The organism is Candidatus Nitrospira salsa (genome assembly GCF_965152625.1).
The window spans coordinates 1-55,455 of sequence record NZ_CBCUCO010000002.1; the positions used below are offsets into that span (position 1 = coordinate 1).

The 55,455-nt window shown below is 47.4% G+C and carries 60 protein-coding genes and 2 pseudogenes (1 of these 62 only partly in view); 29 read left to right on the forward strand and 33 right to left on the reverse strand.

What is annotated here, in order from left to right; all coding sequences use genetic code 11:
- Positions 1-233: 233 nt before the first annotated feature.
- Positions 234-2,063: a glycoside hydrolase family 15 protein gene (locus tag ACWQXP_RS01820; RefSeq protein ID WP_454061129.1), complete on the reverse strand. Its 1,830-nt coding sequence runs from the start codon at positions 2,061-2,063 to the stop codon at positions 234-236.
- A gap of 257 nt (positions 2,064-2,320) precedes the next feature.
- Between ACWQXP_RS01820 and ACWQXP_RS01825 the strand changes: the two genes are divergently transcribed.
- Positions 2,321-2,590 carry a hypothetical protein gene (locus ACWQXP_RS01825; protein ID WP_454061130.1) on the forward strand — a complete coding sequence of 90 codons (270 nt, stop codon included), beginning with the start codon at positions 2,321-2,323 and terminating at the stop codon, positions 2,588-2,590.
- Between the two features lie 481 nt (positions 2,591-3,071).
- Here ACWQXP_RS01825 and ACWQXP_RS01830 read toward each other — a convergent pair whose 3' ends face one another.
- The 9 genes from ACWQXP_RS01830 to ACWQXP_RS01870 all read right to left on the reverse strand — a co-directional run bounded on the left by ACWQXP_RS01830 (position 3,072) and on the right by ACWQXP_RS01870 (position 10,764).
- Positions 3,072-3,884 (reverse strand): carbonic anhydrase, encoded by an 813-nt coding sequence (locus ACWQXP_RS01830; RefSeq protein ID WP_454061131.1) that lies wholly within the window; start codon positions 3,882-3,884, stop codon positions 3,072-3,074.
- A gap of 137 nt (positions 3,885-4,021) precedes the next feature.
- Positions 4,022-4,222 (reverse strand): hypothetical protein, encoded by a 201-nt coding sequence (locus ACWQXP_RS01835; protein WP_454061132.1) that lies wholly within the window; start codon positions 4,220-4,222, stop codon positions 4,022-4,024.
- 148 nt (positions 4,223-4,370) lie between these two features.
- Positions 4,371-4,925 (reverse strand): hypothetical protein, encoded by a 555-nt coding sequence (locus tag ACWQXP_RS01840; protein ID WP_454061133.1) that lies wholly within the window; start codon positions 4,923-4,925, stop codon positions 4,371-4,373.
- A gap of 82 nt (positions 4,926-5,007) precedes the next feature.
- A complete protein-coding gene (locus ACWQXP_RS01845; protein WP_454061134.1) occupies positions 5,008-5,910 on the reverse strand; it encodes a hypothetical protein in 903 nt (300 codons plus the stop codon).
- A gap of 265 nt (positions 5,911-6,175) precedes the next feature.
- Positions 6,176-7,507 carry a S8 family serine peptidase gene (locus tag ACWQXP_RS01850; RefSeq protein ID WP_454061135.1) on the reverse strand — a complete coding sequence of 444 codons (1,332 nt, stop codon included), beginning with the start codon at positions 7,505-7,507 and terminating at the stop codon, positions 6,176-6,178.
- Between the two features lie 16 nt (positions 7,508-7,523).
- Positions 7,524-8,138 (reverse strand): anti-sigma factor family protein, encoded by a 615-nt coding sequence (locus tag ACWQXP_RS01855; RefSeq protein ID WP_454061136.1) that lies wholly within the window; start codon positions 8,136-8,138, stop codon positions 7,524-7,526.
- 18 nt (positions 8,139-8,156) lie between these two features.
- Positions 8,157-8,771, reverse strand: coding sequence for an RNA polymerase sigma factor (locus ACWQXP_RS01860; RefSeq protein ID WP_454061137.1), 615 nt, complete (start codon positions 8,769-8,771; stop codon positions 8,157-8,159).
- Positions 8,772-8,974: 203 nt separating this feature from the next.
- The gene (locus ACWQXP_RS01865) at positions 8,975-9,805 is read right to left on the reverse strand and encodes a PEP-CTERM sorting domain-containing protein (protein ID WP_454061138.1); all 831 of its coding nucleotides are present in this window, start codon (positions 9,803-9,805) and stop codon (positions 8,975-8,977) included.
- 332 nt (positions 9,806-10,137) lie between these two features.
- Positions 10,138-10,764 (reverse strand): OmpA family protein, encoded by a 627-nt coding sequence (locus ACWQXP_RS01870; RefSeq protein WP_454061139.1) that lies wholly within the window; start codon positions 10,762-10,764, stop codon positions 10,138-10,140.
- A gap of 389 nt (positions 10,765-11,153) precedes the next feature.
- On the opposite strand from ACWQXP_RS01870, the gene ACWQXP_RS01875 reads away from it, so the two are divergent.
- The 5 genes from ACWQXP_RS01875 (at position 11,154) to ACWQXP_RS01895 (ending at position 15,867) form a co-directional block, all read left to right on the forward strand.
- A complete protein-coding gene (locus ACWQXP_RS01875; RefSeq protein ID WP_454061140.1) occupies positions 11,154-12,242 on the forward strand; it encodes a saccharopine dehydrogenase family protein in 1,089 nt (362 codons plus the stop codon).
- Between the two features lie 11 nt (positions 12,243-12,253).
- A complete protein-coding gene (gene amaB, locus ACWQXP_RS01880; protein ID WP_454061141.1) occupies positions 12,254-13,774 on the forward strand; it encodes an L-piperidine-6-carboxylate dehydrogenase in 1,521 nt (506 codons plus the stop codon).
- A 100-nt stretch (positions 13,775-13,874) separates the two neighbouring features.
- A complete protein-coding gene (locus ACWQXP_RS01885) occupies positions 13,875-14,468 on the forward strand; it encodes a VOC family protein (protein WP_454061142.1) in 594 nt (197 codons plus the stop codon).
- A 773-nt stretch (positions 14,469-15,241) separates the two neighbouring features.
- Positions 15,242-15,484 carry a ribbon-helix-helix domain-containing protein gene (locus ACWQXP_RS01890; protein WP_454061143.1) on the forward strand — a complete coding sequence of 81 codons (243 nt, stop codon included), beginning with the start codon at positions 15,242-15,244 and terminating at the stop codon, positions 15,482-15,484.
- Complete coding sequence (locus tag ACWQXP_RS01895) at positions 15,481-15,867, forward strand: PIN domain-containing protein (protein ID WP_454061144.1); 387 nt, start codon at positions 15,481-15,483, stop codon at positions 15,865-15,867. The genes ACWQXP_RS01890 and ACWQXP_RS01895 overlap by 4 nt, the downstream gene beginning before the upstream one ends.
- A gap of 385 nt (positions 15,868-16,252) precedes the next feature.
- Here the strand turns inward: ACWQXP_RS01895 and ACWQXP_RS01900 are convergent, their stop codons facing one another.
- The 8 genes and pseudogenes from ACWQXP_RS01900 to ACWQXP_RS01935 all read right to left on the reverse strand — a co-directional run bounded on the left by ACWQXP_RS01900 (position 16,253) and on the right by ACWQXP_RS01935 (position 22,391).
- The gene (locus ACWQXP_RS01900; RefSeq protein WP_454061145.1) at positions 16,253-17,923 is read right to left on the reverse strand and encodes a GMC oxidoreductase; all 1,671 of its coding nucleotides are present in this window, start codon (positions 17,921-17,923) and stop codon (positions 16,253-16,255) included.
- A gap of 1,052 nt (positions 17,924-18,975) precedes the next feature.
- Positions 18,976-19,185, reverse strand: coding sequence for a hypothetical protein (locus ACWQXP_RS01905; RefSeq protein ID WP_454061146.1), 210 nt, complete (start codon positions 19,183-19,185; stop codon positions 18,976-18,978).
- A 41-nt stretch (positions 19,186-19,226) separates the two neighbouring features.
- Positions 19,227-19,967 (reverse strand): SDR family NAD(P)-dependent oxidoreductase, encoded by a 741-nt coding sequence (locus ACWQXP_RS01910; RefSeq protein WP_454061147.1) that lies wholly within the window; start codon positions 19,965-19,967, stop codon positions 19,227-19,229.
- A gap of 81 nt (positions 19,968-20,048) precedes the next feature.
- A complete protein-coding gene (locus tag ACWQXP_RS01915; protein ID WP_454062972.1) occupies positions 20,049-20,429 on the reverse strand; it encodes a TetR family transcriptional regulator C-terminal domain-containing protein in 381 nt (126 codons plus the stop codon).
- 45 nt (positions 20,430-20,474) lie between these two features.
- A pseudogene (locus tag ACWQXP_RS01920) lies at positions 20,475-20,642 on the reverse strand (TetR/AcrR family transcriptional regulator); the annotation flags it as partial.
- A gap of 161 nt (positions 20,643-20,803) precedes the next feature.
- Positions 20,804-21,544 (reverse strand): IS5 family transposase, encoded by a 741-nt coding sequence (locus tag ACWQXP_RS01925; protein WP_454061148.1) that lies wholly within the window; start codon positions 21,542-21,544, stop codon positions 20,804-20,806.
- A gap of 294 nt (positions 21,545-21,838) precedes the next feature.
- Entirely contained in the window at positions 21,839-22,138 is a 300-nt protein-coding gene (locus tag ACWQXP_RS01930; RefSeq protein ID WP_454061149.1) for a type II toxin-antitoxin system RelE/ParE family toxin, read from the reverse strand.
- Positions 22,128-22,391 carry a type II toxin-antitoxin system ParD family antitoxin gene (locus ACWQXP_RS01935; protein WP_454061150.1) on the reverse strand — a complete coding sequence of 88 codons (264 nt, stop codon included), beginning with the start codon at positions 22,389-22,391 and terminating at the stop codon, positions 22,128-22,130. The genes ACWQXP_RS01930 and ACWQXP_RS01935 overlap by 11 nt, the downstream gene beginning before the upstream one ends.
- Before the next feature lie 308 nt (positions 22,392-22,699).
- Between ACWQXP_RS01935 and ACWQXP_RS01940 the strand changes: the two genes are divergently transcribed.
- The 6 genes from ACWQXP_RS01940 (at position 22,700) to def (ending at position 27,497) form a co-directional block, all read left to right on the forward strand.
- Positions 22,700-22,960 carry a metal-sensitive transcriptional regulator gene (locus tag ACWQXP_RS01940; RefSeq protein ID WP_454061151.1) on the forward strand — a complete coding sequence of 87 codons (261 nt, stop codon included), beginning with the start codon at positions 22,700-22,702 and terminating at the stop codon, positions 22,958-22,960.
- A gap of 12 nt (positions 22,961-22,972) precedes the next feature.
- A complete protein-coding gene (locus ACWQXP_RS01945; protein ID WP_454061152.1) occupies positions 22,973-23,182 on the forward strand; it encodes a copper ion binding protein in 210 nt (69 codons plus the stop codon).
- Positions 23,183-23,275: 93 nt separating this feature from the next.
- Positions 23,276-25,435 carry a heavy metal translocating P-type ATPase gene (locus ACWQXP_RS01950; protein ID WP_454061153.1) on the forward strand — a complete coding sequence of 720 codons (2,160 nt, stop codon included), beginning with the start codon at positions 23,276-23,278 and terminating at the stop codon, positions 25,433-25,435.
- Positions 25,436-25,535: 100 nt separating this feature from the next.
- Positions 25,536-26,282: an SGNH/GDSL hydrolase family protein gene (locus ACWQXP_RS01955; protein WP_454061154.1), complete on the forward strand. Its 747-nt coding sequence runs from the start codon at positions 25,536-25,538 to the stop codon at positions 26,280-26,282.
- An 86-nt stretch (positions 26,283-26,368) separates the two neighbouring features.
- Positions 26,369-26,839: a metallophosphoesterase family protein gene (locus ACWQXP_RS01960; protein WP_454061155.1), complete on the forward strand. Its 471-nt coding sequence runs from the start codon at positions 26,369-26,371 to the stop codon at positions 26,837-26,839.
- 118 nt (positions 26,840-26,957) lie between these two features.
- Positions 26,958-27,497, forward strand: coding sequence for a peptide deformylase (gene def / locus ACWQXP_RS01965; protein ID WP_454061156.1), 540 nt, complete (start codon positions 26,958-26,960; stop codon positions 27,495-27,497).
- Between the two features lie 65 nt (positions 27,498-27,562).
- Here the strand turns inward: def and ACWQXP_RS01970 are convergent, their stop codons facing one another.
- Positions 27,563-28,558, reverse strand: coding sequence for a hypothetical protein (locus ACWQXP_RS01970; RefSeq protein WP_454061157.1), 996 nt, complete (start codon positions 28,556-28,558; stop codon positions 27,563-27,565).
- 178 nt (positions 28,559-28,736) lie between these two features.
- A complete protein-coding gene (locus ACWQXP_RS01975; RefSeq protein ID WP_454061158.1) occupies positions 28,737-29,171 on the reverse strand; it encodes a hypothetical protein in 435 nt (144 codons plus the stop codon).
- 219 nt (positions 29,172-29,390) lie between these two features.
- On the opposite strand from ACWQXP_RS01975, the gene ACWQXP_RS01980 reads away from it, so the two are divergent.
- On the forward strand, positions 29,391-30,089 hold the full coding sequence (locus ACWQXP_RS01980) for a 2OG-Fe(II) oxygenase (protein WP_454061159.1): 699 nt from the start codon (positions 29,391-29,393) through the stop codon (positions 30,087-30,089).
- Between the two features lie 7 nt (positions 30,090-30,096).
- On the opposite strand, the gene ACWQXP_RS01985 is transcribed toward ACWQXP_RS01980, so the two are convergent.
- Entirely contained in the window at positions 30,097-30,360 is a 264-nt protein-coding gene (locus ACWQXP_RS01985; RefSeq protein WP_454061160.1) for a hypothetical protein, read from the reverse strand.
- A 113-nt stretch (positions 30,361-30,473) separates the two neighbouring features.
- Here ACWQXP_RS01985 and ACWQXP_RS01990 point away from each other — a divergent pair, with 113 nt between their 5' ends.
- The 5 genes from ACWQXP_RS01990 to ACWQXP_RS02010 all read left to right on the forward strand — a co-directional run bounded on the left by ACWQXP_RS01990 (position 30,474) and on the right by ACWQXP_RS02010 (position 33,815).
- Positions 30,474-30,824, forward strand: coding sequence for a DUF488 domain-containing protein (locus ACWQXP_RS01990; protein WP_454061161.1), 351 nt, complete (start codon positions 30,474-30,476; stop codon positions 30,822-30,824).
- Positions 30,825-30,920: 96 nt separating this feature from the next.
- Complete coding sequence (locus ACWQXP_RS01995) at positions 30,921-31,295, forward strand: PEGA domain-containing protein (RefSeq protein WP_454061162.1); 375 nt, start codon at positions 30,921-30,923, stop codon at positions 31,293-31,295.
- Positions 31,296-31,308: 13 nt separating this feature from the next.
- Positions 31,309-31,743 carry a hypothetical protein gene (locus ACWQXP_RS02000; protein ID WP_454061163.1) on the forward strand — a complete coding sequence of 145 codons (435 nt, stop codon included), beginning with the start codon at positions 31,309-31,311 and terminating at the stop codon, positions 31,741-31,743.
- Between the two features lie 608 nt (positions 31,744-32,351).
- A complete protein-coding gene (locus tag ACWQXP_RS02005) occupies positions 32,352-32,681 on the forward strand; it encodes a hypothetical protein (protein ID WP_454061164.1) in 330 nt (109 codons plus the stop codon).
- A gap of 363 nt (positions 32,682-33,044) precedes the next feature.
- On the forward strand, positions 33,045-33,815 hold the full coding sequence (locus tag ACWQXP_RS02010; protein WP_454061165.1) for a DUF547 domain-containing protein: 771 nt from the start codon (positions 33,045-33,047) through the stop codon (positions 33,813-33,815).
- 269 nt (positions 33,816-34,084) lie between these two features.
- Here the strand turns inward: ACWQXP_RS02010 and ACWQXP_RS02015 are convergent, their stop codons facing one another.
- On the reverse strand, positions 34,085-34,291 hold the full coding sequence (locus ACWQXP_RS02015; protein ID WP_454061166.1) for a hypothetical protein: 207 nt from the start codon (positions 34,289-34,291) through the stop codon (positions 34,085-34,087).
- A 198-nt stretch (positions 34,292-34,489) separates the two neighbouring features.
- On the opposite strand from ACWQXP_RS02015, the gene ACWQXP_RS02020 reads away from it, so the two are divergent.
- The gene (locus tag ACWQXP_RS02020; protein WP_454061167.1) at positions 34,490-34,810 is read left to right on the forward strand and encodes a GMC oxidoreductase; all 321 of its coding nucleotides are present in this window, start codon (positions 34,490-34,492) and stop codon (positions 34,808-34,810) included.
- Positions 34,811-34,861: 51 nt separating this feature from the next.
- On the opposite strand, the gene ACWQXP_RS02025 is transcribed toward ACWQXP_RS02020, so the two are convergent.
- A complete protein-coding gene (locus tag ACWQXP_RS02025) occupies positions 34,862-37,177 on the reverse strand; it encodes a 6-phosphofructokinase (RefSeq protein ID WP_454061168.1) in 2,316 nt (771 codons plus the stop codon).
- 234 nt (positions 37,178-37,411) lie between these two features.
- On the opposite strand from ACWQXP_RS02025, the gene pyk reads away from it, so the two are divergent.
- Positions 37,412-38,812, forward strand: a complete 1,401-nt coding sequence (pyk, locus tag ACWQXP_RS02030; protein ID WP_454061169.1) for a pyruvate kinase — start codon at positions 37,412-37,414, stop codon at positions 38,810-38,812.
- A 120-nt stretch (positions 38,813-38,932) separates the two neighbouring features.
- Here the strand turns inward: pyk and ACWQXP_RS02035 are convergent, their stop codons facing one another.
- Together ACWQXP_RS02035 and ACWQXP_RS02040 are read right to left on the reverse strand one after the other, a co-directional pair.
- Positions 38,933-39,103: a PDZ domain-containing protein gene (locus ACWQXP_RS02035; protein WP_454062973.1), complete on the reverse strand. Its 171-nt coding sequence runs from the start codon at positions 39,101-39,103 to the stop codon at positions 38,933-38,935.
- Positions 39,104-39,111: 8 nt separating this feature from the next.
- A pseudogene (locus ACWQXP_RS02040) lies at positions 39,112-39,333 on the reverse strand (hypothetical protein); the annotation flags it as partial.
- Between the two features lie 263 nt (positions 39,334-39,596).
- On the opposite strand from ACWQXP_RS02040, the gene ACWQXP_RS02045 reads away from it, so the two are divergent.
- From ACWQXP_RS02045 to ACWQXP_RS02055, 3 genes are all read left to right on the forward strand, one after another.
- Entirely contained in the window at positions 39,597-40,061 is a 465-nt protein-coding gene (locus ACWQXP_RS02045) for an Hsp20/alpha crystallin family protein (protein WP_454061170.1), read from the forward strand.
- Between the two features lie 77 nt (positions 40,062-40,138).
- Positions 40,139-40,546, forward strand: coding sequence for an Hsp20/alpha crystallin family protein (locus tag ACWQXP_RS02050; protein ID WP_454061171.1), 408 nt, complete (start codon positions 40,139-40,141; stop codon positions 40,544-40,546).
- Positions 40,547-40,977: 431 nt separating this feature from the next.
- Entirely contained in the window at positions 40,978-41,265 is a 288-nt protein-coding gene (locus ACWQXP_RS02055) for a hypothetical protein (protein ID WP_454061172.1), read from the forward strand.
- 184 nt (positions 41,266-41,449) lie between these two features.
- On the opposite strand, the gene hrpB is transcribed toward ACWQXP_RS02055, so the two are convergent.
- Both hrpB and ACWQXP_RS02065 read right to left on the reverse strand, forming a co-directional pair.
- Positions 41,450-43,966 carry an ATP-dependent helicase HrpB gene (hrpB, locus tag ACWQXP_RS02060; RefSeq protein WP_454061173.1) on the reverse strand — a complete coding sequence of 839 codons (2,517 nt, stop codon included), beginning with the start codon at positions 43,964-43,966 and terminating at the stop codon, positions 41,450-41,452.
- 416 nt (positions 43,967-44,382) lie between these two features.
- Positions 44,383-44,799 carry a DUF3015 family protein gene (locus ACWQXP_RS02065; RefSeq protein WP_454061174.1) on the reverse strand — a complete coding sequence of 139 codons (417 nt, stop codon included), beginning with the start codon at positions 44,797-44,799 and terminating at the stop codon, positions 44,383-44,385.
- A 403-nt stretch (positions 44,800-45,202) separates the two neighbouring features.
- Between ACWQXP_RS02065 and ACWQXP_RS02070 the strand changes: the two genes are divergently transcribed.
- A complete protein-coding gene (locus tag ACWQXP_RS02070) occupies positions 45,203-46,594 on the forward strand; it encodes a diguanylate cyclase domain-containing protein (protein WP_454061175.1) in 1,392 nt (463 codons plus the stop codon).
- A 106-nt stretch (positions 46,595-46,700) separates the two neighbouring features.
- Here ACWQXP_RS02070 and ACWQXP_RS02075 read toward each other — a convergent pair whose 3' ends face one another.
- Positions 46,701-47,093: a hypothetical protein gene (locus ACWQXP_RS02075; protein WP_454061176.1), complete on the reverse strand. Its 393-nt coding sequence runs from the start codon at positions 47,091-47,093 to the stop codon at positions 46,701-46,703.
- Entirely contained in the window at positions 47,090-47,944 is an 855-nt protein-coding gene (locus ACWQXP_RS02080) for a transporter substrate-binding domain-containing protein (protein WP_454061177.1), read from the reverse strand. Before ACWQXP_RS02080 ends, ACWQXP_RS02075 begins: the two co-directional genes overlap by 4 nt.
- Positions 47,945-48,087: 143 nt before the next feature.
- Between ACWQXP_RS02080 and ACWQXP_RS02085 the strand changes: the two genes are divergently transcribed.
- The gene (locus ACWQXP_RS02085) at positions 48,088-49,614 is read left to right on the forward strand and encodes a cobyric acid synthase (protein WP_454061178.1); all 1,527 of its coding nucleotides are present in this window, start codon (positions 48,088-48,090) and stop codon (positions 49,612-49,614) included.
- 94 nt (positions 49,615-49,708) lie between these two features.
- On the opposite strand, the gene ACWQXP_RS02090 is transcribed toward ACWQXP_RS02085, so the two are convergent.
- The 4 genes from ACWQXP_RS02090 to ACWQXP_RS02105 form a co-directional block, all read right to left on the reverse strand.
- On the reverse strand, positions 49,709-50,077 hold the full coding sequence (locus ACWQXP_RS02090; RefSeq protein WP_454061179.1) for an STAS domain-containing protein: 369 nt from the start codon (positions 50,075-50,077) through the stop codon (positions 49,709-49,711).
- Between the two features lie 294 nt (positions 50,078-50,371).
- Complete coding sequence (locus tag ACWQXP_RS02095; RefSeq protein ID WP_454061180.1) at positions 50,372-50,716, reverse strand: DUF5615 family PIN-like protein; 345 nt, start codon at positions 50,714-50,716, stop codon at positions 50,372-50,374.
- Positions 50,713-51,132: a hypothetical protein gene (locus tag ACWQXP_RS02100; RefSeq protein ID WP_454061181.1), complete on the reverse strand. Its 420-nt coding sequence runs from the start codon at positions 51,130-51,132 to the stop codon at positions 50,713-50,715. Before ACWQXP_RS02100 ends, ACWQXP_RS02095 begins: the two co-directional genes overlap by 4 nt.
- A gap of 172 nt (positions 51,133-51,304) precedes the next feature.
- Positions 51,305-52,312 carry a hypothetical protein gene (locus ACWQXP_RS02105; RefSeq protein ID WP_454061182.1) on the reverse strand — a complete coding sequence of 336 codons (1,008 nt, stop codon included), beginning with the start codon at positions 52,310-52,312 and terminating at the stop codon, positions 51,305-51,307.
- Between the two features lie 577 nt (positions 52,313-52,889).
- Here ACWQXP_RS02105 and ACWQXP_RS02110 point away from each other — a divergent pair.
- The 4 genes from ACWQXP_RS02110 to ACWQXP_RS02125 form a co-directional block, all read left to right on the forward strand.
- Entirely contained in the window at positions 52,890-53,783 is an 894-nt protein-coding gene (locus ACWQXP_RS02110; protein WP_454061183.1) for an ABC transporter substrate-binding protein, read from the forward strand.
- Positions 53,784-53,848: 65 nt separating this feature from the next.
- Positions 53,849-54,235, forward strand: coding sequence for a hypothetical protein (locus ACWQXP_RS02115; RefSeq protein ID WP_454061184.1), 387 nt, complete (start codon positions 53,849-53,851; stop codon positions 54,233-54,235).
- Between the two features lie 86 nt (positions 54,236-54,321).
- The gene (locus ACWQXP_RS02120) at positions 54,322-55,419 is read left to right on the forward strand and encodes a FecCD family ABC transporter permease (protein ID WP_454061185.1); all 1,098 of its coding nucleotides are present in this window, start codon (positions 54,322-54,324) and stop codon (positions 55,417-55,419) included.
- Positions 55,416-55,455, forward strand: partial view of an ABC transporter ATP-binding protein gene (locus tag ACWQXP_RS02125; RefSeq protein WP_454061186.1) — the beginning only. It continues 791 nt past the right edge of the window; 40 of the gene's 831 nt are visible here — the first part of the coding sequence; it begins with the start codon at positions 55,416-55,418; the stop codon falls past the right edge of the window. The genes ACWQXP_RS02120 and ACWQXP_RS02125 overlap by 4 nt, the downstream gene beginning before the upstream one ends.

Consider the following 55,455-nt stretch of genomic DNA (forward strand, 5'->3'; position numbering starts at 1 on the left):
CGAACGCATTAACTGGCTGTAAGTCACGCGACGACAGTCGAGGGTGGAAATCAACAGGCCGGGAGGGGCAGATGCCCCTTCCGGCCTGTTGTGTTTTTTGTTGGGTACATAAAATTACGTTTAGAAGTTGCTGTGTGCTGATTCATACTTTCCGCAAAGTGAGTCAGAAAGTATGGCTAGCATGATACGAGATCCGTGGATTGTGTTGAAGTATTGAAGACGTTTCTCACGTGTCACCTTCCTAATTCGCGATCCAAGTTGAAGGCGGCGCTGATGAGCGCTAAATGTGTAAAGGCTTGAGGGAAGTTTCCCAGCGCTTCTCCGTGGTGTCCTGTTTCTTCGGCATACAACCCGACGTGATTGGCGTACCCTAACATTTGTTCGAAGAGTAGTCGCGCATCATCGAGACGTGAACGATCGACTTTTCCCGCGCGGGTCATGGCTTCGACGAGCCAGAATGTACAGATATTAAAGGTTCCTTCTTCTCCTGACAGCCCATCCTGTGTATCCGCTATGTTGTACCGATAGACCAATCCATTGGAAGTCAACCCGCCATCTTCTGGCGATCGATTGGTGGCATCAAGGGTTTTGAGCATCCTCGGGTCAGTTGGGGAAACAAAGAAGACAAGCGGCATCATCAGATTTGCTGCATCGAGTGAAGGGCTCCCGTATCGTTGGACAAAAGTTTGATTTTTAGGATCCCATCCTTTGGTCATGATTTCCTCATAAATCATGTCTCGCGTTTTCAGCCAACGGTCACGATCTGCCGGAAATGATCGTTTGTCGGCAAGGCGAATGCCACGGTCGACTGCGACCCAACACATTAATTTAGAGTAGACAAAGTGCTGCTGTCCGCCTCGGACTTCCCACACGCCTTCGTCCTTACGTTGCCAATTTTCACAAACCCAATTTATTAAGCGGCGAAGATGTTTCCAAAGATCATAAGAGATGGGTGTACCGTATTTATTGTACAGGTAGACGGAATCCAAGAGTTCGCCGTAAATGTCGAGTTGTAACTGATTGTATGCGCCGTTGCCGACACGGACTGGCTTTGAGCCTTTATAGCCATCTAAGTGATCGAGTGACTCTTCCGTTAATGTGTGACGTCCATCGATCCCGTACATGATTTGCAAGGACCCTTCTGGACTCAACTCATGGCATCGCGCCTCTAGCCAGTGCATGAATTGTGCAGCTTCATCGGTAAACCCGATCCGCAATAATCCATAGATCGTGAAGGCCGCATCACGGATCCAGGTGTATCGGTAATCCCAATTCCGTTCCCCTCCAATGCCTTCGGGAAGGCTGCAGGTTGGAGCGGCCACAATGGCACCCGTCGGTTCAAAGGTTAAGAGTTTTAAGACCAGAGCAGAGCGATACACGGTTTCGCGCCACCGACCAGCATAGGTGCATTTTGATAACCATCGACGCCAATAATCCACGGTTTGTTTGAAAAGTTCCTCAGCCTGATATTCAGATAAACCTAGTTCAGCTTGATCCTCAGATTGAATTTCCTGAAGTGAAAAATCAACTTCTTCGCCTTCTTTGAGGGTAAATTCGGCAATCACGCCGTCGCCTTGTTGCGTGAGTTCAATGCTAGTTCCCAGTCGAATTGTAAGTGTTGACGATTCGAAAACGGCTCCATGCTGAGTCACAATCGTTTTATGAGAGTCGCGTGCATAATTGAATGCTGGTCGGCACACAATGCGAAAAGCCATCGTGCCACGAATGGCTTGAACGCGACGAATCAGCCCATTGCAGTGAATATCGCTTGACCGAAACCCCACTGGCATGAAATCAATAACTCGCCCAACACCTTCAGGCGAAAGAAAGCGAGTCACAAGGACATTCGTGTCTGGCCAATAATATTGTTTATTTGTCACACGGTAGGACGAGGGAGCAATAGAAAATCTTCCTCCATTTTGGTCATCAAGAATGGATGCAAAGATACTGGGAGAATCAAAGTGAGGAAAACACAACCAGTCGATTGAGCCGTTCATGCCGACCAAAGCCGTGGTGCGCATGTTCCCGATGAGTCCATAGTTTTCAATGGGTTGGTAGGGCATAGCGGTCTCCAAGTTCAAATGATGGTCATCGAGATGCCGGAAGTTGAGGGTGAGCGTATTAAGATGATTGTAATGTGTCAAGCAGAATCTGTCACAAATCTTTTCTCACATGAGGTTATGCGTTACCAATAATATAATACGTAATCATTATAAACGATATTGCCTCGATGACTTCGTTGACATAACCAGGAGGGAATGCAAGACTGATGAGACCCCTTTGAAATTTCAAATTTCTTTTCTCACAAGGAGGTCTATCAATGAAGCACTTATTAGCGGTATTAGTTAGTGGTATATTTATGATGGGAGCAAATTCTGCTTCTTTTGCTCTTGATCTAAATATGGGTGAAAAACATGTGACAGATGCAGAAACGACCCTAAACGACATGAACAAAGAAGGCGAAGACAAAGTCAGTGAAGCCAAGGATGAAGCGAAGGAGCAGAGCATGTCAGAAAAAATTCAGTCGAAGAGCAAAGATAAAGTTAATGAAAAAATTGATGATATGCAGAGTGGGATGAAGAAAAATTAGATAATTGCATGTGCTGACTTCTGTCAGTAGGTGAGTTTATGAGAAGCCTGCGTGTACGAGAGTCCACGCAGGTTTTTTTTGTATCCGGTATTTACGAGGTGTACTCCATTAAAACACCTATAGCCGTCTCAAATAACTTCCGATGTTTGACGTGGGTAATTACGCTGGCTTGGCGACCTCAAGTCGACACCTCAGGGGCAGAACCGTGTTGAATGTCAGTTACCTATTGAGGTTACGCAGGATCACATAACAATCGTCGCCACCTAGGCCGCCTATGATCACAATATTGAGTGAGCCTAGTGATTCTCAGTAAAGATTAAAACGACAAGGCCAGTGATGCATTGAGCGTTCGTGGCCTAGGCATCCCCGGAACCCTATTTATATTCGCAGTAAATACCCACGGGTTCACATCCGTGGTCCTCCGCACTAGCTTTGATGGTTACATATCAAAATTTCAACTTTACATGTGACGAGCCAGCATCTACTTTTCTTCTATGTTACGATTGCGCCGTGGTTGAATGGGACGTGCATTGTGCCCAATTATTTGCCTGAAACCCTCCACATCTTCTTTTGTGATATGAATAGGCTCTTTTAAGAGTATCCACTGCACGCCTTCGGAACACGGTGGTGTTGTCAGAGATCCTGAATATGAATAGTGATGGGTTGCCGTTGGAAGGATGTCAGCGATGCTGAATTCAAGAGGAAGAGAGACCTCTCTCCCTTGCTGCTTGGGCAGCCATCTCCAGAGTTTCTCCAACACGGGCATTGATGAATCGGTTTTCATCATCACAGCGATCACTAAAATATGACCTTTCTTGTCTTGATGAACAAAATGCATTTCCATTGGAAAAGCTTGACCCTCAATATGATGTTCACTTGGGGCATGAAAATGGAACTGTCTGAGCTTATAGGTTCGGTTGTTCAAGTCCGCTTCGCAGCCTGAAGCATGTGAGACCTGAATGGTATGCCCATTGTTTAATTCATACACTTGAGATGGGTGATATCGAATAACGAGGGAGTTGTGTTGTTGCCCGTGTTTGGCCATCGAAATGTTTATCGGTGATTGGCGATTTCCTGTTTCACAGGTCATATATTCTTTTGTCAGCATCCCCCAATGTTCTGGACCATCAATTCCCATATAATCCCAGTGGGACTCCATGCTCTGTTCCGATGATGGATTTGAGACATTGTCCTGAGACTTGGTTGAGTTAGCGTAAGTTGGTGAAATCGGAGGAAGGAGGCCCAGGGTCGCAAAAAGACTGAAAGCAGCAAACCAATTCATGGAGGTTTTCATAAAAATCCTCTAAGTTGAATAGTTGAATAGATGAGTACATACCGTAACCAGTCGTTGACTTGCTGAAGAGTATCGCGGACACCGATTTTGTTACAAAGTATAGCTATGTGTCGTAGGATGGAATTTTTTGATTCATGCTATCTCGCATGTCGACAACTTATTGCGGCTGCTGCTGTGGCACGCGCGCGTCGTTGGGCATTTCGACGTCGGCGCTTAAGATCTTCAATTTCCGCTTCAGTGAGTGTAGCCGCATCGATTGTTATCTCATAGTTCTTGAGATCTTCACATTCATGTTTTTGAGGTAAAGGGATAGAAATGTTGTTGGTGTTTAGTCCCATAATTGTCCTCCTTCGTAGATGAACGGAGATGTGAATATTGCACTCAATAACTCTCTGAGGTTCTCGAGTGTGGTGGTTTGAAGGAAGTCGTCAAAATTATGAGAACCGTTTAGAAAGCTATGGTGTTGTGTTGGTCTACTAATATTCATTAATACGAATTGAATTCCGAAATGGTTTTCTTAGAGACGCTGCGGTACGGTTTTTTAACCAATTCTTTGTATGCTGTGTCATTGTCTGGTTCCAAAAGAATGGAGTTATTATCAGCCTCGTCGAATGTGTTCGTCTGGGGCTGAGTTGCATAGACGTCGAGACTCATTTTCTGGTTTATCGAAGTAGGCAGAGAGACAGGTGCTATCGATGAATCTGTCCGTTGGGAGACGAGGTAGAGCGTGTTAATTTTCCCTGTCGAGAGGTCTCGAGTAATTCCGTAGTTCCACCCGCTCAAGAGTCGGTCTAATCCTTCCTCTAACGGGAGATTCCAAAACTTTTTTGATATTTTGACATTGCCAATTTTTCGTTCTTCAAATGCCAAGATTTTGAATTTTCCTTGATCACGTAAATCAGCCAAGATATCGTTCATCTCTGCATCGTCGATGTTGACTGTGAGGGTGTTGTGAGTGAGACGAACCTCGGCATCGCATGAGGCCACTAAACTGCACAGTTCTAATAGTAGTAGAATATATGCGGTGAATGCGGTCATCATGATCACCTCACTTGCTAATGTATGATGACGCAGGTTGCGACTGATTTTAAGCGACCGGCCCCAACCTGCATACCACATTGTGCTAAAAGACAATTGCTTGAATACGTTTGCGGAGAGTATTGTTCTTAATCTGGTCAACATCAATCGGTTGAGCCGGCACTTGTGTCAGGTCATAGACCTGTATGAGTCCACCCTCCCGATTGGTACAAACCAACGTTTCGACGTCTTTGAGATGAAGTGTCACTCGTAAGCCGTTATCCGTGTTCTGTGCTCCACTTTCGAACGCATCAGCAGCTGCGCGAATGAAGAACTTGACTAAATGGTCGACGTCCAGTGCATCCAACGAGGCTTGCCCTCCATCAGCATTGGACGCATCAATCACTTCGCAGAACCCCGGTGACCCACTTGCGTTCATCAGCGGCAGGTTGGTTTTGGGATCTAAGAATATCGGGTCAGAGTCTCCCGTATCCGGTGTGCCTGGAAGATCGACTGCAAATTTGATGTTTTGATCATCTCCAATTTCTCCAATCAAGCCAAACATGACGGCATCGTCATGCTTGCCGCCATCAAATTGATCAGACCCGTCGCCGGGGGCCCACATGAAAATGTCTTTGCCTTTGCCTCCAAACGCCCGATCTTGATTGGAGGGACTAAAGTCCTCGGTGCCACCAATCATGACATCGTCGCCATAGTTGCCGACAAGAAGATCTGGCCCGAGCTTCCCAATAATCAAATCGTCATGGGATGTGCCAATGAGCACATCGCCAGATCGTAGGGTCTGATCACGGTCACCGCCTGCCAATGCAGGATCCTGTGGTTGAACCGTTGGATTGTTCTTATTGTTGAGGTCTGTGGCTTCAATGACGTTCTTGATTTTCACGTTATCTTTGCCGTACCAATTTCGACCTTCCGCATAGTCGAGCATGCCGACTCCTGTGAGTAGGGTCATTCCTGCAAGCACTGATGTAAACGTTGCGTGTGTCATACCATTCCTCCTTGATAGTGAATTGTTGAATTGAAATGTTGTGTGTTCCTTTGACTCCTGTTCAAACACTGAGGTGTTGAATGGTGTCGTCGGGTAAGTCGGAAGGAAGAAGGAAATGGTTGTATTTATTTTTACCGTTTGTAGGTCATGATAAAATTTTTGGTCTTGTCTTGAGGAAGGACTGTGCGCAGAGGAAGAGAGTGATAACGATTGTAGGCGTATTGAAGAACGGCGGAGATGTTGTCGTGTAAAGAGTGTTCAACGACTAAAATGGTGTCTGAGTGAGTGAGCCGCTGGGAGGACATGTTTGGGGGATCTGAATGAGTCCCCAGCCAAATGTGTTGTCTTTTCCAAGTTGTCCTAAATCCAAGGCATGACTTGCCAGATGGTGGGTCACTTGCTCAGGTGTCCAGTTTGGATGCAATTGTTTCACGGTCGCGGCTGCAGTGGTGACAAACGGCGCGGCAAACGAGGTTCCGGACTGAAAGACACCGTCATGGCTGTTTTTAGGAATCCAAATATCCACCCCGGGTGCAGAGAACGCGATGTACGGACCTCGACTCGCGTGCTGATACGGATGAAGGTTGACATCCAAAGCTGTAACGGCTAACACACCTGGCTGAGCCGCTGGATAAATTGAATGCCCGCGAGGTCCGGCGTTCCCACCGGCGGCCACGATAGGTATTCCCTCCGCAAGTGTATTCTGAATTGCATACGAAAGAAGCGCATTGGGCGGGCCGCCCAAACTCAGATTAATGATCTGAACCTTTCGTTCGACAAGCCAGTCCAAGGCTCGGACAATGCTCCAGGTCGTCGCTTCTGTGTGGCCCTTGTCTGTTTGACGAAAGGCTTCGGCGACAAATAATGCGGCCTGTGGGAGTAAGGCGTGACGTGTTGATTGAGCCTGCCCAACCAGAAGTGTGGCTACGGCTGTTCCATGATGATCCGAGGCCTTTGAGGCGCGTTCAGATAAAAATGATTCCGTGTGAATCGGCCGATGGTGAAGCGGAAGTCGATGCCGGTCGACTGGAGTATCAATCATCCCAATCGAAATGTCTTGAGTGGTACAGCTCGCTGTCTGCTCATTCCATTTCACTAATCGGTGCCCATAGAGACGCGGATCGGTCGGAACGGTTTTGCCTTGAAGGAAATAATGGTGGTTGGCATCAATAATTTGCGAGGGGAAGGCTTTTCGGAGATCCCCAATTCCTTGTTGAACGGTTTGCCCGGGAGGAACGTGTAAGATGCTCATGACAAATCCGAGACCGTTTAATATTCGGCGTTTCTTTTTCGTGTATCCTCGTGAAGAGGCATAGGTATCGAGTTTTTTAGCTTCGTCCTCGTTGACGTTGATGACGCAGACTTCGCCAGGCTCGAGTGCGTCAAGGTCAATCGTGGCTTGGTCTTGTAGCCCTTTTGCTCGCAAACGATCAAACTGATCGGAGATGTCTTCCGTGGTATTCAGCGAAACTGAGTCGCGTTGGTTCGTCTCAGATTGAACTGAATGTTCAGATGGTGATGTTGCGCACGACGCTCCAGAGAGAAGAAGGAAGGAGAGGGCTACGATGTTCGAAAATCGAGAAGTTCGGGTATGCATCGTGTTGCCCCCTTCCTTAATTTTTTGCGACATGTTGAATGATTGTCGTACGTTGGCGAAGTTGTTTGATGATATTCTGAATAGATGATTGATCAGTTGCTATAGGATCGAGTCGAATGTGGTAGAGGCCCAGAGAGCTAGGGCCATCGATGAATGTGGCGTGGAGTCCCGTGACCACTTCTCGAATTTGCGCTTCAGTCGCCGTTGGGACAAATGAAATTTGCAGAACAATTCCATGTTCTTGAGGCCCGGCAAGAGGAACCATCGGTTTTGACAAATACCACGAGTCAAGCAATAGTCCGGCCTGAATGAAAATGATCAGTGAGGCGGCAATCGCGAGCCCAGTTCTCCAGACGCTTGTGTGAGTCCCTGATGCAGCATCAGGAGCTGTCTGTTCATTTTGAATTTTGTTGAGAAGCCGATTGAGTCCAATTTCCCCTGGCGATGAAGTTGAGGATTCTTTGATTTCGGTCCTCATCTGTTCGAGCAGTGCAATCTCCTGTTGGCACTGAGTGCAGAACTCAAGATGCTGTTCGACATCATGTCGTTCACTTCCGGACAATGTCCCGTTCACCAGCCAGGGCAAGAGTTCATCCGGATGGACAGGCTGTTCTGTTGGGTTATGGCTCATGACTTGTTATCTCTGTTGTCATAATCGTCTCTGGAGGCAGCGTTTTAATGCCTGCTTCGCGTGAAACATGCGGGCTTTGATGGTGCCCTCCGGACTCCCAGTAATCACTCCGATTTCGCGGTACGATAAGTCTTCAAAAAAAGCTAAGTGCACGGTTTGGCGATGATGGGGCGTCAGTTTTGCCATGCAATGATGAATATGTTTCCCAAGTTGTTTTTGCAGAAGAATTTCATCCAAATTCTGAGTGGACGGTTCTGATGCTGTCTCCTCTAATTGTTCTGTGAGATGTCTTCCTGACCGACGTAGGCGGTCGATAATTTTGTGATGTGCGATACCGAATACCCATGTCGTAACCGACGAACGGCCCTGGAAGGTTTTGGCTCCTCGCCAGACCTCCCACATCACGTCATTCAGGAGATCGCCGGTTTCGTCGGAATCGCGTAACCGTATGTTGGCGAACGCAAAAATGCGTGACTCAAAGGTTTGATAAAACTGTACAAGTGCGGCTTCGCTCCCTTGGGCAATTTGTGCAAGAAGGGAGCGGTAGTGTGTGTCATGATTCTCCACTGTCTGAATTGATGAGCCTGCATGGGGCGTTGACATGGGGTGTGGAGTTCCAGTGGTGGGTAACACGCAGGGCCTCCAGAGATGGAAACGAGGAGTGCGATCCGGGTGCAAGTCAATCTGACTTATTCCTTGAGTGTTGCTGAGGAAGAATTGTGCCGTGTTTTTCATAGAAGGTCAATAATGGTGTCATTCAAGAATATCGTGATGGGCTGCAAATGAAACAGAGCCCCACTTCGTCTTGATGAAGCTCCTGTGGATGTTTGCACGTATCAGGACTTTGTGGATGTGTGGATTACTCGGGTTTTCCTTTTCCACAAACCAATACCGACAATGCCTGTTCCTAATAAGAGCAATGTTGCGGGTTCAGGGATGGGTTGTGGTTCACTGTACAAAAAGTCATCCAGGACGACGACATCGACACCATTGATTGGGTCATCATTGGGGCCGATAGCCGTATTTCCAGTCGTGATTTGGACGCGGCCCACACGTTCCGTGCTAAAAGTTGCACCGATGAAGGATAACCCCTGTGGATTGGTCGGTGCGTACAGGGAGATGAGTGACTGACCCTGCGTGTCAAAAAAGTCCAGTTTGGTGCTATCTGGTAAATCGATATCGGTAAAGATGGCACCGAACCCACTGACGGTCCCAGGGATATTCCTTCCTGAAACGAAGAAATTCATGTCGAGAACATTCGTGCCAAAGGGGGTAAACAGGCGTGGGGCGCTAAAGGTGTCAAATTGATCTGGATACGTGGCGTTGATGGAATCGAATTCATTGTCAAATCCATCGTTGCTGACCAGGAACTGCGAATGATTCGGCGTACTGAACACAGCGCCGCGTGTCACTCTCGAATTAAAGAAATCTCCTGGCATATTAAAGGGGACAATTCCGGCGTCCCAGTTTATTTGCCGACGACCGTTGGGGAGAGGGTCAGGAGCACTTCCATTATCAGGGTCTCCAAGTGCGGCTTGAAAAGCCGAAACAGTATTGCTGATGTCAGCATCGTTGTCGTAGAACGTGGTCGACACGGCGTTGGCCAGTGACGGAGCAATGAGGGCAAAAGAAATCATGCTCACGAGTGGAATTGTGAAGAAATACATACAGCACCTCCTTCTTGAGTCTGCCATTGGTGTTAAACTGAATGGCAGAGAGCATTTGTCAGCTAAACGTGAGACGGAGTTGAGCTTGAGTTTCTCGATTTCAGAGCAAATCCGTCGAGAATCCGTTTCGACCTTATATAGGGTAAGTCGATGCGATGAGCGAAATGGTTGCAAGAAAAGTTGTATGGGGAAGATTTTCTTTGAAGGGCCGAGAACCTCCAGGGAGAGAGCCGTCTTAACTCGAGAGCTGATGCTCTCGATCGCATTGCGAATCCAGTGTTTTTGCTTAGAAAAATTTTGTGGCCAAGAGGAAGAGAACGGGCCTGAGAGGTTTATTGGGGTTTAGTTAACAGAACCAGATAGCCGCGTCGATTGAGCGCATGGCAGGTTTCATGATCTTCGAAACAGACGGGGTGTGTATCGCCAAACGACACAGGGATGAGACGGTTCTCTGCGATTCCGAGATTCACGAGATACTCTTTAATCATGAGGGCTCGTTTGTCACCCAGCACTAGATTATATCCTTCAGCCCCTCGATCATCACAGTGTCCTTCAATAATAAGGGAACTTTCCGGATTCTCCTTTAGCTGCATTGCCGTCAGTTCGAGAATGTGTTTGCCCTTATTGGTTAATGTCCAACTATCATAGTCAAAAAATAAGCTGGGAACATATTCTGGCAATTCATTAGGAGGGTCCGGAGAATGATAATAGGAGGCTGGGGTAAGGCCTGAGAGTGTATCCGTCGAACCTATGGGCGAAATCGGGTCTTCTTCCAATGCCTCTGTTCTGTTGTTCTCTGTGTCCAAGGTCATCGAGGAATCAGTCGGAAAGAGAGAGGATGACGGATGTTGAGATTGAGACTCGGATGAGTACTCATGGGTGACCATGGATTGGCATCCCGAAAGAATCATGCAAAAAATCAGGCATGGAAAGAACGTGCTTTTGACATTGACTGGCATGTGGACTCCGTCGAAATGGTGATCATGGGTACAAGAAGGTTCTCAATGGATATTTCGGGGAGAAACCGTCAGTTCTTGAGCCTATTTTTTAGGTCATTTTGCTCAGGCTCTGGATGTGACTCTTGGTGCTGCCGAGTCTTTAGTTCTACGGGAGTTTTCTGTGCATTCCCTCGGGATGGAAGCGTGGAAAGTTGGAGGCACACGAAGACACGAGCATCGCGCTCTTGACGAACCGTTGAGCATTTGCATACCCGCGTTTGGAGAATATTCCATGTGTCAAAATCATATATTTGAAGGCCAAGATGAGAATAGGTGTCTGAAATCCAGGATAAAAGAGTAGCCAGAATTGAGTAGACATAGGATAATGTAAGAAGAAAGGGAATCAACCTATGCGAAACATTTTGGTGCTGGGCGGCGGAAAGATCGGGTCACTCATTGCCGTTTTATTAACTGAGACGGGCGAATACAATGTGCATCTTGGGGATGTGGATCAAGAGGCGACCCAACGTTTAGCGAAAGACATGACCCATCCCAACTTTCATGTGCATATTGTTGATGTGATGGCCGATCAGGCTCTGCCGAAGTTTCTTGCTAAGACACCAGTTGACGGCATCATATCGAGCCTTCCATTTTTCTGTAATCCAACGGTCGGAGAAGCGGCACGCACACATGGTATTCATTATTTCGACCTGACGGAAGATGTCCAAGTCACCGAACGGATCAAAGCTCTGAGTCAAGGGGCTACGCAGGCGTTTGTTCCGCAATGCGGACTGGCGCCCGGATTTATCAGTATTGTGGCCAATGAATTGATGACGCATTTTATGGAAATTGAGTCCGTGAAAATGCGGGTTGGCGCGCTGCCGGTAAATCCCAGTAATCGATTGAAGTATTCGTTGACGTGGTCAACAGATGGTTTAATTAATGAATATGGCAATTTGTGTTACGGGATCGAGCAAGGGGAAAAAGTGCCATTGCAACCGTTAGAAGGGTATGAAACGATTGAAGTCGATGGGTTGCTCTATGAAGCGTTTAACACCTCCGGGGGATTGGGGACCTTAGCTGATACCTATGCGGGACGGGTCAAAACAATGAATTACAAGACGCTTCGGTATCCCGGACATTGTGAGAAAATTCATCTGCTCATGAATGATCTGAAACTCAATGACGATCGTGAAACGTTAAAACGGATATTAGAGCATGCGATTCCCAAGACGTTACAGGATGTCGTGTTGATTTATGCCGCAGTCAATGGGAGGCAAGACGGAGAATTGTTCGAAGAGAACTACGTGAAGAAAATTTATCCCCAAACGATCGCAGGGAAATTGTGGTCGGCTATTCAAGTCACCACAGCGTCTGGTATTTGCAGTGTCGTGGATCTGGTGTTCGCGAATCCTTCGAAGTATCACGGATTTGTGACCCAAGAAATGTTTGCGTTGCAGGACATTCTTGCCAATCGTTTTGGTCAGCACTTCGCATAAGAGGTCATATTATGAATATCTTGGCAGAACTTGGTCTTCAGTCTCAGAATTCTGGAGGATGTGCTGGTCCCGGAAAATGGACTCAAGCTTCCAATGCTGGAGTGCTGCGTTCTCTGAATCCTGCAACCGGTGAGCCCATTGCACAGGTTAATCTGTGTACGGCCGAAGACTACGGCATGATCGTTCAAGAGTCGTTGCGTGTATTTCAGCAATGGCGAAAAGTGCCGGCTCCCAAACGAGGAGAAGTGGTCCGGCTCATCGGCCAGGCGCTTCGCGAGAAAAAAGATGCGCTGGGAAGTTTAGTCTCGATGGAAGTTGGGAAAATTAAGGCTGAGGGCGATGGCGAGGTTCAAGAAATGATTGATATGGCAGATTTTTCCGTAGGTCAGAGTCGCATGTTGTATGGTAAGACTATGCATTCAGAACGGCCGAATCATCGAATGTATGAACAGTGGCATCCGTTAGGGGTGGTCGGCGTGTTCAGTGCCTTTAATTTTCCTGTGGCTGTCTGGGCATGGAATGCCTGTATCGCGGCGATTGCCGGAAACACGGTCATTTGGAAACCGTCCCCGAAAGCTCCATTGACTGCGATCGCCGTGCAGCACATCTGCAATCGTGTGATGGAAGAGCAAGGCTATGCTGGGATCTTTTCCTTGTTCATTACCGACAAGAACGAACTGGCTGAACAGATGGTTGCAGATACGCGTGTTCCGCTCATTTCCTTTACGGGTTCTGTCCCGGTTGGACGCCATGTGGCAGGAATCGTTGGCCAGCGGCTTGGACGCACCTTGCTCGAATTAAGCGGGAATAACGCGGTGATTGTTGATGAAACGGCTGATTTGGCTCTTGCTATACCAGGCATTGTGTTTGGGGCCGTCGGGACTGCCGGTCAACGGTGTACCTCAACACGACGGCTTCTTGTGCATGAGTCTCGGTACCAAGATGTGGTCTCACGATTAATTAATGGGTATGAGCAAGTCCGTATTGGGAATCCTTTGGATGAAGGGGTCTTGATGGGACCGCTCATTGATCAGCAGGCGGTCAGTACCTATCAACGCGCACTTGGCGAAATCCAAAAGTCTGGCGGAGAAATTCTGTATGGCGGTCAGGTATGCGAGCCGCCAGGGTTTTTTGTCGAACCAACGCTTGCCTGGGCTGAAAATCAATGGGAGATCGTGCAGCGTGAGACATTTGCTCCGATTCTGTATGTCATGACGTTTCGTGCCTTCGATGAAGCGATCGCATTACAAAATGCTGTGCCTCAGGGATTGTCGTCTGCACTGTTCACCTTGAATATGCGACATGCGGAACAATTCTTAGCGGCCACAGGGAGTGATTGCGGAATCGCCAATGTGAATATTGGGACTTCTGGAGCAGAGATCGGTGGAGCGTTTGGAGGAGAGAAAGAAACGGGTGGAGGCCGAGAAGCAGGGTCGGATGCCTGGAAAGCCTACATGCGTCGACAGACAAATACGATCAATTGGGGTACGGACCTGCCACTTGCCCAAGGCATCACATTCTCTTTGGATTGATGGCCTACTTAGAATCGTACATTGTATCGTAGTTGTCCATTTTTTAATTCCCTACGAGATACGCTTCACGAAAGACGAGATACGAAAAGGAGGTTCAACCATGGCAGCCACACCTGAGTTGGAAACAACGGTTCTCAAGCTTGTCGATGAGTATGTGTCACGCAATCAGGCTGCGCGAGTTTTTGCTGAGGGGTTGAATGAAGTTGGGGTGGGTGTGTTTCCGGTCATCGACCATATTACGGTTCGAACATTGAATATTGATCAGCGAGCTGAAGCATTCTTGCAGCTTGGCTATGCCTATTCTGAAACGCTTCATTATGAAGATTGGTGGGCCAAAGTGTATCGAGCCTCAGGGTATCCAGCCTTGTTTGTTGACCAAGCCTATGACGATGAGCGCGGGAAAACCAGTATCATCCCAGGGTGGGTTAACACCTTTGGAGATCGAACCCTTCACCACATCGCTATCCTTGTCCAGGATATTGATCAAGCAATAGAGGCATCTCAAAAGCGAGGCATTGGCTTTGCCGGAGCCGTAATTGGTGAGCGGGGAGAAGACTTACGGCAAATTTTCACCGTGCCAGAAAAAGTAGAAAGTCAACCATTTTCAGTCTTAGAACTCACGGAACGTCACAATGGCTATCAAGGGTTTTCGCCGCCACAGGCCAATCGTCTGATGCAATCGACGGTGCAGTAAATTTCTTCCTTGGTATGAATATTGGGTTTCAGGAGTGAAGAAAAAGGGATATCATATCTCTAAAGCGGAATGATGACGACCGACTCAAAACGATCCAAAGCGGAATAAGGGGACATTCTCCTCTTTCCTGGCCCTCTCGTCAGCAGTTACGGTCGCATCAGCCAATTCCCTCAGACCTCTCTCGCCTCAATTGGAGGCCTTTACTATTATGTGCTCAATCGTGGCACACCGTTTGGGCGGAGGGAATGGACATAACGAACCGCTACGCAGTTGAGACTTGCGGCGAGCCTGACCTTGTGGATGACCTCGGAAGGTTTGATCACGACACCAATTTGCTGTTCAAAAAAGGAGAATGTCCCCTTTTTCCTTATTTGAGAGTCCACATTTAACGTCTCTGGGGCAATCTACCCCAAACTCTAGGACGATTCAATTTGACCGTCCTCTGAAGTTTGGCGAATGTCTGCATCTGGCCGATCTCCAATCCTTTTGTGACAATTTTAGTACTTGAATGGATGTGTAAGCTTCCCCGTTAAGTTGACAGTTTGTATGTAGAGTTTTCGGCCGTAGGCTTATAATTGGTATACGGAGACGCTCCTCGTAACTTCATGCGGTCTGTGTTCACTATAGGTGTTGATCCGCTCTGTCGGGTAGGTTAGAGAGATATAGTGAAATTACTGTCTTGTCCCCTTTGACTGTCTTTACTTCCTTGACAAAAGTATTTGACATATACTACTAATGTATACATTAGTAGTATATGTAAGCAGGTAGAATGAATGATACGAACCCAAATCTACTTAACCGAGAATGAGAAGGATCAGCTAGAAGCTATAGCGAGCACTCGTGGAGTCAAGCAAAGCGAGCTTATTCGAGAAGCCGTCGATGAATTGATTGAAAAGTATGCACCTTCTCAGCGTTTAGTTCGCCTCAGAAAAATACGAGGCCTTTGGCGTGATAGAAAAGACTTTCCTACCTTGCGTGACCTTCGCAAAGGCTGGAGCCAAAGGACCAAAAATTGAAGCGTGGATTTCTCGTTGACACAGATGTCATCATCGATTACCTCAAAGGTCTTGACGCAGCCAGTAATTTCATAGAAACCAATCTCGATGTTGTCGGACTGTCGGTTATTTCAGTTGCAGAAATTCGAGCAGGCATGAGAGGGAAAGACGAAGAGCAAGCACTTGAAGAATTCCTCTCTGTTATTCCTCTATTTGATGTGACTCGAATCATTGCTGAGAACGCTGGGGATTGGGTTCGCCAATTCGGCAAGTCCCATTCAGTTGAAGTTCCGGATGCTTTAATTGCAGCGACTGCCGTCAGATACACTCTTGATTTGAAAACTCTCAATGTCAAGCACTACCCCATGTTCAAGAGTCTTACCCCTGCTTACAAAAAGAGATAGGTTTCTATTCGGGGCAAGGGTGAGGGGGCAAGACGCTTGTTTTTGAATACATTGCTCACTTCATTATTTTGTCGTGCTCGGCCTGGTGCTCGGCCTGGAAGGCAGGCTATGTGGCGTTCTACCTAGCTGCACTCAGCCAGATTCTTCTATACACGCTGCTAAGGGATTGGATTGTTGATATTTCACCCAAATTTGCCGTTTCAGACGAGCAGTGGTCGTATTTCACTGGGCTAGTGGTATTCCACATTCTTACTCTCGTACTCGTGACAGTCGGCGTTAGAGTTCGCTCAACAGCCGCTTTGCTCCGACTTGGGAGCGCCGATCCTATCTCATGACAGGTGTCTGTATGGCGGGGCAGTAGTTGCCTCCGACGCTGCTGACTCTTTCAGCCCAAATGTCGCGAGAGGCGCAAGGCTAGGCCTGCAAGAGTACGAACGGGATTCGCGGCCGTGCTGATTGGCATGACGGACATGTCGCAAACATAGAGGCCTGTGGAGCCTCGGACCTTGAGATTTTCGTCCACAACAGACTCGTGGTTAAAGCTTGCGTTGCGGTTTGGCTTCCAGGGCATCCGCAAGGTGCCGCAGGCATGATGCACAGTTCCCCAACCGAAAGGCCATTGTTCGTCATTACCGCCGCCATACTCACCGGTAATCCAGTCCACATCGTTGAATTCTTCAAACACACGATTTCGAGTCTCGTTGAGTAATTTGAAAAACTCCTCACGGCTCTTTTGCCAGCCTGCGAGCGCTGGGAATCGTGATTGCAACAGATCATCTAGCGAAGAAAAGCGCTTGAAGCGAACGTCGGGCGTGTACCCGTCGTTGGCGTGCGAGAAAATGCCGTTGAAATCATCCAAACAATTCGCGAAGCTGAACTTTATGTCTACGCGGGTCTTGCTGGTATTGTCAGCGACTGGTTCCGCGGAGGGGTCGTTGTTTCGAAGGTGCCAATATTCGTGGTTGATGTTCATCTCGATATTGAAGGGATAGATCAAATGACCACTGGCGTCAGACTTGCCGCGTGAGTAGAAGATGATCTTGGCGTGATCCCGGCGACTAAGAGAGATGCGTGGACTATTTCCCAACGACGAGACATAAGCCTGTGACTCACCCGTCACGGGGTGATCCGTCAACCCAAAGCCTATAAGCCCCCTTACACGATCGGGCAGACTTTGGTAAATCGCGGAACGATTGATCAGTTTCGGACTCTCCGTAGAGCCAGCGGCAATCACAACTTTTGGGGTGTAAAAGCTGAGTTGTTCCCCTGTGACTGTGTTGGTGGTGCTGACTTCATACCATCCAAAAGGGACGTCATTAATGGCCTCCACGAAGCTATTAAGTTTGATGAAGAGACCTTCGCCATTTTGATCGACACCGGGCGTTAAGCCTACCTGGTTGATGAGCAGTTCGGCGGTATTAAATACGCCCGTCGGCTCCACAAAGAACTGATCCCGCGGTGTGCCATCGCGATTGAGATAGGGCTGGTGTAGAGCGCGAGGCGTCTCTTTTATATCAAAATCACTGTTCAGAGGACTATTGCGGAAATGCTCCACCAATTTCTTCGCCTTATCACCCAACGAGATGGACTCGTTCATCCGGTCAGCGGCCAAGTCAAAGTAGTTCGAAGATAAAGCTGAGCGTACGTTATCCGGGAAAAAGTCCAGTTCCCAGGCCTGGACCTGTGGGATCAGGCCAGACCAAAAGATGGAACGCCCGCCGAAAGCCAATTGTGGCTTGCCGCCAATGAACTGATGGTCGGTCGGCGACTGTTTGAAATTGTCGACACCAAAATGATTGGCTACGGCAGAGTTTGGTATGCGGCTGATGTTGTAGACGTGTGTTGGATAAATGAACGAACCAGCGTCCAGCATCAGAATGCGATGGCTGTGACCTACTCGGTCAGCCAGGTCGTCGGCTAAGATACCGCCGCCCATACCGGAACCGACAATAATATAATCAAAGTCTCTCTCGGCGCCGTCATAGTCTCGAATTAAACGGGTATGAGCGTGGGTTTTCTGTGCAACCAAATTTACGTAATTGTTCTGAAATGGCATCTCTGTGTTCCCTGAGTTTCAGTGTATCGTACTCTGGCAGTTAGAATAAACGCTCGATCAGGAGGTGGCCTAGCCTAACAAGTGATTAACGAGTTTCTGGATGTCTCCGAGCCAGTTATTACATTTTTGACACATACGGCTTTGCTGTCTCTGCTTCTTAAGGATAACACGACATTTACATATGATATTCAGAAACCGGATAATACCAGATGATCGTTGTGTCGGCTCAAATTGCCAACCAATTCTTTCTGCAGAAATTGCTGGATAAAAGCAGTCGGAACCACTGCGAAAACAAGCACATCACAATAAAAGAGGCCAAAAGCCCACTTGATTTTTAATCGATTAATTCTGAATAGATAAACGGGTATTACTATTTACCAGCAAAAGAGGTCTCTAGTACCCGCCGCGAGGAATGACCGCTCATTCGTCACACCTCCGTGGGAAAGTGCCATTATACTCTCCTGCGGAGTTTTCACACAGCCTGGGCCGACATCAGACGGTTTCGTGACGGTTTTAGTCTTCGATGAATGTCCGCTTTTCAACCGAGACTCAAGCAATTCTGAAACTGTAAAAATAGGGTCAAGCCGATTTTTTTTTGAATACATTACTCACTACATTGTTTTCATACCCTGCTCGCCACGGATTATGAGCATGCTACATACCATGAGTTGAATTGGAGCCGAGCCTGGCAGCGGGCTTTCATGATCCTTGCTTCTATCATGCCTTTCTTGTCATCTTGACCAACGTCAAACTTGAAGACATTGTGACCTATTTCTAGTCGCGTCCTGATGGTTCGATGAATGATATCCCTACCAAGTCCGATGGAAGAAGTGACCGGGGTTGCGTTTTGCCGCTCGGCTGAGAATGGTGATGAAATATATAGTGAAGCAAGTGCTTTGCCCCCTGTTTTCTTGCGTCTCATAGGGGAACACCTTTGAGATGATGCGCCACTTGTCAGCAACCCTTCCCTTATCAAAGACAAAAAGTCGATGAAGTCTTTCCCGAGCATCGAAGAACGCATGCGAACTGAGACCGTCATCGCCCCCGCGAATTCAATGGATTCGAGGGTATAGCCGTAAGGCTCTCCCATGCTCGCGGGCTTCGACCTTGGATAGGTACGACTTCATGTCTAGGTGTAGCAGTTCGCCATTGGATACCGTCACGTAGCCGTAGCATCGCTGTATCGCCATGATAAGGCCGTCGTAATACGTGCCGAGTGCCTGAGCGACGGCTGGGTATTCGTTGTTGATCGTTGGGTCCATGTTTCCGCTCCCTTCGATTTGTGATTGTCTCAAGGCCATGCTCAAGAACGGCCGGTGATGAAACCGCCATCGACTGGCAAGATGTGGCCGGTGACGAAGGCGGCTTCGATAAGATAGAGAACCGCCTCGGAGATTTCCTCGCTTTCACCAACGCGGTTCAGAAGCGCGAGGCCGCCGTACGCATCGACATCATCTCCTTGCAGTGGCGTCCGCACTACGCCCGGTGCGACCATATTGACGCGGATGTTGTCCGCCGCGAGTTCCGCCGCGAGGCTGACGGTCAACGCATGGACGCCACCCTTGCTGACCAATGGTGCAGATGCGGGGAATCTGCCGATAGCGTGATTAATGAGCACCGTCCCGATGTTAACGATGGCGCCGCCGCCGCCCTGCAGCTTCATCTGCCGAACTACGGCCTGGGTCATCAGATACGTCCCGCGTAGGTTGCCGTGTAGGTAGCCATCGAGCTCCTCTTCGGTGACATCGACGAAAGGCTTGGGGGCGAACGTCCCAGCGTTGTTGACCAGCACGTCCACTCGTCCGAAACGCCGGACCGCGGCGCGTACCAAGGCTATGCCCGTTTCGCTGTTGCCGATGTTGCCTGCCACTGATGCTATCCGGTCTTCGGCGTCTAATTCTGCCGCAACAGCCGAGAGCTTCTCTGAGTTGCGGCCGTTGATGACCACATTGCCTCCCTTGTTTAGGAGGGCTCGCGCAAGATCTAGGCCGATACCGCTCGATGCGCCAGTGATAATGGTGGTGGTTCGGGTGTTGTTGTTCATCGTAGTGCTCCTTTTTTTTATTAGTTGAATTATTTAATATACGACCGGTCGTCTATTTATATGGTTAAAAAAAATGCAACCCTACTTCGGCTTAAAGTAGTCCCCGAGCAGCCGGTCCACGACTCGATGGAGGGGTGCTATAGACCGCTCTAGTTTCATACGGATCACGGCGCCTTCCCATGCCTCGGTGAGCAAATCAGCAAGCTCGCCGGCATCGACATCGCTGCGCACGAGGCCAAGTTGTTGCCCTTGCCGTAGGGCGTCCTTTGTTGTGTTGCGCCAGTTCCGAAACGCCGAGGCCAGTGTCTCTCGACAGACATCGTTGCCTTCGAGTTCTCCGCCTAGGTTAGCGATGAGACACCCTCCAACATAGCCTTCAGCTTCGAAATCTGTCATTAAGGTCTCAAAGAACCTGCGAAGCCCCGTCAGTGGATCCGGAGCCCCGGCAAGCTCCTTCGTCATTTTTTCACCAAAGCAGTCCGCGTAATGCTGAATGGCCGCGGCAACAAAGTCCTCCTTGCTCTTGAAGTAGTTGTAGAACGAGCCTTTTGGCACCTTTACCTGGTCTAGTACCTGTTTGATACCCGTCCCGTGATAGCCTTGTACAAGGAACGAGGCGACGCCTTCCTCCAAGAGGCGGTGACGGGTGGTTTCGCTTAGTCTTGGTCTTGCCATTCATTTAATATACGACCGGTCGTATATTGAAGGCAAGTACTTTCTATCATTTGGTATTTTTGCTGTATGGTTGGGTGTAACCCAAGAAACGATCTGAGTGTTTTAGGGTCACGTAGAATCTTTCAACCACCTGTGGCCATGGTATCTTGAAAATAGCGCTGCTAGGCCGCTGGCGATGATTTGATCAATGAGAGTGGCCACGAGACATAGAAGATGATCAGGAGCGTGAAAAGCAGAAGTTTCATTGAGGAGGCTTGGTGTTTGTCCGCTTGCTTGGGATACGCGCTATCCCCAAACAGCGCTTGTTCATCTCCGTGTTGCAACTCCTTCAGCATCTGAACGTCATGTACTTTGGCCGTGGTCAATTCTGTCGAATGAATAATCGGCAGCTCTTGTGCCTGCACCCCGATATGCCCTTTGGCCCCGAAATGCCAGGTGTTATTCTTGCGGGTCGAACTCATCTCCGGGTCCCGTTCCTTTCGAATGTTTTGTTTACTCACCGGCGCGGCCAACAACGTCGCATCCACAACCGGCCCGGCTTTCAGCACCAGCCCATGGGTGGCTAAATGGTCGTTGACCTGCTCTAAGAGCTTTTGCGACAGCCCATGCTCTTCCAAAAGATGCCGAAACCGACAGAGGCTGCTCTCATCGGGAATCACGCCACCAAAACAGTCAAACCCCAGAAAGGCCTGGAAGCTGAGTCGATCATACAAGGCTTCTTCCATCAGGGGATCACTCAAGTTATGCCACAGTTGGAGAAAATGAATGCGCAGCATCACCCGCAGCTCGTGCGGCGGACGACCGCCGGGACTCTTGTAAGAGGGTTGGATCACTTCCTCCCACGGCACGACCTGATCCATCTCCTGGAGAAACCACTCAATCCGTAACTTCTTCGTTTTCATCTTGTACCTCATCGTGGTTTGCATGAGGCTATTCGACAGAATCCATTCACTTTTGCAGAGGGTTCTATAATATATCTAGCCATGCATGAAGTACCTTCTCTTCATTCGCAGTCAAAACCGATTGCGTAGCCCAGCAGCAGAAGTTGTGTTTTCAAGTTATGATAAGGTTGGAAAAAGGAGACATTTTCCTTTTTTTCGCACGGACGATCTCAGTGAGATTTGCCAGCAATTTGTAGACGTGCCGGTCAGTAAAGACGAAGTACATTTTATTTCGTAGACAACGTAAAGAGAGAGCTATTCAGCAGATGGTAAGTGACGCGGAGGATCCATGTTCTTATGGAGGATCCGGATAATGAGAATGTCAGAGCTTTTGATCGTATAAATGATTAGGTGGCTTTTATGCTGATAGATGCGAACTGGCGGGTCAAATTCAGAACGCTCGCGGCAGATAAGCGGCGTTTGTGCCAAGATGGAAATCCAATGTATTAATTCTTGAGCGTATTTGTCAGCCTGAACCTCACCGAATGTAAAAAAGCTATAATCATAAATAATATCCAAATCGTTTTCGGCTTCGGGTGTAAGTTTATAGGCCATGTTTTGCAGCCTTGGCTTTGGCCTTGGCGCGGGCCTCTTTGATAACATCTTCTACTTTACGATCACTAACCCCGCTTTCAATTCCCTTGGTTATGGCAGTTTGCAGGGCTTTGATTTGATCCTGCTCGTTTTGGTCACGACGGATCAGATCACGGACATAATCGCTCGCACTACTATATTGTCCTCTTTCTTCAACTTGAGCTTCGACCCAGTCCTTCATAGGATCGGGAACGGAAATATTCATCGTCGCCATAATCATGCCTCCTTTCCCTTGCAGTATGGCAGATTATGACAATTTTTGCCAATATTTTCTAGCAAGGCTACAACGGTACATCGACTTTCTGGACCCAGTGGATTGTATTAAAGAATTCAAGAATTGATTATTCCCGGCTTCGTTCGCCAAGTTTTGCCTCAAAAAACAGGAGTATTAAAATGAAAGAAGTCAGCGTATTATTCATGTGATATATGAAATTCTGTGAGACAGTAAGGTTGAGCTCTTGACCTACCCCACCTGGGGTGGGATATGATGTGTCTATGAAAGACGAACATAAGAAGACGGCCATGAACCGATTGAAGACGGTGCGTGGTCACATCGAGGCGGTGATCAATATGGTTGAGGAGGAACGATACTGTCCGGAAGTCATGAAGCAGGTCTCGGCACTGCAGGGATCGTTGGAAAAAGTCAATCGAATTCTGCTTCAAAATCATATTGAAACTTGCGTGATGCATGCGGTGAAAGAAGGCCGCTCAGAAGAAATTGTCGATGAGTTATTAGAAACGTTACGGTATACGAATAAAGTCACTGGCCCAATTAACAAGTAAAGGAGAAATCTGATGGCAAATGTCACACTTTCCGTCCCTGATATTTCTTGTGATCATTGCAAGCAATCAATCGAAGGGGCATTAACGGTTGTCGAGGGCGTCAGTACTGTGGAGGTACACGTTGCCGAGAAAACCGTGGATGTAAGTTTTGACGACTCGAAAGTTCAACAGGGGATTCTTACTAAAACCATTGAGGATCAGGGGTATACAATTGGGAGTTGACGCAGCGAAAAACGTGAGGCGTCATTTGTGAAGCGTGAGGCGCAAGAAGTGCAAATGGAAAACGAGATACGACGTTAGTCTTGTAGGAAAATTATGACTCAACAAGTCCTTGAAACCGTGAATTTTGATGTGAAGGGAATGACCTGCGCATCGTGTGCGAGTCGTATCCAGCGAGTTCTCGCCAAACAAGACGGGGTTCATGACGCTACAGTGAATTTCGCAGGTCATGAAGCCCGCGCGGTACTTGCCCCTGGGATTGACGTCACCGGCTTGCAAGCGGCCATTGAAAAAATTGGTTATGACATCCAACCCATTAATCCAGATGAAGAACGAGAGAGTATTGTTGAGCGGTATTCGCAGGAGGCACTCAAGCAGCGGCGTATGCTCATCCTTTCTGCGGTATTTACACTGCCGCTGATGGTGTTGGCCATGGCCATGACCGAATCTCTGGCGACTCGCATAGCGCAACTGATTTTAGCAACGCCGGTTGTCTTCATTTTTGGCTGGCAATTTCATCAACTCACTCTCAAGCGTTTAGCGACGTTCGATGCGACGATGGATACGCTGATTTCGGTGGGCACGCTGACGGCCTGGGGGTATTCGGTCTGGGCGTTATTCACTGAACACGAGATCTTCTTTGAAACCTCGGCGATGATTGTCACCCTCATTTTGTTAGGGCGCTATTTTGAGGCGCGAGCAAAAGGACGGGCTTCGCAGGCCATTGCCCGTTTGGTTGAATTAGGCGCCAAGGAAGCTCGGGTTATTCGAGATGATCGAGAGGTCATGATTCAGGCTTCAGAGCTTCAGCCTGGTGATCATGTGATTGTGTTTCCGGGAGAGAAGATACCGACAGACGGGAAAATACTCGCCGGACAGTCTTCTATCGACGAAAGCATGTTGACAGGTGAGTCGATCCCCGTGGATCGTCAGGTTGGAGACAATGTATTTGGTGCTACGATCAATCAACAGGGACGGCTAGAAATTGAGGTCACGAAGATTGGCAGTCATACGGCTTTAGCCAAAATTATTCGACTCGTGGAAGATGCGCAGGCCTCAAAAGCCCCTGTACAAAAAATGGTTGATCGCATTTCCGGCGTGTTCGTTCCTGTCGTGATTTTCATCGCTCTTGCGGTATTGACGGGTTGGTGGTTCGGGACAGGTGATCTGGCCACGGCTATCCGCAATGGTGTAGCCGTGCTGATTATCGCGTGCCCTTGCGCGTTGGGGCTTGCCACGCCAACGGCCATTATGGTTGGGAGCGGTCGGGGAGCCGAGCTTGGGATTCTCTTTAAAAATGCAGAGGTGTTTGAACGAGCTCGAGTGATAGATACGGTAGTATTTGATAAGACTGGGACCTTGACGCATGGAGCGATGACCCTCACGAATGTGAAAACGGATGAGGACGAAGCACGTTTTTTATACCTTGTTGGCACGATTGAAGCGGCGAGTGGGCATCCGATAGGAAAAGGCGTCGCGCTTGGGGTGGAGCAACGAAATATCGAGCTTGGCACACCTGAGAGCTTAGATAGTGTCACAGGAAAAGGGGCGGTCGGGAGAGTCGAAGGGATTCAGGTGATCGTAGGAAAACGAGAGCTGATGGTGGAACATGCCTTAGAGATTCCCAGTGACTATCTGACTATTTTAAAGGACTGGGAACAAGAGGGGAAAACCGCGTTTCTTGCTGGATGGGAGGGATCCGTCCATGGGATCTTGGCCGTGGCGGACACTGTTCGTGAAACGGCTTCACAAACGGCTATGGATTTACACAGCATGGGTTCAGATACAGTGATGTTGACGGGGGATAATCGTCAGACAGCCGAGGCCATTGCTAAACAGGTGGGGATGACCGATGTTCTTGCTGAAGTGTTGCCGGATGAGAAGGCTGCTCATATCAATCGATTGCGGACAGAAGGGAAGGCCGTGGCCTTCGTCGGGGACGGCATTAATGATGCGCCTGCACTGAGCACTGCTGATTTGGGTATCGCTGTCGGCACCGGAACTGATGTGGCGATTGAGGCGGGAGACATTGTCCTAATGTCTGGCGAGCCAACGTTAGTCGTGACAGCGCTTCAATTGGCACGTGCAACATTCAAGACCATTCGACAAAATTTATTTTGGGCATTCTTTTATAATGTGGCTGCCATTCCTTTGGCTGCCGCTGGTTTTCTCAATCCCATGATGGCCGCCGGGGCCATGGCATTTTCGAGTGTCTCGGTCGTCATGAACTCTCTTCGTTTACGACAATTCAAGTGATCTCTACGACTTTTCCCTGACCTGAGGCCATCTTTCTCTGTCACCCAATTTCTTGACCCATTTCAAAATCTACTATTTATATGAACGCAGGCTGTTGTTCATGAAGAATCAGATAATTGGTGTTAAGATTTTTCGGCTTCTGATGCTTGGATGGGATCAATACGTGATGAAACCGTTTGTCAGGATCTGGCCGAAAAAATCAGGAATAAAAATTTTGTGTTTCGGCGATTCGAATACATGGGGTTCACAGCCAGGTTCAGGATTGCGCTATCCGTTTCGGTCACGATGGCCTGGTGTTGTTCAAGAAGAGCTGGGTCAAGGGTTTGTCATTATAGAAGAAGGTCGTAATGGACGTACGACTGATTTAGATGATCCCGATCAGCATGGATGCAATGGAAGGCTAGCCTTACCACAGTGTTTGCATGTTCATCGGCCATTGGATCTTGTCATTATCTTGTTGGGTACCAATGACCTGAAAACCTGTTTTGACCGCCGTGCGGAACAAATCGCTCAGGGCGTGCGGACATTAGGGCAAATGGTGTTAACCACCTATCGGTCGTCTAAAGGGATGGCTCCGATTTTATTACTGGTGGTTCCTCCAGTGGTAAAAGGTGATATCCATCCCTCGGGTTTATTCCAAGGAGCCGATACGAAGTCTGCCATTCTTACTGAGCATTATCGCGGAGTCGCAGCGCAATTGGGCTGCGAGTTTTTTGATGCAGGAACGATTATTCAGTCATCATTGGTTGATGGTGTTCATTGGGAAATCGAAGCCCATCAAGTGTTAGGAAGAGCATTAGCTCAACATGTGAGGAGTCTTTTCGTGCAGGCAGAGTTCGTGAGTTGATAGATAGTTTTACAAAACCTAGAGATTCTGTGAGATCCGAAATTTGTTTTGACTAAAAATTTCTCCTAAAATTCTTTGGAAGCACAATGAAAACCATAACGACGATAGGGGTGATCTCAGATACTCACGGGTTAGTGAGACCAGAAGCGCTCGAAGCATTGGAAGGTTCCAAGTTCATCATTCATGCTGGGGATGTTGGTCATCTTAAGGTTCTTGAAGCCTTGCGAGAAATTGCTCCGGTGTTGGTTGTGCGCGGGAACAATGATCAAGAAGGTTGGGGGCAGGAGATCCCTCTTACTGAGGTGGTTGAGGTTGGTTCGCACTCCTTGTATGTTCTGCATGAGCTTGCGCATCTTGATCTGGATCCAGCTACGGCAAAGTTAAGCGCTATTATTTACGGGCATTCCCATAAACCACAAGCGGAGTATCGTGAGGGTGTCTTGTTCTTAAATCCAGGGAGTGCAGGGCCGCGTCGATTTCGACTGCCCGTCACCGTGGCGCATCTTTATGTGGGCCGTCACAAACTTGCCTATGATATTGTCGACTTGACCGCATAGGTTGTCTTGAACGGCGATTTGTGTTTGGTGTTTTGCTCGACGACATAGTGACGGGATATTTTTGATGCATTGCTACGTGAAGTCGATTGCTCGAATATACTGAGTAAGAGGTTTTTAAATGGCGCTATTAAAAATTGCTCGGTTAGGACATCCAGCCATTCGGGCTGGGACTGAAGTCTTGACGGCGGGAGCCTGTGCTCACCACGACTTTCAAACATTTTTGGAAAATCTTGTTGACACCATGCGCGATGCTCATGGCGTTGGAATTGCTGCCCCTCAGGTTCATGTTTTGCAGCGTGCCATTGCCATAGAAGTTGATCCCCATAACCCTCGTTATCCGGACTATCCTCAAGTCCCGTTGACGATTTTGATCAATCCGCAAATTGTCGATCATTCCTCCGAGACGAATGATGATTGGGAGGGCTGTTTAAGTGTGCCAGATTTACGGGGTCGCGTGCCTCGATGGACCTCTGTTCATATTCAGGCGATCGACCGAGAAGGGCGAACCGTCGATTTTACAGCTGAGGGGTTTTTTGCTCGTGTTCTGCAACATGAAATTGACCATTTAAATGGTGAAATCTTTTTAGATCGGATGACTGATCTTTCGACATTGACACATCTTCATGAATATCAACAGTTTTGGCTGAAGACCTCATAGAGGTCAGCCTCATTCTTGTTTTTGCCCCATCCGCTTCCATGGCATTTACGGAGTTTCTTGTTCAGCTATGGTGTTTGGTTCTGGCAGCCGGCGACGGACTCCACCACGCCTTGTGCATCGAAGTTGACTTTCGATGTGCCGTAAGCCCAGGTGTCGTAACGCTCATTAGCGTAGGAATGTTTTTCTCCTGAAGGATTTCCCAAGACCTTCTTGACGTCAGCCGGTTCCATGCCAGGTGAAATATATTGGCAGGCCATCGTTCCTGTTTTTTTGAGACGAGTAAGAACGGCCTGTTGTATCCGTTGAATCTCTTCTTCATTCTCCTGAAGTTTTGCTTCTTCCTCTTTCAACCTGTTGAGTTTGATTGTTTGTGCCTCACCCTTTGTTTTGTATTGCTGTAGGAGATGGCTGACCTGCTTCATCTGGTCGTCAATTGAGGCAAACTTTTCTTCTATGGTCAGCTCAAGCTGAGAAATCTCTGCTTGCCGTTGATCAATTTCTTGTGTTTTTTGAGTATATCCCTGTTGTTTTTCGGTGATGTGGCCAAGGAGCGTATCAATCGAAGCGGTCTGTTCATCGATGGTCTGCTGTCTCGTGAGCAACATGTTCTGAATGTTGGCGAGTTGCTCTTGAGAGGCTTCGAGCTTAGCGGCTTGTGCTTGGCGCTGGGCATGAAGGCGTGTTTGCGCTTCTAGGACCGCCGATGTAGGAATGCGGAGAAGTTGAAACACATTCACAGATCCATTGGGATTCTTTTCGACATAAGAATGACGAGTCTCCAAGACCAACTGTTCTGCGTCGATTTCAGAGATTTTCGCAAAATTCATCAATTCAAGCTTCCCGTGGACTAAGGCCTGTTGTTTGGCTTCTGGTAGAGAGTGCATGTTTGAAACCATGCCGACAAGATAGACAAATTCGCCTTCAATATACGACGACGATTTTGTCCAAAACGGACGAGCCGCGTGTGTTGGCTCAACGCTGATTGATGTCAGCGACAGGAGGATGAAAAGGATTCCCGCATACATGGCTTGTTGAGGTGTTGATGCATGTCGTGTGTGCATAAGTGAGGTATCGTGCTTATTGATGATAGGCATGAACACGATTGTCTTATTTTAGAATACCGTATTGATTAAGTGATGCAAAGGGATGAAACTTTTGCTCAGGCATAAGGTTGGTCCCAATGGGCTATTCATAATCGTTCTTGTGAGTATCTTATGGCAATGTACAGAGATCGATCAATTACAGTGGTATTTTGGGAGGAGTGGACATGTCACGAAATGAGAGAATGTGGCGATGGCCTTTCCCGTCATCCTTGATGATGAGTTCAATAGCCGTTCCCTTAGGCAGCGTCTGCAGTTCTTCGAATTGGGTCGTGTTCGTCGGGTGAACGGCGAGAGTCGGTTCACCGGGAACCAATTGCCAATCCTTGGTAAAAAGCGGGCGATCATCTGATCGTTTCTCCCAATCGAGCCAAATAATTTCTTCTTCGACTTCAATATAACGGAGTTTCCCTCGAATGCCAGTAGGTTCATGAAAGTCGAGTACATGATCTAAAAAGGTATCAAGGGGATGAGGCTCTGTTTCCAATGCATGGCCGGACACACTAAAGAGCAGGCAAAGGGAAACGCCTAGAGCCGTTGTCGTGATCTGGACAAATGAAAAAAATGGAGGCATGAGCATGACCTCGCAGAGAGAAAGACATCGTGGAGTAGAGAGGCAGACTTGCTGATTGTATTAAATCATGTCTGTCAGTCTGTGTACAAGGCGATTTGCGTTACCAGCATAAAGGCCGGATGATAGAATGTCGAGATTATGGAGAATTATGAGACAAGTAGGGGAAAACAACCTTATTCATTGCTTGCACGTGGGATCTTCTTATGCCGGTGAAAATTGATGACTATGCCTATTAGTTCTGATTGGAAAGTAGTTGAGCAGACGTTCCAGTCTCTCGGCAATGTGCAGATCCCAAAGGTCCTGGGCCAGCGTGCATGTTTGGACCTTATACAACATTATCGGGATGATAGGAATTTTCGAAAACGTATTGTCATGGAGCGGTATAACTTTGGCGTGGGAGACTACGCATATTTTGCAGAGCCGCTTCCTCCGCTAATAGCTCAACTTCGAACGGAGTTGTATCGAGGGTTGGTTCCAATGGCGAATCATCTGATGGAAGCTATGCGTCAAGAGTATCGGTATCCCAATACGCTTACGCAATTTCTCGCGCAATGTCACGCACAGGGGCAGACCCAACCTACGCCTTTGATCTTGCATTACGAAACAGGGGGAATGAATCGTTTACACCGTGATCTCTATGGCCCGACGGTCTTTCCCCTTCAGGTAATGGTGATGCTGAGTCAAAAGGGACAAGACTTTGAGGGTGGGGAATTTGTGTTGGTTGAAAATCGTCCAAGACAACAATCTACAGTTGCCGTGCTTACCCCAGATCAAGGCGACCTGGTCATCTTTCCGGTCTATGAACGACCCGTTGAGGGAAAACGGGGAATGTTGCGAGCGAGTGTTCGACATGGCGTGAGTCGAATCCATTCTGGTGAACGATGGGTATTGGGAATTATTTTCCATAATGCCTCGTAAGCATTTTTTAGCCATGAGATTTTTCCATCAGTGCATCGAATTGAGGTTTCCCAAAATCTTTCCATAGCATAGAGAGCAGCCAGAGTACGGCAGCCGTAGAAATGATCTGCGCAATGATCCAGATACTATCACCTCCGCTGGTTCCAGCCATCATCATATACGAGTTAAAAAAGAAGGTCAGGAAGTCAGCAAGGAATCCCCGTAAATACATCGCACCGATGAGTGTGCCGAGTGCCGCAAAGAATAAGAGCCCAAGATGAAGTATTTTCATAATAAATAGTTGCGATACCTTGTTGGTTGTCATGTCGCTGGTCGCAGCGAGATGGTAGACAGTGTTGGTGTGTGTGATTGTTCAAAGAACATTGTTCATGGTTGATACTACCAATGCCAATCTTGTTAAAGCGAGTCTATGCGACGCCGAGCAAAAATGATGGCTATCGTGTGCTGGTTGAGCGGCTTTGGCCTCGTGGACTTTCAAAAGCTCAAGCTCATGTTGATCTTTGGTTAAAGGACGCTGCGCCATCAACGACCTTACGGAAGTGGTTTGGTCATGATCCAGAGAAGTGGCATGAATTTAAAACACGGTACTTTACAGAATTGGCTCAGAATCCATCCGTCATAAAGGAGATTCGTGTACAGGCAAAGACGGCACCAGTGACCTTCGTGTATGCGTCAAAAGAAGAGCGCTATAATAATGCGGTTGCCTTAAAGGAATACGTAGAGCATGATTGGTGAATCTGCGTCCGACGGGGTTTCTTGAGTATCGGCAATCGCTATGCTACAAGCGGTAAAGGTTAACTGTATTATTCCAAGGCAGCGAAGGGAGAGGGTATGCAACTGTTTCGAAGGACCCGCACATCAGGTCTGACCGCCTTCGTGCTTATTTGTCTTCTGTGTATTCAAGGCTGTCTTCAGACTTCTCGAATCAATACCGATCCTCCCGGTGCGCAGGTGATGCTGAATGGGGCGCCATACGGTGAAACCCCAATTTACTACAATACGCGCGCAGGAATTCCCAAGATCTATTTTCTGGAAATCGAGCGGCCAGGCTGTAAGAAAGTCGAAACCAAGATAGAGTCTGCCTATCGTGCTGATCTTTCCTTGGCTCTCTTGATCCCAGGTATCGTTCCCTATTTTTTTAGTGCACGATTAGAGGATGACTACAAGTATGTTCTGTTACCGGCTGGAAGCAAGTCAAAATGTTAACGGGTGACGTCTCATGTCAGCATTTTCTCAATCCTCTCAGGTGACAACGACATACCGCTGGATCGTTTTCGGGATTGTTGTCGGCCTTATTTTTTTAGGGCCCCTCCTTCTGCAATTTACGGATTCGTCTATTCAAGAACTCAAATCCGTATCGCAAGAAGCTCCGCAGGAACCATTTGATACATCGACCTTTCTCCTCGTATTTATTGCGATGGCGGCCGGGTTTCCGGCTATAGGAATTGGCACTTATCTGCTCTATCAAGGCAATCAGTTTCGAGTGGCTCCACCATTCCCGTCACTCGGATCCAGGGTGATGGTTGATACGCCGATCATGAAAAGTTCCAGTGTCAGGATGAGGGGGCGTGCATTGATGGTCGGTGGCAGTTTGGTGATCTTGAGCGGGTTGGGCTTACCGATACTTGCCTGGTGGTTAGCTGAAAATTTGTAGGGATTTTTTCTGGTCATCACAATGAAGTCACAATCTCAATGTCTCATTCGATTTTGTGTGTCCCTGCTCGCACCGGTCGTGGTTATGATGAGTGGTGGTTGTGGTATGAATGTAGAAAAATCCATCTATGATTCCATGCAGTATGAGAAAGGACAGCAGTGTTTACGGGATCCTTCCAGAAATTCTCCTGCATGTGTCGAACATAAATCCTACGAAACGTATGAACGACAGAGACAAGGTTCGCCATGAACTCGTAGATCATTTCATGTCACAAATCAAAAGGTTGTTTAAATTTTCCGTTTAAAGCAAATTTCCCCTTCTCCTAGCCTTTTCATTGAGCTTAGCTGTAGGTTTCCCGTTCTTGACTGTAGGCTTCCTCCTTCACCTCGATGTCGAATAGACTATGTATTTCCTGCTCCTTCAGTCGTCTAACTATCTGTAGTTTCATGCAATTTATTAAATGGTTTCTTCCCTCACCTCTATGGCAAATATATTGCTGCGATATCACCTATAAACAATGTGCTAATATCCAAGAATTCATTGCATGTCGTGGCTATGGATTATTATTCTGTTTCAGTCTCATGTTCATCCAGTAGGGGGAAGATATTATGAAGAATTCATTATTTATGGCCACAGTGTTGCTATTGGGGGCTGGAGTACCTTTACTGTGTCAAGCCGGGCAGGGTGATGCGATGCCGGGAATGGCCTCTCAGGGAATCGTTCGTTTGCCGTCCTCAGGGATGGTGGAACAAACTTTTGATCGATTGCGTGGTCAATCTTCTCAACCACCGCATAGCCGGTCCTTCAAGTGGACGTCTCCAAGAATTGATACGAATCCACGAGAAACGCCGACCACGAAACCGAGTTTTCCAGCTATTGATGAGCAGCTCGATAATGCGAGCCAAGTGCATCCTTCTGGTCATTATCTTACTCGGTGATCGATTGTAATTCGTTATCTCCCGATTAGATAGAGGGAAAAGGATTAGTTGACTCGCCTGTTTTACCAAGCGAGACTTTCGATAGCTGAGCAGCCAATCGATTTTGCGTTTCTACTAGTTACTGCCTTCCTCGTCGCATTTCTTTGTAACAATAAACATTCCTTTAGATGTGTTTTTGAGTGAACGGACTCGTTTGTCAAGTTTATTCTGCTTTACCGTTTCTTTTCATTCTCTCGCAACCTGTAATGTTTCTCGTTGTTTTCAGACTTCAACAATGAGAGGCCATCTGTATTTTGTCTCAAGGCAAGCGTTGTCGGTTTGTGGTCAAGTGTGGAGAGATTATAGATAAAGGAGAGTAGAGGTATGAAGTCTCATTTCGCAAAATGGATGTTCACGTTTATAGTCGTTGTGGTTTTTACTGCACAGACTGCTTGGGCTTTTGATTTTTCAAAATGGGATGACTTGTTAAAGAAATACGTGGCGGAGGTCACGATTGATGGGGTGAATATTCATGCAGTGGATTATCAGAAGCTTGGAAAAGATCCCGATTATAGGGCTTTGGTGAAAGATTTAGAAGCGGTCTCGCTGGCAAACGTAGAAACGAAGCAAGACAAGCTGGCTTTTTGGATTAACGTATACAATGTTATGGCCGTGAAGATGGTACTTGATCACTATCCGGTTGAGAGCATTAAAGATGCCGGAAGTTTTTTTCAGTCTGTTTGGAAAAAAGATGTTGGCACGGTCGGAGGAATAACGAGAACCCTCAATGAAATCGAACATGACATTTTACGTAAGTTGGGCGAGCCGCGAATTCACGTGGCCATTGTTTGCACCTCGGTCAGTTGCCCGGATCTTCGAAAAGAAGCCTATACAGTGAAACAACTGGATGTCCAGCTCGATGATCAAATGCGGACGTTTCTCGCCAATACGGAGAAAGGGCTTCGTGTCGAGAATGGAGAAAATCGTATCTATCTCTCGTCGATATTCAAATGGTTTAAAGAGGATTTTGATGCAAAGGGCGGAGTGATGACATTCGTCACTCCATTTGCTCCTGATAAAGTGCAAGCTACGTTAAAGAACGAAAAGCTTCATATCTCTTATTTGGATTATAACTGGGATCTCAATGAGCTTTGATGCGATTGAAGGTTACGAACTCGAGTCCAGTTTTCGACGATCTCAGATTGCCCTGGTGGTACGGTACTCAGCGGGATTCATGGGTATAGTGGTTGGAAGGTGGGGACAGTCCTCAACGTTGAATGCCTATTCAGAACCTCCAGGATTATGCAATGAACGTTGCTACTTAGGACACTTATAATAGATTTAGAGCTATCGTCACTGTACGTTCAATCAAGAAACGACCACAATTACGATGTTTCTTAGCTAAAATGTGTCCTAAGCAGCAATCAATATTCATTGAATTCGCTATAGACGACGTGTCGAGGCCGACTGCCCGATGACAAAAACAACAGTATCAGAAGTCTCCGCTGTCGCCGACAAATTGTGTTATAGTGTGGCCCCAGTAGGGTGAATTCCACGAGCCGTATCCTCAATGACACAAAAAACCCTTGAACGGCATGCAAGCTATTCCGGTAGTTGGTCTCGACGATCACCGTGCATTGAATGCCGTGTCTGAGTAGATCGTAGTGGCGGAACCTAACTAGAGGCTTGGGGCTTTCGTCGAGGAGTCAGTGCGGTTTTGTCAATTCAAAAGGTACGACATCTTGAGTAGGCAAAGTCTGATTGTAGATGGGCCAGTTACGAACATACTATCGGTAAGTAGAGGCGTTGTGTGTGGTCAGTCCATAACGATGCCCACTATTACAGGCCATAGTCCAATCGACGACGCACGAATAACACGCAATGCGATATTGTCGTCACCTGACGTTCCATTTACTGAGCAAGAGGGAATGGCGTATGGAAACGAAGGAACGGTACATCATGCCGGCGGCACCATGCGCATGAGTGGCAATGGCTCGGGTGTCGTCAATACGGACCTTAAGTTCGACGCGTATGACAATCTCTACTGTGTGGATCCATCCGTTTGGCCATTTATTCCAGCTGCAAACCCAGCGCTGACATTAGCCGCCTTGCCACTTCGACTTTCAAAACATCCGAAGTCTCGGCTCTAAACGGTGGTTGAAAATTCCAAAAATGAATTTTCAAAAGAAACACTTCTCTTGCTAGACCAGCTCAGTTCCGTGCATTCGGGCGAATAGTTCCCAGTCAAAGGGTTTGGAGGCTATGGCATGCAGGGGGATTGGCTGAATAATGCCTGAATCACGATAGGCTAACATACATCCGATGACGTGCTCAGGCTGTTCGACTAAACGCCGGATGGCCTCGTAAGCCAAATGTTGGGCCATGGTTTTATCAACCGGAGCTGGGGAGGCGCCTCGTAAGGTATGGCCAAGAATGGTGGCTTTGGTTGCGACTGAAAGAGGATAGGACCCGGGTCTGGTTTGAAGGTGGGTCCAGCGAGAGATTCTTCCGGCGACATAGTCCACCAGTCCATGGACTCCACCCTCAGGGTGATGGTGATGCGGCGTTCGTTCAGCCACAATAATAATGTGGCTTTTATTTCGAACTCCTAATGTTTGTTTCAATGTTCCTAAAATCACGTCTTCAATATAAGCATCAGGGTCAGGATGTTCATTGACCAAGAGTCCTTCAGCCCGTGCTTGGTACGCACACATTAACGCCAGATGACCGGAACCAGCTCCCATAACCTCAACAAAAAACACACTGCCCATTGCCGCGCTCGTGGCTTTTAGTGATTCGATGGATTGGTTTGCGAGGGCGACAGCAGACTGAAGACCGAGTGATGTGGTTCCGGCGATATTGTCGTCGATGGATCCAGGAATGCCAACCACCTGAGTGCCAAACCGTTCAAAGATCGCGCGAGCCCCACGCATGCTTCCGTCGCCTCCCATGACAATTAACGCTCCATCTTTCATGTAGGGTGTCAGATGATGGATCGCAGCGAGTTGGGCCTCTTCTTCCTTGAAAATTTCAAACCGACTACTACCAATGGGGCTGCTGGCGTGATTGCTCATGCCTCGCGTGTCTTCCTCCGACACCCTCTCAATCCAATTGTTGGCTAACCCCAAAAATCCGTGATGAACAAAATAGACCTCAAGCCCCAACCGATTTCCGGTCACGCGGAGTTCCTTCAATGCTGCTCCGGCCCCAGCAAAATCCCCACCTGATACGAGTGCAACGAGACGTTTTATTTGACGGGGTTTCAACGTGACTTTTGTCAGGCGGTCTTGTTCTACCGTCATCCAGGCTTTACGGACTGCCCGTTCTCGTTCAGAAAGTCCGACGGCCGTGGAGTATCCTGATAATTGTCCATGCTCGAAGGTGAGGAGGACGACATTATCTTGTCCTTCCTTGTAGGCGCCAAATTCTGAAAACGCTTCACTGAATGGACGAGGATCCAGGAAAATTAATAGGGCCCGCAATGTTGAGCTATGCGTGTACAGACAGAGTACTTTTCCTTGATGTGTTTGACCTAATTGATGAAAGCCATCAACTAATTCCACATAGAGTTCAAAAAACGAGTGGCCTCCTGGATAGCTGTACAGTGGATGTTTAATCAGTCGTTGTGCCGTACTTGTATCGACGCCAAAGGCCTTGGCAGCTTCTTCGATTTCGACAGACTTTTCGATGCCTGTTGCCCATCCGAAGTCCTGTGATTCTAATGCCCATTCCGTAGTGGGCTGTGTGGTCTCGGCTGTTTCTGGGGCAAGGATAGAGACGACCTGGTCAAAGAGTTGGCGAGTGTTGGGACTTTGACTCACCAAATGGACGAAAGAGTTTGAATCCAGGTAGTTATGAAGGTTGAGAAAGTCGAGTTGTTTGCCCACGAGGCCTAACGTCCGGGCGAGGGCGGTCCCTATAGCCTCTGCTTTGGGAATTCCCTGCACAGGGTCAAGCACGTTGCGAAACCTGCGTCCCACACGAAACTTTTTACTATCCATCTGAGAGACTCCGTGCCGCATCGTGAAAAAAAGCGTGCGGGCGCGCAAGTCTCGAGGCATCAACCAGTATCGATCGTCACCGATATCAAGGACAATCCGTCCTTCAGCCAAATTAGGTGTCATATGCTCACGAGGGACGATCGCGACGGGGCGACGTCTTGTAGGTTTTTTGGTGGCGCCAATTGGTGCTCGTAAGAGAAGGGAAAGTTTGCCTTTGGCAAGAAGCTGATTCCAGGCAGCAAAAAACACTAATGCATCGCCTCCACATGCTTCTTGAATAAGCTTCTGTCTTGCTTGGTTGTAAGCCGCAGCATTAGCGAATCCAACCTGGGCATTGTGCACAAATTCGGTAACAGCGATCATGGCTTCTCGAGCACGTTTCGAACGGTCTCCAAATTTTGCAGGAAGTGGTGGGACTTGAGCCCCGTCCATAAGTGGCTGTTTCGCTATCGCCTCTCCATAGGCGAGGAGACCGTCAATTGTCACGAAATTTAATGTTTCCCCATCAACATGCATTCTTTTTTATTTCCTTTGTGCCAAGCCTGTGATTCACCAAAGATTGAATATCATCAATAGTACTGTTTTTGTGCGTGATCGTAAACAAAGGATCGAGACTGGGGTTGGCAGTCCTGATCTGTCGGTAATGTGAGCTATGGCCACGACCAACCGCAATACCGATCGGATTTAATGCTTTGTCCCATTTGCATTACCATCAAAATAAGCGATAATCGTCCTTTCACGGAGAACCTTATGCAAAAGACTCGAATTATCTGCACGATTGGCCCGGTGACGGAATCCTATGAAATGCTGCGAAAAATGTATGATGCGGGTATGAATATTGTTCGATTAAATATGTCTCACGGAAACCACGAATCCCATGCCAAAGTGATTAAGCACATCAAGACGCTCAATAAAAAAGTGGAATTTCCCATTCCGATTCTCTTAGATACGCAAGGTCCTGAAATTCGGACGGGAGATCTCGCTAATGACCTTGATTTACAGCAAGGGGCGATCGTGTCGATTTCGGCACGTGGACCAATGGATGTGGAAGAAAGTTCTATCCACATTCACTATGCCGATTTAATCGAGACGGTCAATGTCGGTGATAAAATTACGGTGGATAATGGACTGATCAATTTCGAAGTTCTTGAAAAGTCTGGTCGCTTGATGCAGTGTCGCGTGCTTGATGGAGGTGTATTAAAAAGTAAGCGTCATGTCAATTTACCGGGAATTCGTGTCAATCTTCCGGCGATCACGCAAAAAGATGAGAAAGATATTGCGTTTGGTCTCGAAGCCGATGTGGATTACATTGCTCTGTCGTTTGTGCGTGAAGCTGAGGATATTCGGCAACTCAAACAGCTCATGGGGAATAAAGTCGGGAAGATAAAAATTATTGCCAAAATTGAAGACCAGGAAGGCGTCCGTAACCTGGAAGACATTATCCAGGAGTCGGATGGAATCATGGTCGCGCGCGGGGATTTGGGGGCAGAGATTAACCTGGAAGATTTACCCAATGTTCAGCGTCGAATTGTTCGGCTATGTGCAGAAAATGGAAGGCGCGTGATTGTGGCAACACATCTTCTGGAATCGATGATTCATAATCCAATTCCTACGCGGGCCGAAGTGACGGACGTGGCCAATGCGGTGTATGAAGAAGTCGATGCGGTGATGTTATCCGGAGAAACAACGGTCGGGAAATATCCGCTGAAATGTATTGAACACTTGCGCAATATTGCGATCAAAACCGAAGCCATCCCAGGATTACAGTTTGCGAAAAACTTAAAGCTCTCCAATGATAAACAGCAATTAGCGCTTGCGGCCGTCCAGCTTGCAAGCGGGTTAAAGGCCAAGGGTGTCGTTGTGATTACTAGAAGAGGAATCATGGCTGATTTCGTTTCCAATTGTCGTCCCGCTTCTACTAATATTTATGCTTTTACGAATGTGAGCCAATCTCGTCGAACGATGACGCTCAATCGAGGCGTGTTTCCCTTTCGAATCAGTTTCAGTTCAGACCCCGAAAAAACGTTACAAACCGCATTTAAAATTTTAAAGGAACATGAACATTTTCAATCAGGGGAAAAAGTCGTGATTATTTCCGATGTTTTAGCTCAGCAACGGATCGATTCCATTCAAATTCGAGAAATTCCATAATTGAATTATTTGACGTATTTTCTGCTTCTCTCCACGCCACTTCTTGCACGACTTACGGCGCAATAGAGAGGAAGATCATGCTTCGACTACGTTGGATGGGTAGCAAGACTTTTTGTTAGCTCAAATTTTTCTGGTCAGACGTTGAAAGTCGGCCACATCTTTCACGTTTTTACGATCCATTTCAAGAATAATATCGCCTGCTTGGATGCCAGATTGACTAGCTGAACTTCTCGAAGCAACTTTCGTGACTTTGCCCCCCGTCCTCTCCCCGGTTAAAGCTGGTTCGAGGATGACGCCAGCTAACGCGTGCTCTCCACCGCTTTCCCTATCGAACCGAGTGCGCTCATATCTTTGGGCATTTCTATAATTGTAACTTTCAGATTTTTCTTTTTACCATCTCGAAGAGCCCGTAATTTGATAGGGGAATTCGATATGCTCTCTGTCACCAACGGTCGCAGATGATGAGTGTCTGTGACGGTTTCCGAGTCATATAAACGAATGATATCTCCGTGGTAGATCCCTGCCTTATTGTAGGCTTTCCTCGATTACCTCGCTGACCAGAGCGCTCTGCGTATCTGTCGTGTCAAACCGGTCTTGTAGGCCTGAATTGAGGATTTCCGACGACATGAATGTTCGTAATATTTTTCGAGGCCGACCTCTTGACTAAAAGTAATTTGGAATTATTTCAATATTAACAGTGAAATATCTTTTCCAAAGAGATCCTCTAGGAGAATTGATTGAGGGCTAGCGTTATCACATGATTGTCTAATGAAAGGAGATGTCTATGCTTATTCGAAAAGTTCAAGGTTGGCCGTTTTTTGATGATCGATTAAATGGGTTTTCAGAATTGCAGCAAATGCAGCGCAATCTTGATCGATTGCTCACTGGACATCGAGGCGAGAGGGAGCTGGATCCATCAGCCGGAGTCTATCCGCTCCTGAATGTCACACACGATCATGATAATTTTTACATTCGTTCAGAAATTCCTGGTATGACACTTGAGGAGCTGGATGTCTCCGTCACTGGTAGAACTGTGACGGTTTCGGGAAATAGGGAAATTCAATCGGAAGAGCAAAGTGCCAGGTATCACCGAAGAGAACGCGAGGCTGGAAAATTCCGAAGACAGTGGAATTTGCCGACAGATGTCGATAGTGAGCAGGTCGAAGCCAAATACCGACATGGGATGCTCATGATTGTACTTCCCAAAGCCGAAAGTGCTAAGCCGAGAAAGGTCACTATCAGTGGTTAACCCAGAGTCATTTGAGGCTCATGCCCGTAACGACTTCGGCATATTCAATGATCATGTGAAAGGAGGAAATGTTAACTATGACTACGCAAACACAAGATATTCAAGCTCGGGATAAACAAGAACTCAAAACCACTTCTGAGCAGACAACGCCCGGTCGAACGTTCTCTCCGAGTGTCGATATATTTGAAGATGATCAGGAGTTGACGATTGTAGCTGATATGCCCGGTGTCCAGTCCGATGATGTCACGATTGATCTTCGTGAGGACGTTCTGACCTTAACCGGGGTACCTTCAGTCACTGTGCCTCCGGAAGAAGAGCCGATTTTGCAAGAGTTTGAGTTTGGGAAATACTTTCGACAATTCACACTCTCTGAGGTCATTGACCAAGCAAACATTAAGGCAGTCTTAAATCATGGTGTATTGCGTGTGACACTTCCCAAAGTCGGACCAGCCAAGCCCCGCAAGGTTCAGATCACGGAAGGTTGAATAGGTCGATGAATCTAAGGGGGTCGTCTTGAACGATGATCCCCTTTTTTCTCGATTAGCCTGTCTGTCTGTCGCTCCTATCTATTCTATGTGGGTTTTATAGAAGTTTCTGATTCGAAAGCCCATGTGCGGTTATTTGATACAGGCGGGAATATACGCCTGTGTATTACGCAAGTCTCTGAACATGAATTCCTCTGTAATAGTAGTCGTTTCTTGGTTCGAGTCTGATGCAAGATTTTAGTCTCCCAGGCCTCCATTTGAATGAGACTCTTTGAGTTGAAGGATATGAGCGAGTCGAGATGTAAGAGCCCAAGGGAAATTCCGTGACTAATCAAGGGTTTTAAGTAGTAGTCTTGGGTCAGTTGATCAGACAACAATGAGAGCTATGAACACTCTATTTTCTTTTGAGATAATATTTATAAGGAGTATTTATGAAAATGATGAATTTACAGTCAATTAGTAGGGATTTTCCAGAGATGTATCATCTGATTTTACAACAATTGCGGCAACCACATTGTGGACGTTGCGGAGGAACAATGGTACGGGAAACCTGCATGGATTTGTTTTCCGATTATCAAAATTTTCAATTTGAAGCTCGCCATTGTATTCAGTGTGGTGATCTCGTCGATCCCTGCATTTTATTCCATCGACTGAAACGACATACTCTCAATACATTTCAGAGTCATTCAACTTCTAGTCAAGTGCTGGAAATTGCCTAGTCCCAAGAAAATCATAATTCGTTGCAGCTATCACCAGGAATTCTTTTGTGAGGGGCTATTGCTTGATTCCAGTCAGTTAAAAAAACTTCTCAACATTCAAAAAACGTAAAAGTGTTGTTAACCTGTCTCTAATTCGGTTCTGACTCGTATCCTTCACGTTGGAAGATTGTTTCCGTAGAGTGCTTTACGGTCTTGGTATTGTACGTCGAGTCGGTTGGGCTTGTAGTGGGTCGTCCGGCCAGTGATGTTTGGGGTAGCGGCCTTGTAATTCTTTTTTGACTTCTTGATATCCATTTTTCCAAAAACTGGCTAAGTCCTGAGTCACCTGAATTGGTCGCCGAGCTGGTGAGAGCAGGTGAAGGAGAACCTTCCCGTTTCCGTCTGCGAGTTTGGGCGTGTCATGTTGCCCGAACATTTCTTGCAGTCGGACGGCCAGAATAGGGATATCTTGTGAACAATAATCTAAGGCAATTCGTGATCCTGTTGGAACGATCATATGCGAGGGGGCCTGTTGCTCCAGTGCTTGTTGTTGTTTCCAGTTTAAGAGGGCATGTAGGGGAACATTTAAATTTATTCGTTTGACTTCTGCCAAACGGGACATGCCATTCAGATACGGTTCAAGCCAACTTTCCAGTGTTTCCAGAAGGTAGTTGTCGCTCACATCCGGCCAGTCTGATTCTTCTCCCGATATTTTTCGAATATAATTGACCCGCGCTTGCCAATTTCGAAGATCTTTTGTCCAAGGTAAGCAATTAAGACCTTGCTGTCTAATCCCCTGGAGTAAGGTCGTGGTTATGAGAGGAGATGATAGGTCATGAGAGGGGTAATCTTCGATCACAAGTTCACCGAGGCGGCGTTGTTTTCGAGCTTGCACAACCAAATTCTGCTCATCCCATTTCACAAACTCTATTTCGTAGAAGAGTTCAGAACACTGTTCCTCAAGTTCTTCAAGTTTCACCGGGGCAGCAAGAAGAATACGGGCATGAGGTTTCGTTCCGTCCAGTTCAGCAATCACGAGATATTTTTCTGTCGACAGTGATTCTGTTTGCAGGAATATTGCGCTTTTGCCATTGGACAGTCGGTAATGATCAGCTTGGCGACTCTGACGTTGCGCGATGCGGTCAGGGTAGGCAAGGGCGAGAAGAAGGCCAACAGAATTGGTCTGGGAACGGATTTTCCGGTTTTTGTTGGGTATTTGTAGCTGATTTTGCAATTGATTAAGCGATTTCATGATTCTTGTAAGACCTGCTCCTTCACCCTTCCCGGATTGTCTGTTTGTTAATGATGACTGCAACAGGTCGATTCGAACGCGAAGATCAGAGGTTCGCTCACTGGGGTGGGACTTCAGGATATCACGTTCGTTCAGAATTGTAGCGATTTCTATGGCCAGCGTTTCCATCTCAAATTCTCGCGACCTTAGAATCATATGTGCAAGCCGGGGATGTAAGGGGATTTCGGCCATGATTTTACCGTGCGGGGTAATGCGATGTTGATCATCGATTGCGCCCAATTGCGTTAAAAGATGTTGAGCTTGTGCAAAAGCTCCCGCGGGTGGAGGATCAAGCCATGTGAGTGTATGTGGGTCGACAATGCCCCATGCGGCAAGCTCAAGAGCGAATGCTGAAAGGTCGGCTCCTAAGATTTCTGGAATCGTTTGTTGACGTAATCGTAGTTGCTCATTGGCTGACCAGAGACGATAGCAGGCTCCGGGTTCCAGACGTCCGGCTCTTCCACGTCGTTGTTCTGATGAATCTTGTGAGACGGGTATCGTGACCAATCGCGTCATCCCGCTTTGCGGATCAAAGCGAGGGATTCGCATAAGTCCTGAATCAATCACCACTCGAATGCCTTCGATGGTTAAACTGGTTTCAGCGATTGAGGTCGATAATACAATTTTTCGAATGCCGGCAGGTGTTGACTGTATTGCCTGATCTTGTTCTTGTTGCGGCAGGTTTCCAAAGAGTGGGGCGATGATAACTTGAGGTCCGAGATGAGCTGAGTGCAGCATGTGTTGGACTCGACGAATCTCTCCGGCCCCTGGAAGAAAGACCAGCAAATTTCCTGTCTCATGGTTTAGTGCCAGCTTAATGCAGTTTACGATAGCTGACTCTATTCTGGAATTGCGGATTTGAGGGACATAGTGAGTTTCCACCGGAAAGACCTTTCCTTCGCATGTAATGATCGGTGCGTTGTTCAAAATGTTTGACACGGATTCGGAATCTAAAGTAGCCGACATCACGAGGATGCGGAGGTCTTCCCTTAACACCTCCTGGGTTTGCAAGCACAGGGCTAGCCCGAGATCAGCGTGAAGGCTTCGTTCGTGAAATTCGTCAAAAATCACCAAATTATATGGACGGAGTGACGGATCTGTTTGTAGCAGTCGCGTCAGGATGCCTTCGGTTACGACTTCCAGCCGAGTGTCGCGGCTAATCCGTGTATCTAGGCGTGTGCGGTAGCCGACGGTTTGCCCAACCTGTTCATCTAACCGTGACGCCATATACGTTGAGGCCGAACGTGCGGCTAAACGACGTGGCTCGAGCATAATCATCCGCTGGCCATGCATCCATGGTTCATCGAGTAATGTCAGTGGAATACGAGTCGTTTTGCCCGCACCTGGCAGCGCGCTGAGTACAACATTTCGATCGCTGGCAAAGATTTGTTGCAACTTGGGTATGATTGTATCAATGGGCAGTTGAGGCATAGGATTGGGTCGTGTTTATTGAAAACGTCTGTGTTTAGACATGATAAGTCGGTCCCATGATTTTCAAATGTTTAGAAGTGGGTTGTTACGCTGTGTGAGTTTGCACATCTGACATTGATCGATCAAGAAGTCTTTACAATTTTCTCCACATGAGGAATACGTTTATAGCTCCTGGTCCTGAAAATAAACGTGCCCACTGCTGGTTCGAATGATCAAGGGGCAAGCATGAAGCTCGATTGTTGAGCCGAGTATTGGAATTGTTGAGGAATAGGGTAAAAAGCTCATCGTCAAAAGAAGAAATGAAAGAAGACGCAAGTTTTGTCTGTCCTGCAACACGCTAAAATAACGGTGTGCAGATTGAATATGAGTCGCTCGACACATTCTTAAGGGTTTTGCCCTCGCAATGCGACGAGTGCTTAGTCCGCCTGTATAGGCCCTTGCATGTGGGAGAGCATGGTGGATACGGATTGAGGATGCTGGTCAATGAGCAGGAATATGTCCTGAAAATTTTCCTGTGCTTGTGCATGAAAAGTGCCCATGTTTTCTTCTTGAATTTCTAGCAGGGCTCCCAACGCGGTCAGGTATTCGCCTTCTCCCTGGGCGCTGTTCTGCTGAAGGTTATCATAATTTGTCGAAACAAATGCATTCACCTTTTCCTCTGGCTTCAGCAGGCCATCGGCGGTAAACCAAGCCCCCGGTGTCGTAGAAGAGAGAATATTGGTGGTGGTATCCGTGAGTGATTCAGTGGTGGCTCTGAAGGTACAGCCTGAGACAAAGAGGACCAAGAGGCTGAGCACCGTACTGTTGAATATGGTCAATATTTGACGGTTCATTGCTGTTTCTCCTTGTTCGTGTGGCTGATCTTCTATTTTTTATGGTGACCATAGTGTAGGCTTCTAGTCAAGTACTGAGTCAATGTCAGAGGGCAAAAATATTCCATCATTTTTGAGTCCCCAGGCGATCCTTCCTTCTAAACTCATGGGTTGAGAGCGTTATGGAATCAGGACACAAAACCTTCAGGTCATGGTCATCGTGTTTTACGTGTTAAGCCTTACCGTCAACATTCCGATGATTATTATAGCGAATCCAAATAAGTTCCAAAGAGGAAAATACAACAAATTCCGCGCGGTACAAGGCTTGAAGCAGCGGAAACTATTTGAAACGGCTATAAGAGAAACGTATACAACCTATTGACATGGTTTCGGCATTGTCGTAATCAAGTCTGCCGCGTGATCTATGAAACCGTTAATACCCTCCTTTAGTCCTAGCGCGACTCATACCTTTAGTGGAGCTTTGCGAGTGCTGATCGCTGATTCCTGTTTGCCGGATCAGACGAAACTTGAAAAAATCTTCGAACATCATGATGTGACCGTCCTCACATGTGGTCAGGGGGCAGAGGCTCTTCAACTGATTCAAGAAAATGCATTTGACTTTATTTGTGTCACCTTTCCATTAGATCAGACCACAGAAAAACGGTTTTTTGGCGGATTAAAGTTATCAGAATACAATCAGAGAACGCCGGTGTTTGTCTTTACCTCAAACGCCGCGCAAACTGTGAGTCCTGATCGACATGATGGATTAGTGCAGATGTTTTCCAAGCAAGACTTGAGTGGGTTTTTTCAATACATTACTGGTCTGATCGGGTTAATTCAAAAGAATTGTTTTTTTAAAGGGCGGATCTTGTATGTCGAAGGCAATTCCTCTGCTGCGAAGTCAATGAAAGATATGCTTCAGCGAATGGGCCTCACGGTCGTGCAATTTGTTTCCGCGCAGAAGGCCTATGATGCCTTCCTGCAAGAAAACTATGATTTGATCGTGGTCGCGATCGGAGACAAAAGTCCGTCACGAGATTTTGAATTGATCGAAGCGATTCGGTCTAGCCAAGGCGCGAAATCTCAACGACCGATTTTGGTGGTCGGTGGTTCCAAAAAAATCTCGTCGGTTCCTGACGCCTTAAAAAAAGGGGCGAATGATTTTGTGGGGAAGCTTGCCGTTGAAGAGGAATTGCAGTGTCGTGTCAGAAACCTTCTTCTCATTAAAAATCTTGCAGACAAAGTCGAGACTCAAGAACACGAGCTACGTCAATTGGTGATGACTGATGAGCTCACTTCTCTGTATAGTAAACCCTATCTGCTCAATGCTGGTAACCAGCGAGCTAATGAAGCCTATCGACATGGATATGCGTTCAGTCTTGTGCTGTTTGGGCTTGATCATTTTCATCTCATTAATGAGCGATATGGTCAAAGCATTGGAGATATGGTTTTGCAAGATGTGGCCAAAATGCTCAAGACCTTTTCAAGGAATGAAGATATTGTGGCGAGAACAAATGATGATGAATTTGCCCTTGCCTTACCGCACTGCAGTGAAGGCGATGCGAAGGCGAAAGTCGATCGTTTGCGTAGTTTTGTGGAAACGGCGAATCCAAGTGGTATTCCAATAACAGCAAGTTTTGGGGTTGTGAGTCTTCCTTCCAATTTCCCCTGTGACTTTGAAGACTTATTTTCTGCCGCCGATCGAGCCATGGCTCAGGCGAAGGTCGATGGCCGAAATCGCGCGGTAAAAAGCGAATTGGTAACTTCAGATTCTGGGCTTCTCAAGGTTGTGCTCAATCAATTAGTCTCTTCGTAATTTTCTTACCCCATTTTTAGACGGTTTTCTCTTCGCAATGGCTTTACCAGCCGTGGTGCGCTTTGCATCTCCGTGATATGTGCTAATACATTGCTTCAGTTTCGGGTTATGAACCAAATTCAAATATCTTGATCTGGGGTTTTTCTTCTCTGTGAATGTAATCAAAGTTTGTTGGGGACCCAGGACGGTATTTGGGGAACAGTTCAATGCCCGAGTGGGTCGTGCGGTTCGAGGATTTGGAGGATGGTGGAGTACGCCACTCTAATGCAGGTCGAGGTGGGATCCGCCAGGGTAACCCCGGTGATTGTGGTTTTCGCCATTCCGATGATTCGAGAATTGTCTCAGAGAAGTTTGAGCGGTAAGACTCTTCATCAGGAAGGATGACATGTTGGCCTGACTGTTCGATAATCCCTGCTGCAAAGAGAAGCGGGATGGCGAGCATTAGGCCGTAGAAGTATGGTGAGGACCATTGCACATGGCCGTCAAGACGGTCTGTCATTCTTTTACTCCAGCGTCTTTTCTCCAGTCCAATGACCTGAACCAATACTTATGAGCCGAGGTTAACCATGTATCGGCTTCACGAGCGATGATCCATGAATTCAAGAAATTTATGAAATCAGCATCGCCCTTGTTGACCGCAAAGCCTGCTTTTGTTGAGAGGAGTGGTTTCGATAAGGGCGTGTCCACCTTGTCCGGATGATCAAGAGCAAGAAAGGTGGGGAGCGGGTTGAGCTCAATATAGCCATGCACTTTTCCGGTGGTGATGGCACGAATGGCCTTTTGGCTGGTGAGAAACGTCTGAATCGTGGCATTGGGGAATACCCGACGAGCCAGGCCTTCCGATACAGTGTCTGTGACGACGGCAATGGTGCTGGCTGGTTGATTCAAATCTTTCAGGCTGGTAAAGGATTTGGTACGTTGGTGATTGGTGGCGAGTCCTATCCCAGATTCAACATACGGATGACTGAAATTCACCTTTAAGGCTCTTTGCGGAGTAATCACCATGCCCGCGATGATGATGTCGATGTCTTTATTGAGAAGTGCAGGAAGAATGTCGTGCCAGGCCAGTTCATGGAATTTAGGTTCGACTCCCATGTCGTTAGCCAATTTCTTGGCAATATCAATTTCAAATCCGACGAGTTCTCCCTGAGAATTTTTCAATGTCCAGGGTGTAAACAACGAAACTCCGATGTGTAATTGACCCTTTTTGAGGACTGTTTGAAGTGTGCTGGAATGTTCAGGATGAGAATGCTTGGATTCGGCGATTGCCGGAGCATTCATGATACAGATGTAGATGACGAGTAAGAGGAGAGTTCCGAATATCTGTCTGCCGTGGTGATGAGTTTTCATAGTTCCGCCATGATGAATGGTTATAGGTGAGCGATAGTTGAATGTACCATAAACTCTTCGAGTCTACGAGGGTTTAGTTGGTAAGAACAAAATCAGGATTTGCTTGGAAATAGGTAGGACCTATTGGAAAGGAATGATGTGTGATGAGTGATAGTGGAGGTACGTTTCAAACGAATGCGGTTGCGATTCTTGGGACCGGTTCTGATGTCGGAAAAAGTCTCGTGACGGCTGGTCTCTGTCGATTGTTATATCGAAGGGGACTAAAGGTTGCACCGTTTAAAGCACAAAATATGTCACTCAATTCTTTTGTCACACTTGAAGGCGGCGAGATGGGACGAGCGCAAGTTCTTCAAGCCGAAGCCTGCGGGATACAACCTCACGTGGATATGAATCCCATTCTGCTCAAACCTCAGACGGATCAACAATCGCAAGTGATCGTGCATGGAGCAGTCTGGAAGACTCAAGAAGCGAAGGAATATTTTGGCAATAAGACTGCATTATTTGAATTAGTGAAAGCCAGTTATGATCGGCTTGCTGAACAATATGAGGTGATCGTCATTGAAGGAGCGGGGAGTGCCGCGGAAATGAATCTACGCGATCGGGACATCGTGAACTGGCCGGTTGCAGAAATGGCTGACGCTGTGGTGGTGTTAGTGGCGGACATTGATCGGGGTGGGGTGTTTGCGCAAGTCATCGGAACCATGGATTTGCTTGCACCACAGGAGCGGGAGCGCGTAATTGGAATTATTATCAATAAGTTTCGTGGGGATGCGACACTCTTTGAAGATGGTGTGAAAATGATTGAAGCGCGAACGGGTGTTCCAGTGTTAGGAGTGCTGCCATATCTTCGAAATCTTGAACTTGATCAGGAAGATAGTGTCGATGTTGACCGATGCCAACTCACGCCTTTTTCTTCAACGACGATCAATGTTGCCGTGTTGTTGTTGCCGCATATGAGTAACTTTACAGACTTTAATCAGTTGGCAGCGGAATCTGATCTTGCGCTTCGATATGTAAGGAACCCCAAAGAATTAGATGGGGCAGATGTGGTAATTATTCCTGGAACGAAGACCACCATTGCTGATCTGGAATACTTGAAAAACGAAGGGTTTGAGTCGGCGGTGAAAAGACAGTTACGGCATGGGTCTGAAGTGGTGGGGATCTGTGGTGGCTTTCAAATGTTAGGTGCCCGGATTGCTGACCCGCAAGGAGCCGAAGGCGGAGACGAGACCAATGGTTTGGGGCTGTTAGATATGCAGACAACCCTGCTGTCAGAGAAAAAGACGGTTCAGGTTCATGCTCGACCTTTGATTCATGATTCCTTCTCTGACTGTCTTATCACAGGATATGAAATTCATATGGGTATGACTGAAATGAAAGGCCTTCAGCCATGTTTTGAAATTCTCTCTCAAAGTACAACGGTATTTGATGGAGCCTGTCACGAAGACGGGAAAGTATGGGGAACATATATTCATGGAGTGTTTGATCAACCAAGTTTTCGTAGGAAGTGGCTGAATCAGGTCCGTGAACGCAAGGGACTCGGTTTAATTGATCTGTCAGTGTCAGTGTTGGTATCTCAACGGTTGGCCAATGCCCAAGATCGATGGGCTGACCACGTCGCCAAGCACGTTAACATGGAGCCGATTATTTCGAGTCTCCGACTCACATAATGTTTCACGTTGCCCAGAGGCTTGAGATGCGGGGCAGTCCTGTTGTGTTTTTCTATCGTAGCATGGCTAGATTAACCAGTTTTGATCTCCAGAGTCATGCTCCGGTGTTAGACCCGGTTGGGACTTTCTTCATGAGTTCAGCAATCGCTTCTTCTTCAGTCTGATAACAAAGAAACACCTGATCGAGGCGTGTCATTCTGAGGAGGGTCTCAACATTTTTTCTGATCTCGCATAAAGCAAATTCGCCTTGCTTCTTACTGGCCTTATATACGAGAGCAAATATTCCAAGGGCACTGCTATCAATCATGCTGACTTCATTCATGTTTAGCAAGATATGCGGTGGTCCAGTTTTCAGTAGTTCAAATACTTGCTTTTTGAATTCGTTTGCAATGACGCTGTCTAGCCTAGGTTCTCCAATTGTGATAACACGAACTTGATCAACGGTTTTTTCTTGCAGATGCATAGCTCTCCTCATGCTCATTATGGAACGGAAGGATTTCCCTTTGTACACGTATTTCATCGGTGTTCTAGAGGAGGGACTTAAGATAGGCTTGATACAAAAAATGCTGGACTCGGGAAATGAGGTCAGGCTCAAATACTTTCTCAATCTACGAACTCACATGAGACATCAAAAACGAGCCGAGAGGGCCGGCGAGGACGGGGCCGAGGATGACACTAATCTGTGGTCATTGAACACAGAGGGAGATCGACTCCAAGATTCAACTCTGAAGCGTTTGAATTGCAGATATGCAGGTTCTTATAGGAAGTCTACAGTGTAGGCTGGTAACCCTAGAGGGTGCATGGTGGCATACTGACTAAGGGCCTTGGCAATTCGACCAAATTGATCACCAGGATAACTATACGGCACGATTAAAACCCCATAGTGGGCTTGTTGCGTATGATAAGCATTGAGGGTTAGTACAATGAAGTCATTCCGATTTCTGGTGACTAAGCACCGCTTCTGTTTAGTGGCTATTTCAAGCTGTTGGAAATCAGAAAAACCCTCAGCCATGACTTCATGAGCACTGATTGTATCGATGTCTTGAGCCCGAAGTCGTTCAGCAATTTTTTGACTAAGATCTTCATCAAGGTAAAACTTCATGTCCGATTTATGGCTAACGAGGGGTGTTGTGTCGCCAAGTGTTTTTTTGTCCACTGTTCATTGGATGAAATTAGTTCGTCAATTTCCTGTGGGTAGGCGGTGTAATAACCAAGGGCTGCACGTACCTGTGTGGGTTGTAACCAATGATAGGCTTTTGTGAGGCGAGCATCGTCATGATTAAGACTGTTGTAGGTTGAGATGATCTCCCAAATTTCAAGACCGGTACCAGCAAGATGTGCTCTGCGTCCTGACGGTCCATCAACAAAAACAATGCCCGGGCAGCGACGCATTTTCACGGCTTCACCCACGAGTTCGTTCACCATCGAAGAGAAGTCTCGGCCTGAAGCTTTGGCCATTTCCTCAATTGGTTTAGCCATCTCTTTGGGCATGCGCAGGCTTTTTTGTATCGTGGTCATAGATGTACCTCTTTAATTGAATGACGAAAGATTACCATAGATTACAACGTATGACAATTATATGCAACATGGACAAGAATGCCTAATGTTCTTTTATTGTACAAGTGCATTGATGAATGCGATTTTTCACGACCTTCAGATATGTGACGGCGATTGAATGTTTTGAGATGATCTACGAACTCACATGAGACATCAAAAACGAGCCGAGAGGGCCGGCGAGGACGGGGCCGAGGATGACACTAATCTGTGGTAATTGGTCGCCCAGCGTGATCGAAAAATGGTTGTCCTGGAGCCATCTCTGGGGATCTTGGATGGTCCCGGCACGTTGCGCCTGTTCTGCAAAATTTCGGGCTTTAGAGCTGAGATAACCGGCGGCTGGGCCGTAGGTGGTAATTAACATGAGTGTAAACGTTGCTCCCCAGAACATCGTGACGGAGAGTGTGGCTCCCGAGAGGGCCGACTGTTCAGTCGGATCAAGAAGTAAGCCGGCCGGCCATCGAAGCCAGGCACTCATATGGAGAATGCCGCCGACCAACAATGCCGACCCTGCGTTCAGAACGCCTTTTAGGTGCCGCATTTGGGTTGTCAGGTGTTTGAGTTCATCACCATCTTTTTCAGAAGATGGTGCCAATGTGCTCGAAGCCGCAAGCAGGACAATGCAGGGAACAATCACGGCTAAAGTATTTGCGAGTGCTAGAAGAACGTCTATCCGACCTAAAAAAGCGGTTGTATAAAACCCCGTGGCTTGAAGTGTGGAAAAGCTAAAGTGATAAATTAACTCGAACATGGAATTTCGGCTCATGGCGCTGTAGAGCAGACTGAGAATGCCCAGCATGATCAGCGCTCCACCAATCGCTTTGACCATGATCAGACGTCGGCCGGAATGCGAACGGTAGATGATGGTTCCACATAGCACGGCGGCATATAGGCAAACCACAAGATTGACGGCGGTTGTCGCAAACCAAATATATCGTGTCTTCATTTCGATCAGTTGGAAGGACAACGCGTTGAGGTCTTGTGCTGCGATATGCGATCCAATAGTGGTTGGTAGTTTGGTGACATTCGTATTGAGGCTTAATTCAAAAAGAATGGTAGCAAGGAGATAGACGAAGATTGGTGGAAATAGCAGTAAGAGGTAACCATGTTTGGTGAGAAATATCGATGTGGAGGATATGGGCATAGGGTATGTATAGAGTGTCGGAAATTTCAAGGAAGGTCAAGGCTTTTCTGTCTTGTGAGTCTGATAAGGTCGGTCTTATTTTTGTGGATATAGGGTGTAATCAATGGAACAGTCTGAGCGGTTTAAGTTTCCGCCATAGAAATATGTCAAGTTGACAATGCTTGAACTTCTCCCCTACAGTCGATTCCAACATACTACAGAGTGGATGAAGGGAAGTGGGTGTAAGTCCCACGTGGTCCCGCCGCTGTGACTGGGCTATAGCCGCTTCAATTAACTTCCACAGCTTGAAATGTTTTATGACGCTGTGGCAGTCAATAGAGTTTGACTGGAAATTAGTTGGATTCGCTATAGTCTCGGAAGCCAGAGTACTTCACCATTCAATGACCTTCTTTCCCTCGTGGGCTGGGGAATGGGTGAGGATGATGAAACGGGTGCAATCCTCAGGGTCTCTTAGGCCTTGGGGATTTTTTATTTCGTGATTGGCCAAAACATTTGTCACATTTTCGCAGGCCTCTTGTGTTGTGCCATGATGTGGGGTTGGAGTGTTCCCCCAGTTATTGCTTTGGATGAAACCTCTATGAAACGACGTCAACAAGGCATTTTGACTGGGATGCCATTTATGGCCAATCTGGCCCCTCGGACTTTCCTTGATGATATGGGGCGGAAGTTGTTTCTCGCCAAGCACCCCAAGCGCATTATTTCTCTTGCTCCTAGTATCACTGAAATTCTTTTTGCCATTGGTTTGGATGATGAAATTGTTGGAGTCACGGAGTTTTGCGATTACCCTGAGCGAGCCAAAGATAAAACCATTGTTGGCTATGCTCAGCCTAATATTGAGTTAGTCGTCTCACTGCAACCTGATCTGATCGTCGCTCCAAAATCATTTATGCGGGCGGACTTACTGAAAAAACTTGAGCAATTGAAAATCCCCACGTTTATTCTTGAGCCCCATACGGTAGAAGAGATTATGGCCCATATTAAATTATTGGGTCGCATGGTTGGTCGATCGGACGCTGCGAATGAGCAAACAACCACATTGCGCAAGCAAATTGCCGAACTTTCAGGCCAATTAAAAGGTCGTGAACGTCCGAGTTTGTTGTATGTCTTAAACTCTGAACCGCTCATCACAGTGGGGCCAGGGAGTTTTATCCATCATTTGATTGAATTGGCTGGCGGACGGAATGTGGCGGAAGAGGCAAAAACGCCCTATCCTCGTCTGACCATGGAAGAGGTGCTGAGGCAGAATCCGGATATTCTGCTATTTCCGGTTGGTCAGTCCGAGGGCATCTCGCAAGCTGAACAAGACCGATGGAAGCGCTGGACGACGCTCATGGCTGTGAAAGAACAGAAACTGTTTCAAGTGCAAAGTGATCTGCTCAATCGTCCAGGTCCACGGATCATTGAAGGCTTGAGGCAATTGGTTCGATTTCTTCATCCCGATGTGTTGGAAGAACCCATCGCAAACGAATAATATCTTTTCAGGTGTGTCATGAGACCACGACCAATATTAGGTATGATGACCGTTATCGCGGAGTCATGATGAATCGACTGTGGGTTTGGTACATAGTGATGGTGTTTGCAGGTTGTACGACAACGGGGAATCCTTCTGTGAATAATGAAGAGGTCACCAAGCAGGTCATTGCAGGAAAAACCACGAAGGCTGAAGTCAGTCAATTATTAGGGGCTCCGTATCTGACCTATGAGTCGTACGAATTGGGAAAGGCTGTAGAGATATGGTCATATGCCTTTTCATCAATAGAATCGAATCCCGCGTTGTATATTCCTATCGTTGGACTTTTAGCTTTGACGTCAGACGAGGCGATTACCTCTCGCACGAAAGGGCTAAGTGTCAGCTTTAATGAGCAAGGGACTGTTCACCGGTTGGCCAGAATCAACTATGACAGTCAAATTGGGGGAGAGTAGCCACCAAGAGAGTCTGTTGTGACGTAATGTCAGTGAAGCCCACCATCGAGACTTCCCCTTTGCTCGCGTCTCCGTCGTCAGAAAAGATGGCACCTTCTGTCCCTGGCCAACTGGATCGACGGCAGAGGGCTATCGTATTTCATTCATTAACCTTCCGTCGTTGGTTAATGTGGTTGGGTGTCTTTCTGCTTCTGGCCGTGATGGTGTTGCTGGGATGCCTTCGATATGGAACAGAAGTCATCGAATTTTCACGGATCTTCCATATTATGATGCAGGGGGTGACCTCAGTTTCCTCACGCAGTGTTGAAGCTGACCCAACCAATGTCATTCTGCTGCATGTCCGGCTGCCCCGTCTCTTGTTAGCCTTTTTCGTGGGTGGAAGTTTGGCCGCAGTCGGTGTCTCTCTGCAAGCGTTATTGCGAAATCCTCTGGCCGATCCGTTTGTGCTCGGGATTTCAAGCGGGGCGGCGCTAGGGGCTGCCATTGCGCTCTTATTCGGAGTGGGTGCATCGATGTGGAGTCTCTCAGCCCTGCCAGTCTGTGCGTTTATTGGCGCGGTTGTTTCATTGTTGATTATTTATCGAATCGCGGCCACGCAATATGGGTTTTCGATTTATACCTTGTTGTTAGCAGGCGTGGTCCTCAGTGCGATTTTTTCCGCACTCATTACGTTTCTCACCAGTGTGGCTGACCCGAATCGAGTGTTTGGTATGCTTGCCTGGCTGATGGGGTCACTCACTGGTCCAGATTATCCGACCTTGGGTATTTTGACATTCTATCTCGGCATCGGGTTTGTGGTGTTGGGATCTCAAGCACAGTCACTGAATCTATTGACCCTCGGTGAAGAAGCCGCACGATCACTGGGAGTAGAAGTTGAGCGAGTGAAGAAATTAGTATTCTTTGCCACGGCTTTGATGACAGGAGCGGTGGTGGCATTTAGTGGTCTGATCGGGTTTGTGGGGCTCATCGTGCCCCATGCGGTTCGTCTGGCGTTGGGAGCCGATCATCGTCTGTTACTTCCTATTGCCGGGTTAACTGGCGGAATTTTCTTGATGGTCGCGGATACAGTGGCCAGAACGCTCTTCAGTCCGGCTGAGATCCCTGTTGGGGTTGTGACCGCACTTGTAGGTGGACCGGTTTTTCTTTATCTCTTGATGAATCGTCGAGCGCAATTAGTCACATGATGAAACTCAAACATCTTCCTGCGACTCCAGCCTTCT

Bases quoted from the DNA above. Each gene is read 5' to 3' on its own strand.
- ACWQXP_RS02005 (WP_454061164.1), top strand. From the start codon at position 32,352: ATGAAGAATTCATTATTTATGGCCACAGTGTTGCTATTGGGGGCTGGA.
- ACWQXP_RS01955 (WP_454061154.1), top strand. From the start codon at position 25,536: ATGAAGAATCAGATAATTGGTGTTAAGATTTTTCGGCTTCTGATGCTT.
- ACWQXP_RS02085 (WP_454061178.1), top strand. From the start codon at position 48,088: ATGAGTGATAGTGGAGGTACGTTTCAAACGAATGCGGTTGCGATTCTT.
- ACWQXP_RS01910 (WP_454061147.1), bottom strand. From the start codon at position 19,967: ATGAACAACAACACCCGAACCACCACCATTATCACTGGCGCATCGAGC.
- ACWQXP_RS01985 (WP_454061160.1), bottom strand. From the start codon at position 30,360: ATGAAAATACTTCATCTTGGGCTCTTATTCTTTGCGGCACTCGGCACA.
- ACWQXP_RS02065 (WP_454061174.1), bottom strand. From the start codon at position 44,799: ATGAACCGTCAAATATTGACCATATTCAACAGTACGGTGCTCAGCCTC.
- ACWQXP_RS02120 (WP_454061185.1), top strand. From the start codon at position 54,322: ATGGCACCTTCTGTCCCTGGCCAACTGGATCGACGGCAGAGGGCTATC.
- ACWQXP_RS02025 (WP_454061168.1), bottom strand. From the start codon at position 37,177: ATGCATGTTGATGGGGAAACATTAAATTTCGTGACAATTGACGGTCTC.
- ACWQXP_RS01945 (WP_454061152.1), top strand. From the start codon at position 22,973: ATGGCAAATGTCACACTTTCCGTCCCTGATATTTCTTGTGATCATTGC.
- ACWQXP_RS01865 (WP_454061138.1), bottom strand. From the start codon at position 9,805: ATGTATTTCTTCACAATTCCACTCGTGAGCATGATTTCTTTTGCCCTC.
- ACWQXP_RS02105 (WP_454061182.1), bottom strand. From the start codon at position 52,312: ATGCCCATATCCTCCACATCGATATTTCTCACCAAACATGGTTACCTC.
- def (WP_454061156.1), top strand. From the start codon at position 26,958: ATGGCGCTATTAAAAATTGCTCGGTTAGGACATCCAGCCATTCGGGCT.
- ACWQXP_RS02020 (WP_454061167.1), top strand. From the start codon at position 34,490: ATGCCCACTATTACAGGCCATAGTCCAATCGACGACGCACGAATAACA.
- ACWQXP_RS02045 (WP_454061170.1), top strand. From the start codon at position 39,597: ATGCTTATTCGAAAAGTTCAAGGTTGGCCGTTTTTTGATGATCGATTA.
- ACWQXP_RS02100 (WP_454061181.1), bottom strand. From the start codon at position 51,132: ATGACCACGATACAAAAAAGCCTGCGCATGCCCAAAGAGATGGCTAAA.
- ACWQXP_RS01820 (WP_454061129.1), bottom strand. From the start codon at position 2,063: ATGCCCTACCAACCCATTGAAAACTATGGACTCATCGGGAACATGCGC.
- ACWQXP_RS01835 (WP_454061132.1), bottom strand. From the start codon at position 4,222: ATGGGACTAAACACCAACAACATTTCTATCCCTTTACCTCAAAAACAT.
- ACWQXP_RS01825 (WP_454061130.1), top strand. From the start codon at position 2,321: ATGAAGCACTTATTAGCGGTATTAGTTAGTGGTATATTTATGATGGGA.
- ACWQXP_RS01975 (WP_454061158.1), bottom strand. From the start codon at position 29,171: ATGCCTCCATTTTTTTCATTTGTCCAGATCACGACAACGGCTCTAGGC.
- ACWQXP_RS01850 (WP_454061135.1), bottom strand. From the start codon at position 7,507: ATGCATACCCGAACTTCTCGATTTTCGAACATCGTAGCCCTCTCCTTC.
- ACWQXP_RS01830 (WP_454061131.1), bottom strand. From the start codon at position 3,884: ATGAAAACCTCCATGAATTGGTTTGCTGCTTTCAGTCTTTTTGCGACC.
- ACWQXP_RS02095 (WP_454061180.1), bottom strand. From the start codon at position 50,716: ATGAAGTTTTACCTTGATGAAGATCTTAGTCAAAAAATTGCTGAACGA.
- ACWQXP_RS01940 (WP_454061151.1), top strand. From the start codon at position 22,700: ATGAACCGATTGAAGACGGTGCGTGGTCACATCGAGGCGGTGATCAAT.
- ACWQXP_RS01935 (WP_454061150.1), bottom strand. From the start codon at position 22,391: ATGGCGACGATGAATATTTCCGTTCCCGATCCTATGAAGGACTGGGTC.
- ACWQXP_RS02110 (WP_454061183.1), top strand. From the start codon at position 52,890: ATGAAACGACGTCAACAAGGCATTTTGACTGGGATGCCATTTATGGCC.
- ACWQXP_RS01915 (WP_454062972.1), bottom strand. From the start codon at position 20,429: ATGACGAAGGAGCTTGCCGGGGCTCCGGATCCACTGACGGGGCTTCGC.
- ACWQXP_RS02055 (WP_454061172.1), top strand. From the start codon at position 40,978: ATGAAAATGATGAATTTACAGTCAATTAGTAGGGATTTTCCAGAGATG.
- ACWQXP_RS01960 (WP_454061155.1), top strand. From the start codon at position 26,369: ATGAAAACCATAACGACGATAGGGGTGATCTCAGATACTCACGGGTTA.
- ACWQXP_RS01980 (WP_454061159.1), top strand. From the start codon at position 29,391: ATGACTATGCCTATTAGTTCTGATTGGAAAGTAGTTGAGCAGACGTTC.
- ACWQXP_RS01905 (WP_454061146.1), bottom strand. From the start codon at position 19,185: ATGGACCCAACGATCAACAACGAATACCCAGCCGTCGCTCAGGCACTC.
- ACWQXP_RS02090 (WP_454061179.1), bottom strand. From the start codon at position 50,077: ATGCATCTGCAAGAAAAAACCGTTGATCAAGTTCGTGTTATCACAATT.
- ACWQXP_RS01845 (WP_454061134.1), bottom strand. From the start codon at position 5,910: ATGACACACGCAACGTTTACATCAGTGCTTGCAGGAATGACCCTACTC.
- ACWQXP_RS01885 (WP_454061142.1), top strand. From the start codon at position 13,875: ATGGCAGCCACACCTGAGTTGGAAACAACGGTTCTCAAGCTTGTCGAT.
- hrpB (WP_454061173.1), bottom strand. From the start codon at position 43,966: ATGCCTCAACTGCCCATTGATACAATCATACCCAAGTTGCAACAAATC.
- ACWQXP_RS01970 (WP_454061157.1), bottom strand. From the start codon at position 28,558: ATGCACACACGACATGCATCAACACCTCAACAAGCCATGTATGCGGGA.
- ACWQXP_RS01840 (WP_454061133.1), bottom strand. From the start codon at position 4,925: ATGATGACCGCATTCACCGCATATATTCTACTACTATTAGAACTGTGC.
- ACWQXP_RS01875 (WP_454061140.1), top strand. From the start codon at position 11,154: ATGCGAAACATTTTGGTGCTGGGCGGCGGAAAGATCGGGTCACTCATT.
- ACWQXP_RS02010 (WP_454061165.1), top strand. From the start codon at position 33,045: ATGAAGTCTCATTTCGCAAAATGGATGTTCACGTTTATAGTCGTTGTG.
- ACWQXP_RS01890 (WP_454061143.1), top strand. From the start codon at position 15,242: ATGATACGAACCCAAATCTACTTAACCGAGAATGAGAAGGATCAGCTA.
- ACWQXP_RS01990 (WP_454061161.1), top strand. From the start codon at position 30,474: ATGCCAATCTTGTTAAAGCGAGTCTATGCGACGCCGAGCAAAAATGAT.
- ACWQXP_RS02080 (WP_454061177.1), bottom strand. From the start codon at position 47,944: ATGAAAACTCATCACCACGGCAGACAGATATTCGGAACTCTCCTCTTA.
- ACWQXP_RS01950 (WP_454061153.1), top strand. From the start codon at position 23,276: ATGACTCAACAAGTCCTTGAAACCGTGAATTTTGATGTGAAGGGAATG.
- ACWQXP_RS02000 (WP_454061163.1), top strand. From the start codon at position 31,309: ATGTCAGCATTTTCTCAATCCTCTCAGGTGACAACGACATACCGCTGG.
- ACWQXP_RS01870 (WP_454061139.1), bottom strand. From the start codon at position 10,764: ATGCCAGTCAATGTCAAAAGCACGTTCTTTCCATGCCTGATTTTTTGC.
- ACWQXP_RS02070 (WP_454061175.1), top strand. From the start codon at position 45,203: ATGAAACCGTTAATACCCTCCTTTAGTCCTAGCGCGACTCATACCTTT.
- ACWQXP_RS01925 (WP_454061148.1), bottom strand. From the start codon at position 21,544: ATGAAAACGAAGAAGTTACGGATTGAGTGGTTTCTCCAGGAGATGGAT.
- ACWQXP_RS01930 (WP_454061149.1), bottom strand. From the start codon at position 22,138: ATGGCCTATAAACTTACACCCGAAGCCGAAAACGATTTGGATATTATT.
- ACWQXP_RS01855 (WP_454061136.1), bottom strand. From the start codon at position 8,138: ATGAGCCATAACCCAACAGAACAGCCTGTCCATCCGGATGAACTCTTG.
- ACWQXP_RS01900 (WP_454061145.1), bottom strand. From the start codon at position 17,923: ATGCCATTTCAGAACAATTACGTAAATTTGGTTGCACAGAAAACCCAC.
- pyk (WP_454061169.1), top strand. From the start codon at position 37,412: ATGCAAAAGACTCGAATTATCTGCACGATTGGCCCGGTGACGGAATCC.
- ACWQXP_RS02115 (WP_454061184.1), top strand. From the start codon at position 53,849: ATGATGAATCGACTGTGGGTTTGGTACATAGTGATGGTGTTTGCAGGT.
- ACWQXP_RS02050 (WP_454061171.1), top strand. From the start codon at position 40,139: ATGACTACGCAAACACAAGATATTCAAGCTCGGGATAAACAAGAACTC.
- amaB (WP_454061141.1), top strand. From the start codon at position 12,254: ATGAATATCTTGGCAGAACTTGGTCTTCAGTCTCAGAATTCTGGAGGA.
- ACWQXP_RS02075 (WP_454061176.1), bottom strand. From the start codon at position 47,093: ATGACAGACCGTCTTGACGGCCATGTGCAATGGTCCTCACCATACTTC.
- ACWQXP_RS01995 (WP_454061162.1), top strand. From the start codon at position 30,921: ATGCAACTGTTTCGAAGGACCCGCACATCAGGTCTGACCGCCTTCGTG.